General features: G+C 65.4%; 35 protein-coding genes. 27 read left to right on the top strand and 8 right to left on the bottom strand.

Annotated features, from left to right (window positions below; translation table 11 throughout):
- Positions 1-113: 113 nt before the first annotated feature.
- The 17 genes from H7U20_RS17675 (at position 114) to H7U20_RS17595 (ending at position 27746) form a co-directional block, all read left to right on the top strand.
- Entirely contained in the window at positions 114-851 is a 738-nt protein-coding gene (locus tag H7U20_RS17675; RefSeq protein ID WP_199760467.1) for a hypothetical protein, read from the top strand.
- Positions 852-1268: 417 nt separating this feature from the next.
- Positions 1269-1904 carry a DUF4255 domain-containing protein gene (locus H7U20_RS17670; protein ID WP_199760466.1) on the top strand — a complete coding sequence of 212 codons (636 nt, stop codon included), beginning with the start codon at positions 1269-1271 and terminating at the stop codon, positions 1902-1904.
- A 13-nt stretch (positions 1905-1917) separates the two neighbouring features.
- Complete coding sequence (locus H7U20_RS17665) at positions 1918-3336, top strand: phage tail sheath family protein (protein WP_199760465.1); 1419 nt, start codon at positions 1918-1920, stop codon at positions 3334-3336.
- 38 nt (positions 3337-3374) lie between these two features.
- Positions 3375-3812: a phage tail protein gene (locus H7U20_RS17660; RefSeq protein WP_199760464.1), complete on the top strand. Its 438-nt coding sequence runs from the start codon at positions 3375-3377 to the stop codon at positions 3810-3812.
- A 13-nt stretch (positions 3813-3825) separates the two neighbouring features.
- Positions 3826-4263: a phage tail protein gene (locus tag H7U20_RS17655; protein WP_199760463.1), complete on the top strand. Its 438-nt coding sequence runs from the start codon at positions 3826-3828 to the stop codon at positions 4261-4263.
- A 52-nt stretch (positions 4264-4315) separates the two neighbouring features.
- Positions 4316-4507, top strand: a complete 192-nt coding sequence (locus H7U20_RS17650) for a DUF5908 family protein (protein WP_199760462.1) — start codon at positions 4316-4318, stop codon at positions 4505-4507.
- The gene (locus tag H7U20_RS17645; protein WP_199760461.1) at positions 4507-5214 is read left to right on the top strand and encodes a CIS tube protein; all 708 of its coding nucleotides are present in this window, start codon (positions 4507-4509) and stop codon (positions 5212-5214) included. The genes H7U20_RS17650 and H7U20_RS17645 overlap by 1 nt, the downstream gene beginning before the upstream one ends.
- Entirely contained in the window at positions 5211-6977 is a 1767-nt protein-coding gene (gene vgrG, locus H7U20_RS17640) for a type VI secretion system tip protein VgrG (protein WP_199760460.1), read from the top strand. The genes H7U20_RS17645 and vgrG overlap by 4 nt, the downstream gene beginning before the upstream one ends.
- Before the next feature lie 19 nt (positions 6978-6996).
- On the top strand, positions 6997-7266 hold the full coding sequence (locus H7U20_RS17635; protein ID WP_093383335.1) for a PAAR domain-containing protein: 270 nt from the start codon (positions 6997-6999) through the stop codon (positions 7264-7266).
- 2 nt (positions 7267-7268) lie between these two features.
- Positions 7269-7703, top strand: a complete 435-nt coding sequence (locus H7U20_RS17630; protein WP_199760459.1) for a GPW/gp25 family protein — start codon at positions 7269-7271, stop codon at positions 7701-7703.
- A 13-nt stretch (positions 7704-7716) separates the two neighbouring features.
- A complete protein-coding gene (locus H7U20_RS17625; RefSeq protein WP_199760458.1) occupies positions 7717-11391 on the top strand; it encodes a baseplate J/gp47 family protein in 3675 nt (1224 codons plus the stop codon).
- Positions 11388-15224 carry a hypothetical protein gene (locus tag H7U20_RS17620; protein ID WP_199760457.1) on the top strand — a complete coding sequence of 1279 codons (3837 nt, stop codon included), beginning with the start codon at positions 11388-11390 and terminating at the stop codon, positions 15222-15224. The genes H7U20_RS17625 and H7U20_RS17620 overlap by 4 nt, the downstream gene beginning before the upstream one ends.
- Before the next feature lie 62 nt (positions 15225-15286).
- Positions 15287-19276, top strand: coding sequence for a hypothetical protein (locus tag H7U20_RS17615; protein WP_199760456.1), 3990 nt, complete (start codon positions 15287-15289; stop codon positions 19274-19276).
- 6 nt (positions 19277-19282) lie between these two features.
- Positions 19283-20812 (top strand): contractile injection system tape measure protein, encoded by a 1530-nt coding sequence (locus tag H7U20_RS17610; protein WP_199760455.1) that lies wholly within the window; start codon positions 19283-19285, stop codon positions 20810-20812.
- Positions 20813-20828: 16 nt separating this feature from the next.
- Complete coding sequence (locus tag H7U20_RS17605) at positions 20829-24251, top strand: eCIS core domain-containing protein (RefSeq protein WP_199760454.1); 3423 nt, start codon at positions 20829-20831, stop codon at positions 24249-24251.
- Between the two features lie 3 nt (positions 24252-24254).
- On the top strand, positions 24255-25574 hold the full coding sequence (locus H7U20_RS17600; RefSeq protein ID WP_199760453.1) for an ATP-binding protein: 1320 nt from the start codon (positions 24255-24257) through the stop codon (positions 25572-25574).
- Between the two features lie 105 nt (positions 25575-25679).
- On the top strand, positions 25680-27746 hold the full coding sequence (locus tag H7U20_RS17595; protein ID WP_199760452.1) for a sensor histidine kinase: 2067 nt from the start codon (positions 25680-25682) through the stop codon (positions 27744-27746).
- A gap of 60 nt (positions 27747-27806) precedes the next feature.
- On the opposite strand, the gene H7U20_RS17590 is transcribed toward H7U20_RS17595, so the two are convergent.
- The 8 genes from H7U20_RS17590 to H7U20_RS17555 all read right to left on the bottom strand — a co-directional run bounded on the left by H7U20_RS17590 (position 27807) and on the right by H7U20_RS17555 (position 39027).
- The gene (locus tag H7U20_RS17590) at positions 27807-28280 is read right to left on the bottom strand and encodes a hypothetical protein (RefSeq protein ID WP_199760451.1); all 474 of its coding nucleotides are present in this window, start codon (positions 28278-28280) and stop codon (positions 27807-27809) included.
- Positions 28281-28311: 31 nt separating this feature from the next.
- Positions 28312-29493 carry an MFS transporter gene (locus H7U20_RS17585; protein ID WP_199760450.1) on the bottom strand — a complete coding sequence of 394 codons (1182 nt, stop codon included), beginning with the start codon at positions 29491-29493 and terminating at the stop codon, positions 28312-28314.
- A 162-nt stretch (positions 29494-29655) separates the two neighbouring features.
- Positions 29656-30237, bottom strand: coding sequence for a violacein biosynthesis enzyme VioE (vioE, locus tag H7U20_RS17580; RefSeq protein WP_199760449.1), 582 nt, complete (start codon positions 30235-30237; stop codon positions 29656-29658).
- Positions 30238-30246: 9 nt separating this feature from the next.
- Positions 30247-31311 carry a tryptophan hydroxylase gene (locus H7U20_RS17575; RefSeq protein WP_199760448.1) on the bottom strand — a complete coding sequence of 355 codons (1065 nt, stop codon included), beginning with the start codon at positions 31309-31311 and terminating at the stop codon, positions 30247-30249.
- Between the two features lie 53 nt (positions 31312-31364).
- Positions 31365-32654, bottom strand: a complete 1290-nt coding sequence (locus H7U20_RS17570) for an FAD-dependent oxidoreductase (RefSeq protein WP_199760447.1) — start codon at positions 32652-32654, stop codon at positions 31365-31367.
- 1 nt (position 32655) lies between these two features.
- On the bottom strand, positions 32656-35619 hold the full coding sequence (vioB, locus tag H7U20_RS17565) for an iminophenyl-pyruvate dimer synthase VioB (protein ID WP_370593172.1): 2964 nt from the start codon (positions 35617-35619) through the stop codon (positions 32656-32658).
- Positions 35620-35669: 50 nt separating this feature from the next.
- Positions 35670-36977: a flavin monoamine oxidase family protein gene (locus tag H7U20_RS17560; protein ID WP_199760445.1), complete on the bottom strand. Its 1308-nt coding sequence runs from the start codon at positions 36975-36977 to the stop codon at positions 35670-35672.
- A 685-nt stretch (positions 36978-37662) separates the two neighbouring features.
- Entirely contained in the window at positions 37663-39027 is a 1365-nt protein-coding gene (locus tag H7U20_RS17555) for an MFS transporter (protein ID WP_199760444.1), read from the bottom strand.
- 135 nt (positions 39028-39162) lie between these two features.
- Here H7U20_RS17555 and cyoA point away from each other — a divergent pair, with 135 nt between their 5' ends.
- The 10 genes from cyoA to H7U20_RS17505 all read left to right on the top strand — a co-directional run bounded on the left by cyoA (position 39163) and on the right by H7U20_RS17505 (position 49116).
- Positions 39163-40143 carry a ubiquinol oxidase subunit II gene (gene cyoA / locus H7U20_RS17550; RefSeq protein WP_199760443.1) on the top strand — a complete coding sequence of 327 codons (981 nt, stop codon included), beginning with the start codon at positions 39163-39165 and terminating at the stop codon, positions 40141-40143.
- A complete protein-coding gene (cyoB, locus tag H7U20_RS17545; protein ID WP_199760468.1) occupies positions 40127-42130 on the top strand; it encodes a cytochrome o ubiquinol oxidase subunit I in 2004 nt (667 codons plus the stop codon). The genes cyoA and cyoB overlap by 17 nt, the downstream gene beginning before the upstream one ends.
- Positions 42123-42758, top strand: a complete 636-nt coding sequence (gene cyoC, locus H7U20_RS17540) for a cytochrome o ubiquinol oxidase subunit III (RefSeq protein ID WP_199760442.1) — start codon at positions 42123-42125, stop codon at positions 42756-42758. The genes cyoB and cyoC overlap by 8 nt, the downstream gene beginning before the upstream one ends.
- Positions 42755-43144 (top strand): cytochrome o ubiquinol oxidase subunit IV, encoded by a 390-nt coding sequence (gene cyoD, locus H7U20_RS17535; protein ID WP_199760441.1) that lies wholly within the window; start codon positions 42755-42757, stop codon positions 43142-43144. The genes cyoC and cyoD overlap by 4 nt, the downstream gene beginning before the upstream one ends.
- Positions 43141-44007: an SURF1 family protein gene (locus H7U20_RS17530; RefSeq protein WP_199760440.1), complete on the top strand. Its 867-nt coding sequence runs from the start codon at positions 43141-43143 to the stop codon at positions 44005-44007. Before cyoD ends, H7U20_RS17530 begins: the two co-directional genes overlap by 4 nt.
- A 19-nt stretch (positions 44008-44026) precedes the next feature.
- The gene (locus H7U20_RS17525) at positions 44027-45376 is read left to right on the top strand and encodes an ATP-binding protein (RefSeq protein ID WP_199760439.1); all 1350 of its coding nucleotides are present in this window, start codon (positions 44027-44029) and stop codon (positions 45374-45376) included.
- Positions 45369-45944, top strand: a complete 576-nt coding sequence (locus H7U20_RS17520; protein WP_199760438.1) for a response regulator transcription factor — start codon at positions 45369-45371, stop codon at positions 45942-45944. The genes H7U20_RS17525 and H7U20_RS17520 overlap by 8 nt, the downstream gene beginning before the upstream one ends.
- A gap of 206 nt (positions 45945-46150) precedes the next feature.
- Entirely contained in the window at positions 46151-46744 is a 594-nt protein-coding gene (locus tag H7U20_RS17515; protein ID WP_199760437.1) for a hypothetical protein, read from the top strand.
- Between the two features lie 84 nt (positions 46745-46828).
- On the top strand, positions 46829-48325 hold the full coding sequence (gene tssK / locus H7U20_RS17510; RefSeq protein ID WP_199760436.1) for a type VI secretion system baseplate subunit TssK: 1497 nt from the start codon (positions 46829-46831) through the stop codon (positions 48323-48325).
- Positions 48322-49116 carry a DotU family type IV/VI secretion system protein gene (locus H7U20_RS17505; protein WP_199760435.1) on the top strand — a complete coding sequence of 265 codons (795 nt, stop codon included), beginning with the start codon at positions 48322-48324 and terminating at the stop codon, positions 49114-49116. The genes tssK and H7U20_RS17505 overlap by 4 nt, the downstream gene beginning before the upstream one ends.
- Positions 49117-49240: the final 124 nt, after the last annotated feature.

Raw genomic sequence — 49240 nt, 5'->3', positions numbered from 1 at the left:
CTACTTTCGTAAGTGCTTGAATGTAGACGGATCTATCGCCCGCTCCATTGTCGGTCAGGCAAAATTCGCCAGCTGTCGAGATGTGTATAAACCTATGCGTCTACCTGGAGGGTGTGGTCGGCGTGCCTTGGTATAGCGACAACCCGAATTACGCCAGTCTGCTCGGCTCCGGTATCACCCTGGATAATGGCGGCGGAGCCAACGTTGTCGCCCAATTCGTCAGCGGTTTCAAAAATGGTATCGTGCTGAAAGGTTCGATGACCGACGGTAAAGCAAATGGCTCGCAATATAACAAAGTTCAATTCGGTTATCTGTACCAGAATGCCGTCGGTATTCTGCTGACCACCGACGATACCGGTACCAACTGGGTCAACGAGAATACCATTACCGGTGGACGCATCGCCGGTGAAACGGGCTTGTTGGCCGTGAAGGGGGCGCAACAAACCGATCCTTATAATGGCAACAAGTTTTACAACATCGGCTTCGAAGGCCTGGTCAACGGCATCGACACTTCCTTCTTCAAGTTCAACTATATTATTTCCCCACGCTTCGAACAGGTTCAAAACGGCATCAACTTCCGTGGTGGCTGGTCATCGGACAACACTATTGTGGCCACGGCGTTGAAGGAGTCCGTCTTTGTCTCGGGTACCGGCACCGACTACCGTACCGCGCCGCGCACCGTGTTCTTCGGCAAGTTGTTGACCAATCCGGGTCAAGTGACGTCGGGCGAGTACAGCTTCGCCGACCAGGATGGCCGCTTCATTTCTGTCAACATGGCACCTTCGTCTACCGTGAACACCGAAAGCAAGAGCCGGGTCCTGAGCCTGACCGATCTATTGCATAAGCCATAAGGGCACCTCGAAAAACCACCAAATTGTCGTTCCGCATCGGCGGACCGCCGCGTAGGCGGGAACCTATACGCCGCATGCTGTCTAGCGCTGCTGCTTGATTCACAATGTAAATTCATCCTCAGTAATATTTAATTCCAAACTAACTTATTCCAATTCGCAATTGATTTTCTATTAAAGAAAGTATCATTTGTGATTGGAATATTTCTTCGATTTCTTGATGGAAATATACTGTTGCCAATATTGATTAGATCGTGATTGGCAGCATATTTTTTCTTGACTGGATAATATTTGCGATGTAACTTCATTGCATCAGCAATAGCCGAGTTTGCTACTCCGACTGGGGGGCTGTATCTCCCGCTATGGCGACAAAAAAGAAATATTGTCACAGAATATATACTGCTTCCAATAGGGAACGCAATGATACCGCACGCCCTGACCATTATCGTCAATGAGCTGAATCGGCATTTATTGGAATATGGTCCGGTCGCCACGCCGATGGTCGAGTTGGGCAATATCGCCGAAGGCTTCAAGGCCAGCGCCAGTGGTAGCGGAGTGTCGCGCGAAGTGTTGAATATGCAGTTCGTCAATATCAGGGAAGAGAAATCGCTGAAAAATCTACCCAATTTCACCCGTGACGAGATTAATGGAAAAGCCTTGTATGAGAATCCTCCGGTATTTCTGAATTTCCAAATTTTGATCGTCGCCACCCACACCAGTTATACCGGAGCGACGCTGATGTTGTCGCGCGCCATACGCTTTTTCCAATTGAACAATACTTTCACCGAAACCAGCGTGGCACCCGCCTCGATCACCACTAATGCGCCGATCAATCCGCTCGACCGCCTTGCTCAATTCAAATTGATATTCGATCTGTATTCGCCGGCCATGGAGGAGGTGAACCATATGTGGGGCACGCTGGGCGGCAAGCAGTACCCCTTCGTGCTGTATTTGATGCGCATGCTGGATTTGAAATTCCAGGCGCCGCAGAGCGAAACAAAACTTATCGTCGAAACCCAGTCCAACGTTCATCCGATAAGCCCTATTCCTTTCTGAAAGAGGTGAAGAAATGGCACAGGTCTACAAGACTCCCGGCGTGTACATCGAGGAAATCCCCAAATTCCCGCCCATCATCTCGGCGGTGGATACGGCGATCCCGGCCTTCATCGGCTACACCGAAACCTCGATCGACGTGCCCGTCAACAAGCCATTCCGCATCACCTCGATGGTCGAGTACGAGCAACACTTCGGCCGGCCGCAGCCGGAGACGGCGATGAAGGTGGCCGGCGCCGAGGTCAAGGACGCCACCGGCAGCGTGATCGGGCAGAAGTTCAGCGCCACGCTGGCGCCGGCCGACCGTTCCAAGCACATCATGTTCTACGCCGTGCAGATGTTCTTCGCCAACGGCGGCGGCCCCTGCTACATCGTCTCGGTGGGCCTGTACAAATCGCCGTCGGCGCTGCTGCTGAGCGACCTGGAGGCCGGCCTGGCCGCGCTGGAAAAGGCCGACGAGCCGACCCTGATCGTCGTCCCCGAGGCGCAGGCGCTGAGCATCGCCGATTTCAAGGCGATCGAAGAGGCCGCCCTGGCCCAGTGCAACCTGCTCAAGGACCGTTTCGTCATCATGGACGTGCACGGCGACGCCTTGTCGCCGGGCGACCCGACGGCCAACATCCTGACCATCGTCAACACCTTCCGCAACAGCGGCATCGGCATCAACAACCTCAAATACGGCGCCGCCTACGCGCCCAACCTGGACACGATACTCGACTTCGTCGTCGACGAGACCACCACGGCGGTCAGTTACTTCATCGCCGGCGTGCCGGGCGGCGCCATGCTCAACACCCTGGCCACCGGCAACAGCCTGATCTACGAGAGCGCCAAGGCGGCCATCCGCGACCTGCCGTGCACGCTGCCGCCCAGCTCCACCATGGCCGGCATCTACGCCGCCGTCGACGCCGACCGCGGCGTCTGGAAGGCGCCGGCCAACGTCAGCGTGGCGGCGGTGGTCAAGCCCAGCATCGAGTTCACCAACCGCGACCAGGAGACCATCAACGACGACGCGGTGGCCGGCAAGTCGGTCAACGCGATCCGCCCCTTCACCGGCAAGGGCACCCTGGTGTGGGGCGCGCGCACCTTGGCCGGCAACGACGCCGAGTGGCGCTACGTGAACGTGCGGCGCCTGTTCATCTTCATCGAGGAGTCGGTCAACAAGGCCTGCGGCGGCTTCGTCTTCGAGCCGAACGACGCCAACACCTGGGTCAAGGTGCAGGCCATGATCGAGAACTTCCTCACCGTGCAGTGGCGCCAGGGCGCGCTGCAGGGCGCCAAGCCGGACCAGGCCTTCTTCGTTTCGGTCGGCCTGGGCAAGACCATGACGGCGCAGGATCTTTTGGAGGGCCGCATGATCGTCGAGGTCGGCCTGGCGGCGGTGCGGCCGGCCGAATTCATCATCCTGCGCTTCTCGCACAAACTGGCGCAGGCCTGAGCCGGGGCGTTTTTCCACCTTACGACAAGGAGTAGGTCATGGCACAAGACTATCCCATCCCGCGCTTCCACTTCCAGGTCGACTGGGGCGGCGCCAAGATCAGCTTCACCGAGGTCACCGGCCTGGTGATGGAGCGCGAAAAGATCGAGTACCGCCACAGCGACAGCAAGGACTTCAACAAGATCGCCATGCCGGGTATGGTCAAGAACGCCAACATCACGCTCAAGCGCGGCAAGTTCGAGAACGACTTCGACTACAACAAGTGGCTCGACGACGTCGCCAACGAACGCTCCGAGGGCCGCCGCGACGTCACCATCCGCCTGCTCAACGAGAAGCATCTGCCGGTGGCGGCATGGTCGGCGACGCGCTGCTTCCCGGTCAAGATCACCGCGCCGGACCTCAAGTCGGACGCCAACGAGACCGCCATCGAGAGCCTGGAGATCGCCCACGAGGGTCTGAAGCTGATGAAGATCTGAGCCGGCGGCCGCGATGAACGACTACTACCCGCCGTGGAGCTTCTACTACAAGGTCGAATTCGGCGTCAGCAAGGACAAGAACGACGCGCGTTTCCAGACCGTGTCCGGGCTGTCCGTCGAATACGACATGGAGGAGTTCAAGGAGGGCGGCGAAAACCGCTTCACCCACAAGCTGCCGGTGCGCACCAAGTACGCCGACCTGGTGCTCAAGCGCGGCATGCTGACCGATTCGGCGGTGATCGCCTGGTTCTTCGACGCCTTCCGCGAGCGCCAGTTCGCGCCGACCGACGTCAACGTGATCCTGATGAACGCGGACGGCGAGCCGCTGCGCACCTGGAAGATCGCGCAGGCGATCCCGAAGAAGTGGTCGATCAGCGACCTCAATTCGGGCGAGAACACGGTGGTCATCGAGAGTATGGAGCTGTCCTACCGCTACTTCACCATCCAGTAGCGGCGGCGCGGCGGGACGCAATGGATGGCGCGCGGCGCCGGGGAAGAGCGAGATGCCGATAGAGATCAGGGAGCTGCACATCAAGGTCGCCGTCAGCGCCGGCGGCGCGGCCGATGCCGGCGGCGGCGCGGCCAGCCAGCCGCCGGGCGCGGCGGACGGTGCCGGCGAACAGGCGCAGCAGGCCTTGGTGGCCGCTTGCGTCGAGCAGGTGCTGCGCATCCTGCACAACAAAATGGAGCGTTGATGGCCACCCAGGGCAAACTCGAAAAGATGCTGATCCTGGCCTTCGACACGGCCGGCGCGGCCGAGAGCGGCGGCAAGCTCGACGCCAAGGGCCGCTTCGAAGCGCTGATCAATCCGGAGACCTACACCCTCGAATACAAGGTCAAAACGGCCGAGGGCCAGGGCCAGGGCAGCAGCGGGGCGCAGCAGAAGTTCGCCTACACCATGCCGGAGGAGCTCAGCTTCGAGTTCCTGTTCGACAGCACCGGCATCATCGACGGCAAGCCGAGCAAGGACGGCGTGTTCGACCAGGTCGACGCCTTCCGCAAGCTGCTCACCGAGTACCGGCCGGACTCGCACGAGCCCTTCCACCTCAAACTCATCTGGGGCAACCTGATCTTCAAGGGCCGCGCCATCGAGCTGGGCATCACCTACAAGCTGTTCAACCCGGACGGCCAGCCGATCCGCGCCGTGGCGCGCGCCAAGTTCAAGGGCAGCATCGAGGAGCAAAAGCGCATCGCCAAGGAAGACCGCCACTCGCCCGACCTGACCCACATTCGCACCGTGCGCGGCGGCGACAAGCTGCCGCTGATGTGCTTCGCCGTGTATGGCGATCCGCGCCACTACCTCGACGTGGCGCGCGTCAACGGCCTGGCCGACTTCCGCGCGCTGGTGCCGGGCCAGCAGCTGCTGTTCCCGCCGCTGCGCAAGAGCGGGACCACGCCATGAACGACGGCGCCAGCACGCCGGGCAGCATCTCGGCCGACGTTTGCACCTTCGCCCTGCTGGTCGAGGGCAAGGACGTGTCGGGCCAGTTCCATGTTTTGGCGCTGGACGTTGGGCGCGAATTGAACCGCATTCCGACGGCGACGATCGAGCTGCGCGACGGTGATGCTGCGCAGTCCACCTTCCAAGCCAGCGAGGCCGATCAGTTCATCCCCGGCAAACAGATCGAGATCAAGCTGGGCTACCAGGCCAAGAGCGAGACCGTGTTCAAGGGCGTGATCGTCAAGCACAGCCTGCGCGTGCGCAAGAACTCCAGCCAGTTGCTGATCGACTGCCGCGACACGGCGGTGAAGATGAGCACCGAGCCGGCCACCCGCCACTTCCAGGCCAAGACCGACAGCGAAATCATCGAACAACTGGTCGGCGCGCATGGTTTGCAGCACGACGTCGCGTCGACCGGCGCGGCGTTGGAGGAGCTGGTGCAGTACCAAGCCACCGACTGGGACTTCGTGCTGTGCCGGGCCGAAGCCAACGGCATGGTGGTGCTGGTCGACGACGGCAAGGTCAAGGTGATGAAGCCGGCCACCGGCGCGGCGGCGGTGCTCAGCGTGGCCTTCGGCGCCAGCCTGATCGAGTTGGATGCGGAGATCGACGCGCGCAGCCAGAGCAAGGCGGTGCACGCCAGCAGTTGGAGCGCGGCCGACCAGAAGCTGCTGGTGGCCGAAGCCAGCGAGGGCCAGGCCGGCTCCAGCGGCAATCTGCAGGCGGCCGATCTGGCCAAGGTGGCGGCCGGCAGCGCGCTGCTGCTGCGCCACGGCGGCCAGCTGGGGCAGGGCGAGCTGCAAGCCTGGGCCGACGCCCAGCTGCAGCGCGAGCGTCTGGCCAAGGTGCGCGGGCGCGCCCGCTGCCAGGGGCTGGCGGCCGTCAAGCCGGGCGATGTGATGGAGTTGAAGGGCGTCGGCCGGCGCTTCGAGGGCAAGCTGTATGTCTCCGGCGTGCGCCACAGTGTGGTCGGCGGCAATTGGGAGACCGACGTGCAGTTCGGCCTGGCGTCGCAGCAGTTCGCGGCGGCGGCCAATCTGCGGCCCTTGCCGGCGTCCGGCCTGCTGCCCGCCGTCAGCGGCTTGCAGATCGGCGTGGTCAGCGCGCTGGAGGGCGATCCGGCGCACGAGGAGCGCATCGCCGTGCGGCTGCCGTTCGCCGACAATTCGACCGACGGCGTGTGGAGCCGCATCGCCTGTCTGGACGCCGGCAAGGAGCGCGGCACCTTCTTCCGTCCCGAGGTGGGCGACGAGGTGGTGGTGGGTTTTCTCGACAGCGATCCGCGCCACCCGGTGGTGCTGGGCATGTGCCACAGCAGCGCCAAGGCGGCGCCCGAGCCGATCGCCGACAAGAACGACAAGAAGGGTTACGTCAGCCGCGCCAAGCTGCGCCTGCTGTTCGACGACGACAAGAAGAGCGCGCTGCTGGAGACGCCGGCCGGCAATCGCATCACCCTGTCGGAGGACGCCAAGGGCATCGTGCTGGAGGACCAGAACGGCAACAAGATCACGCTCGACGACAGCGGCATCAAGATCGAGAGCAGCAAGGACCTGGTGCTGAAGGCGGCCAAGGATATCAAGCTCGATGGCGTCAACGTCGAGCTCAAAGCCAGCGCCGGCTTCAAGGCGGCCGGCACGTCGAGCGCCGAAATGTCCGGCGCCAGCACCACGGTGAAGGGCAGCGCGACGGTGGTGGTGCAGGGCGGCATGGTGCAGATTAACTGAGCGAACACGGGAGGGCAGCATGCTGCCAGCAGCGCGGGTAAGCGACATGATCGTCAGCACGGCCACCTTTGGCGCGCCGGTGCCCATCATTCCGCCGGGGGCGCCGACGGTGCTGATCGGCGGCCTGCCGGCGGCGCGGGTGGGCGACAGCTGCGGCGCCGACGCCATCGTCAAGGGTTCGATGACGGTGCTGATCGGCGGCATGCCGGCGGCCCGCCTGGCCGACCTGACCGGCGGCGGTGGCGCGGTGGTCGGCCCCGGCGCGCCCAATGTGTTGATCGGAGGCTGAACATGCGCCGCGAATACCTGGGGCGTGGCTGGAGCTTTCCGCCCACCTTCAACCGCGTCCGCGCCGGCGTCGACATGCTGGAGGACGAGGCCGACATCGCCTCCAGCCTGGAGATCCTGCTGACCACCGCGCTGGGCGAGCGGACCATGCTGCCGCAGTACGGCTGCAACCTCGACGAGCTGGTCTTCGAGAGCCTGGACACGCGCCTGAAGACGCTGATGGCCGACAAGGTGCAAACCGCCATCCTGTATTTCGAGCCGCGCATTGAGATCGAGACGGTGCGGCTGGACGACAGCCGCGAACTGGAGGGACTGATCCTGATCGAGGTGGTGTACATGGTCAAGGCCACCAACTCGCGCTTCAACTTCGTCTTCCCGTTCTACAAACTGGAAGGCACCGACATCAACCTCACCACCACGGTGAACCTCTTGCCATAGCGCGGGTGCCCGGATGCCGCTCAACGACTGCACGCACAACACCGATCCGCTCATGCTGGTGCGCGAGGGCCTTAGCCAGGCGCAGCGCCAACTGGCGGCGCTGGCGCCCGAGTTCGCGCCGGTCGACCAGCACGGCCCGGCGCACCGGATGATCTTCGCCCGCGCCTACTCGGCCTATCTGCGCTTCTTCAACGAGAAAAACCTCGACGCCGGCGACTGGCAGCCCTTCTTCAGCAGCGACGTCTCGGTGCAACTGGCGGTGGCGTCGGTACAGGACGTCGCCTTCTACAAGGCCGGCATCAAGTCCAACTTCGACTTCCTCAACCAGCTCGACAACGACGCCGACCTGGCCGGCCTGCGCCTGAACCTGGGCCAATTGTTCGGCAGCGCCGCCACCCTGGCGGCCCAGCTGGACCAACTGGCGCTGGGCCTGCCGAGCGAGCTGCCCTTGAAAGCGCAGCTGCAAAACCTGATCCGCCGCCAGCTGGCGCCGGCCTTGAAGTCGCTGCTGCTGTACCACCGCGACGGCCTGCTGGCCGCCTCGCCACCGCCGGCCGGGCCGTATCTGACCGAGGCGGCGCCGGCCTTCGACATCCTTGGCGCCGCCTACACGCTGCCGCAGGCGTTGCAGACGGCCGGCCGGCCGCTGTCGTCCGACTGGATCGCCGACGACGCCGCCACCACCTGGCCGCAGTATTTGGTCAACCTGGACAATCTGCTGCTGTATCCGGACACCGGCGTCTACGGCAGCGGCACCACCTTGTTCAGCCGCGTCAACCACATCGCCACGCACAACCTGTTCACCTCGATCTTCGAGCGCTTCCTCAAGGTCTACGCCCGCACGGTGGGCACGGCGGCCGAGGCGCTGGAGGCCAGCTTCACCGCGCGCGACAGCCACGAGCCGCACTACGGCTTGTTCCTCGCCTTCCTACGCCTGTTCGAGCGCGTGCGCGCCGAGTCGAACACGCTGACCGCGCGCCATCTGGACTTCTACTACCGCGAGGTGCTGCGCCTGAAAGAGAAGGGCGCCCAGCCCGGCCATGTACACCTGCTGGGCGAGCTGGCCAAGGTGGTGCCGGCCCATTTGCTGGCCGAGGGTACGCTGGTCAAGGCCGGCAAGGACGCCAAGGGCAAGGACGCCTTTTTCGCGCTGAGCCGCGACACGGTGCTCAACCAGGCCAGCGTGGCGTCGCTGCAAACCGTCTACCGGCACGACGCCGAGCCGGTGGCCGGCGCTGGCGGGCATGACGCCGGCCGCCTGTACGCCTCGCCGGTGGCCAATTCCAGCGACGGCCTGGGCGCGCCGTTGACGCCGGAGCAGCCGTCCTGGCATCCCTTCCACAACAAGATCTTCGCCGATGGCGCGCTGGCGCAGATCCGCATGCCCAACGCCACGCTGGGTTTCGCCGTCGCCTCGCATTACCTGCTGCTGGCCGAGGGCGAGCGCAGCATCGACCTGCGCCTGACGCTGGCGGGGCCGGGGCCGTCCGGCGACTTGGCGGCAGACGCGGTCTGCCTGCTCAGCACCGCCGCAGGCTGGCTGGAGAAGGCGCCCGACCACTGGCGGATGGAGGCCGGCGTGCTGCATCTGAGCCTGCACCTGAACGGCGCCGACCCGGCCATCGTCGCTTATCAAGAGAAGGTGCACGGCGCGCGCTTCGGCGTCCAGCTGCCGGTGCTGCAGGTGCTGCTGCGCCAGCGGCCCGACGCCGACTATCCCTACGCCCGGCTGCAGGACGTGCTGTTGCGCCAGTGCGCGCTGACGGTCGACGTGGTCGGCGTGAAGACGCTCAGCGTGTCGAACGACTTCGGCCCGGTCGACACCTCCAAACCCTTCCAGCCGTTTGGTGCTCTGCCCGCCGTCAACAGCAAGCTGGTGATTGGCGCGCGCGAGCTGTTCCAGAAAAAATTGGACGCGGCCACAGTGCGGATCGACTGGCAATCCAAAGCGGTGGTGTATCCAACTAGCGCCACGCCGACCGCCAGCGTCGACTATCTGGTCGCCGGACAATGGCAGCTGGCCTTGATGTCGGGAATCTCCATCGGCGTCGAGTCGCTGCCCCTGACTGCCGGCCTGAACCTGACGCTGCGCGAGGCGCCCGACCTGTCGCCGCCCGAGTTCTACGGCAACGACTCGCGCCAGGGATATCTGCGCCTGCGCCTGAACGCCGACCTGGGCCAGGCCGCCTATCAAACGGCATTGATCGATTTTTTGCACGGTAAAACGACGACGCAACCAACGCCCCAGCCGGTGGCGCCGGTGATGGCCGCGCTGACGATGGACTACACGGCCAGCCAGACCATCACCCTCGACAGCGCCGACGCAGCCGCCTTCAAGTTGCGCCAGGCCCGCTTCTTCCATATCGCGCCGTTCGGCCAGGCCGAGCAGCATCCGCTGTTGAATAGCGCGCACAAGGTCTGCTTGCTGCCGCAGTTCGCCTTCCACAGCGTCGACTCGGGTGTCGAGAGCGGTGGCGAGTTCTACATTGGCGTGGCCGGCCTGAAACCGCCGCAGAACCTGGCGCTGCTGATGCAGGTGGTGGCCGGCACCGCCGATCCGCAGACGCCCAAGCCGCCGCAGCATATCCAGTGGAGCTACCTGCGCCGCAACGAGTGGGTGGCCTTCGCCGGCAACGAGGTGGGCGACGGCACCGCCGGGCTGCTCGCCTCCGGCATCGTCACGTTGAGCGTGCCGCGCGACGCCAACGCCGACAACATCTTGCTGGCGCCCGGCATGCATTGGATACGTTTGGCCGTGGCGAGCAAGGTGGACGCCGTCTGCCGGCTGCTGATGGTGGCGGCGCAGGCGCTGGAGGCGCAGTTCGCCGACCAGGGCAACGATCCGGCCTTCGCCGCGACGGTGCTGCCGGCCGGCGTGGTCACCAAGCTGGCCGTGCCGGACGCCGCCGTCAAGCAGCTCAGCCAACCCTTCGCCAGCTTCGGCGGACGCGGCGCCGAGGCGGCCGGGGATTTTTACACGCGCGTCAGCGAGCGTCTGCGCCACAAGGACCGCGCCATCGCGCTGTGGGACTACGAGCACCTGGTGCTGGAGGCCTTCCCGCAAATTTACAAGGTCAAGTGCCTGAACCACACGCAGTACGAGCCGGCGCCGGGTCCGGGCGGCATCTACCGCGAGCTGGCGCCCGGTCACGTCACCATCGTCACGGTACCGAACCAGCAATTTCAGAACCTGCGCGACCCCTTGCGGCCGTTCACCAGCCTGGACCTGCTGCAGCAAGTGGACGCCTTCCTGCGTCAGCGCAGCGGCTGTTTCGTCCGCCTGCACGTGCGCAATCCGAAGTTCGAGGAGGTCCGCCTGGACTTCAAGGTAGGTCTGCGCGACGGTTTCGACGAGACTTTCTACGTCAAGCAGCTGCGCGAGGAGATCACCCGCTTCCTGTCGCCGTGGGCCTTCCCGGGCGGCGCCGCCCCCTCGTTCGGCGGCAAGGTCTACAAATCGGTGCTGATCAATTTCGTCGAGGAGCGGCCCTACGTCGACTATGTCAGCGACTTCAAGCTGTTCCACGACATTGACGGGGTGGCCGGCACGGTCGACCTGGCCATGGTCGGCGGCTCGCTGGCGGTCTCCATCCTGGTGTCGGTGCCGGCCGTGCGCCACGCCATTGAGGTGCTGCATCCGCTGGCACTGGCGGGCGCCGCCGAACACTGCCCCTGCGAGGCATCATGAGCGCCGATTCCATCACCATTCCGGCCCAGCCGGTGCTGACGCCGGCGGCCGACTTCTTCGGCCTGCGCCGCGAAGGCGTCGGCTTCATCGAGCAGATGTCGAGCGCCGTTTGGACCGACTACAACGCCCACGATCCGGGCATCACCATCCTCGAACAGCTGTGCTTCATGCTCACCGAGCTGGCCTACCGCAACGGCTGGGACATCAAGGATATCCTGATGCCGGCCACGCCGCCGGCCGATCCGGCGCAGCCGTATCCCTTGCAGTCCTTCTTCACGGCGCGGCAAATCCTGACCGTCAACCCGGTCACGCCGGACGACTTCCGCCGCCTGTTGATCGGTCTGGGGCCGGTGCGCAACGCCTGGGTGTTCTGCAAGCAGTGCGCCTGCGACGTGGTGTACTACGCGCAGTGCGAGTTGGGCCAGCAGGTGTTCAGCTTCGCCAAGCCTATGCCGGGCGCCAAACCGGCCAGCCGCGTCGACGTGCAGGGGCTGTACGAGGTGCTGCTGGAACTGGAGGCGGACGCCGAATCGGGTGACCTGAACGACGCCAAGGTGGAGCTGAAGGCGACCGTCAGCGGAGCCGATACCAAGCCGCGCACGCTGGAACTGGAGCTGCGCTTCCCCGACTGGGAGCTGGCCCGGCCGGCCGACTGGCTGGCCTTTCTGGCTCCCGGGCCAACGGTGGCCGTCAAGCTGCTGTCGCTGGGCGCCACCAAGATCTACGACGTGATGAGCGACCCCGGTCTGGACCAGGACGGGCGCGACCGCTATCTGCGCCAGCACTGGAACGGCGTTTTCTATCTGGGCTTCGAGGTCGAGCTGGCCGCTGCCGTGAAGGTGCGCATCGACAGCGTCGCGCTGCACCTGTTCAGCGACAATCCGACCCGTGGCGTGACCAGCGTGTTGGCGCTGCGTGACCTGCTGCAGGACGCCGGCTCGGGCGGCGCCATCGCGCGCTACCGCGCCAAGGTGCGCAAGGCGGCGCTGGCCCTGGCCGACAGCTGGAGCACCTTGGCGCTGTACCGCAACCTGGACGAGGACTACTGCCGCGTCGCCACCGTCAGCATCGAGGACGTGGCGGTGTGCGCCGACATGGCGGTGGCGGCCGACGCCGACATCGAACTGGTGCAGGCGCAGGCCTGGTTCCTCATCGAGCAGTATTTCAATCCGCCCGTGCTGCACTACAGCCTGCAGGAGATGCTCGATAGCGGCGTGCCGGTGGAAGACATTTTCAACGGCCCCATACCGGAGAGCGGCTTCCTCAAGCCGGACGAGCTGGCCGCCGCCGGCCTGAAGACGGTGCTGCGCACCTCGGACATCATCAACCTGCTGATGGACATCGACGGCGTGGTGGCGGTGGGCAGCCTGCTGCTGTCCAAGTACGACCGGGCGGGCGAGTTGGTCAAGGGCGCCGCCGATCCCACGCTCAACAACGGTATGCTGGTGTTCGATCCAAACCAGGGCAGCGCGGCCTGGCAGCTCTACCTCAGCGCGCTGCACCAGCCGCGCCTGTACTTCAAGCGCTCGCGCTTCCTGTTCATGAAGAACGGCTTGCCTTTTCTGCCGCGCGCCGACGAGGCGGCCGACACGTTGCTGCAACTGCAGGGCGAGGCCGAACGCGGCAAGATCAAAAACGCGCCGCTGGACTTGCCGGTGCCGTCCGGGACCTACCGCCAGCTCGGCAACTACTACCCGATGCAGTATGGCTTCCCGCAGACCTACGGCATCGGCCGGGCCGGTTTGCCGGCCAGCGCCGCGCCGCTGCGCCAGGCCCAGGCCAAGCAGTTGCAGGCCTACCTGATGGTGTTCGAACAGCTGCTGGCCAACGCCGGCGCCCAGCTGGAGCACACGGCGGACCTGTTTTCGCTCGATCCGGCGCAGTCGCGCAGCTACTTCGCCCACCAGCTCAGCGGCGCCGTGATCGAATCGTATGGCCAGGTGGTGCTTGGCCTGACGCCGCCCAAGCTGAACATGATGACGGAGACGCCGCTCGAATTCCAGGAACGCCGCAACCGCTTCCTCGACCATCTGCTGGCGCGCTTCGGCGAGAGCTTCGCCGAATACGCGTTGCTGCTGACCGACGCCAACGGCGTGCAGACCGGCATGGCGCGGCTGATCGACGACAAGATCGGCTTCCTCGACGGCTATCCGCGTATCAGCCGCGACCGGGCCCGCGCCTTCGACTATACGCGCCAGCCCTGCGCGCCGGACAACGTGGCCGGCATCAAGCTGCGCGTCAGCCTGTTGCTGGGCTATCCCGATCTGAACTTCGTCTGGACCATGACGGCGCCCGTCACGGTCAGCGGCTATGCGCTGCAAGACCGCCAGGGCCGCAGCTGGCTGGCCGGCAGCTTCGCCGCGCCGTTCACGGCGGCCGACGCGGCCGCCGCGCAGCAGCTGGCCTACAACGCGACGATCGCGCGCCTGTCGCAGCCGGAGGCCTATCATCTGGTCAAACAAGGCGACCAGTTCTTCCTGCGGCTGCGCGACGTGAGCGAGCAGCCGATGGGCGCCAGCCCCGAGACCTTCGCCACGCTTGCAGCAGCGCGCGCCTTGATGGACGAGCTGCTGTCGTGGAGCAGCAACCAGCGCGCAGTCGTGGTCGAACACCTGCTGCTGCGGCCCAAGTTCCCCGGCGACGGCTTGATCGCGCCCTGCACCGAGGGCAGTTGCACCAGTTGCGACGACGCCGATCCGTACTCTTTCCGCCTCAGCTTCGTCATGCCGGGATGGACCGCGCCGTTCAACGACAATCTGGCGCTGCGCGGCTTTGCCGACCGCACCATCCAGCAGGAGCTGCCGGCGCATCTGCTGGCCAAGATCTGCTGGGTCGGCAACGACGGTTTCATCCTCAACCTGTGCGAAGCGGTGGTGGCCGAGGTGGCCATGCTGTTGGAGACCGAGGGCCTGACCAGCGACGGCCAGCGGCCCGGCAGCGTGGCCGCCTGCGCCTGCGCCGAGGCGCTGTACACGGCTTTTTCGGCGGTGTTCAACACCTGGTACGCCGACAAGACGCTGGACTACTGGCAGCCGGACGCGTTGGATGCGGCCCTGCAGGCGCTGTTCGCGACCACGCCGAGCGCCGGCGACTTCTCCTGCAGCACGGTGTTGGACGCGGCGCTGTTCGCCAAGGTGAAGGCGCTGATGCTGGCGCACTTCCACGCCGTGGTGCTGAACGGCTGGCAGTTCGAGCGCTTCGAGAACGCCTGGTGCGCCTGGCTGGATGCCAACGCCCCCTTCAACTGGAGCGCGGAGCGCGTGCAGGATCGGGTGCAGGCGATTCTGGCCGGCGCACTGGCCGTGGTGGCGGACGACGCGATCAAGGCGGCGCTGTGCCACTGCGCCACCGCCATCACCGTCGCCTGGGGAATGGAATTCGATACCTGGATGGTTACCAACATCGCGGCCGGCAAACAGCCGGCCGATTTCAGCGTGTTCGTGCCGACCCCGGTGCAGCTGTGCGCGGGGCTGAGCTTCAAGGCCGGCACGGCGGCGCTGGTGGCGGCCTTGCTGGGCGACCGCTACGCCGCCTATGTCGAGGTGTCCTACCGCTTGCGTATCGTGCTGGCGCTGCTGGCCAAGCTGCGCAACATCTATCCAGGCGCGACGCTGCACGACTGTGACGATGGCAGCGACCTCAATCCTGTGCGCCTCGGCAGCACGGCGCTGGGTCAGCAGCCGCGCCGTCCGGTGGCGCCGGCCCCGGAGGTCGAGGTGGTGGTCGAGAACGCGCCGGCGCCGGCGTCGTCGACAGCGGCTCCGGCTCCGGCTTCGGCTTCGGCGCCGAGGCCCGACAAGAAGCCCGCCAAACGCGGTAAGGGACCGAAATAGCTAAGCCGGCAAGACAACCAGTTCGCCAACACATACGCCATTTCCGAAAGACGGTGCTGAACATGAAAACTGTCCAAGACACATATCCTGTTTTCGAGGCCAACCAGGTTTTGTCGAACCTGCACCTGAACCAGCTGTTCGACTATCTGAACGAGCAGGAGCGGCTGACCCGGGCCAACCTGATCGGCGTCGGCATCGCCTGCGGCCTGACGCTCAAGCTCGACGACGCCAGCACCACGCTACACCTGGCGCCCGGCTGCGGCATCACCACCGAGGGCTATCTGATCATCGAGGCCGACCCGGTGGCGCTGACCGCCTACCGCGACTACAACCTGCCGCTCGACGTCGACTATCCGCTGCTGCGCGACAAAAGCCAGACCGGCCACCCGTCCTATCCGCTGTGGGAGATGTTCCCGGCCGGCGAACCGGACACCACGCCGCTCGGCAGCCCGGCCAACTTCCTCGACAACAAAGCCGTGCTGCTGTTCGTCGAATTGAAGACGGAGGGGCTGCGCAACTGCAGCCCGAACGACTGCAATGATCGCGGTTCGCAGACGGTGGTCACCATCCGCCGTCTGCTGATCGGCGTGGCCGACCTGGCTAAGGTGATCGCCGAGGGCGCGGGGGCGGGCGGCGGCCTGACCACGGCGGACCTGGAAGCATTGATGGCGGCCCGCCTCAACCTGCCCGACCTGGCGTTGCCGCGCTACGACGTGCCCAGCAGCGCGCCGACCACCTCCGAGCACGTGCTGGCCGCCTTCCACGCGGTGTTCCACGGCGCCCAGCTGGCCACCAACAGCGGGCTGGCGCTGAGCGCCGCCTACCAGGCCTTCAAGCCGCTGCTGCTGGAACGCTATCCCAGCGACCCCTTCGCCGGCTTCGGCGCCAAGTTCGGTTTCCTCGACAACGCCTTCGGCACGGCGGCGCAGATCGTCTTCCTGCAGTACTACTACGACCTGTTCGACGACCTGCTGCGCGCCTACGACGAAATGCGCTGGAAGGGTGTTGAGCTGATCTGCGCCTGCGTGCCGTCCGAGTTGCTGTTCCCGCGCCACCTGATGCTGGGCGTGCCGCGCCCCATCGGCATCAACGCCGCCTTGTACCGCAACGGCTTCACGCCGGCCTGCCACGGCGACCAGCTGGTCGACGAGTTCCTGCTGCTGTTCGGCCGCCTGGTGGGCATGTTGGGCAGCTTCACCCACCAACCGCCGCTGCCGTCGCAGGACGGCGACAGTGCGCTCGACCAGCAGATCCGCATCACGCCCAGCACGCTGGGCTGCGGCCCCTTGGAGCACAAGGCGCTGCCGTACTACTATCGGGTCGACCTCGCGCCGCCGCTGTACCAGCTGTGGAGCCCGACCCGCAGCCGGCGCGGCCGCGCCAATCAAAGCCTGGGCTACCGCAGCGTCGAGTATGTGCCGGCGGCGCCGGCCTTCGTCAGCGAGCCGCTGCGCTTCGATCTGGAGCCGCACAACTTCCTGCGCATCGAGGGCCACCTGGGCAAGCAGTTCCAGTCGGTGCTGACCACCTTGCTGACCCTGAAGACGCGCCACCGCCTGCCGTTCCAGGTGATCGCCCTGCGCACCGGCGCCTTCGACGAGAACGTGGCGCTGCTGGCCGGCGACACGGCACGCTTCCCCGACCTGGAAGCCATGTACGACGTGCTGCGCGAAGAACTGCTGACCAACCTGACCGAGGGCATCCGCTTCCTCTACAACGTGGCGGCCAACACCGCGCTGCCGGCCGGCGTGCCCAAGCATCCACTGCTCAAGCTGCGCGCGCCGAAGTTCGTCTACGACGCCAACACCGTCGGCGCCTGGTACGAAAAATACCTGGCCGGCTTCCTGGCGCGGCCCTACATCGACGTCGACCAGAACCAGATCGATCCGAACGCCGTGTTGATCGTCTACTGCGCGCTGTTCAGCGGCACCGTCGGGCTGCCGGGCGAGTTCTTCGCCCACGCGGTGTCGATCTACTACATGAGCAAGTTGGCCGAGACGCTGCCGGCCAGCCTGGACGTGCTGGCCTTCGCCGACTTCGAGAACAAATGCCAGGACTTGCTGGGTCTGACCCACTTCTTCCGCGACCAGCAAAGCGCCGCCGTGTCGGCCGACCTGCAGCAGTTCATGCCGAAGGAGGAGTTGATCGACCATTTCGACCAGGTGCTGTACGGCGCCAACCTAGGCGCGATGAGGGCGGTACATGACGAGTTCCTCGCTCGCATGCGCCAGCTTAAGCAGCAGCAGGTGCTGGCCTTCTTCCTGCAAAAACATCCCGGCATCCAGCACAAGGCCGGCGTGCCGCTGGGCGGCACCTTCCTGCTGGTGTACCACGAGGCGGTGGCCACGCAGGGCGGCATCGGCACGGCGCTGCCTGTGCTGAACCAAGCTGTGGCCGCGCCGCGCGGCAAACGGCGGGCAGCCGGCAAGACGGCGCTGGCGGCGGTGGACGGCGGGGCGAGTGCCGCCAGCGACGCCAGTACCGCCAGCGCCGCCAGCGCCGCCGGGAATGCCGCCGCCGACGCCGCCCGAAACGCGTCCGGTTTCAACAAGGAGGCGCTGAGTCGTGCTTTGAAGCGCATCGGCGGCGACATCCGCTACGCCCAGGACGCCGACGTGCAGGCGCTGATCGGCAGCCTGGCGGCCGGTACCGGCACTATCTTCTTCCCCGGCGTTATCGGCCAAGTCAGCGATCCCATCGCCGACGCCGTCAAGGCGCTGGCCGACGGCGTGGTGATCGCCGACTTTTTCCTGCCGTATCTCTGCTGCTCCGACGGGCCATGCGTCCAGTACGTGCTGCCGTTGCCGCCGTTGGGCTTGACGATCACGCTGGGCTGCACCGACGCCAACGGCGTCGCGCTGGCCACGCTGACGCCGGCAGGCGGCATGGCGCCGATCAGCTACCAGCTCGACGGCCAGCCCTTCAAGGCGCTGACGCCGACGGTGGCGTTGAGCGTGGGCGAGCACACGCTGGCGATCCGCGACAGCGCCGGCGCCGAGTCGGCGCAGCAGACGGTGGCCGTGCCGTCGACGCTGCGGCTGGGCGAGGCCGACTTCATCGACGACGTGACGAACATGACTTACCAGGTCGGCCTGGCCATCTCCGGCGGAGTGATGCCGTATTTGACCGATTTTGGCACTATCAATATCAATCAATATATCAGTCCGCCAGTGCCCAGCGGCGAGACAGCCATGGTGGCGGTGCGCGACAGCGCCGGTTGTAGCGTCATGCGGGACTACAGCCACGTCGTGGTGGCGCCCTGCGATCTGCCCTGCAAAGGGATCGCGCGGCGCGCCGGCTACCGCTTCTGGCTGCCCGAAGAGGATCCGCAACACCCGTTCCGCGCCTTCCGGCTGGCGGTGCAGGCCTTCAATTTCGACTTCAGGAACGGCCAAGTGGTCGACCTGGGCGCCGACGTGCAGCACATCTTCGAGGCCACCACGGTCGACGACCTGAACAAGAACTACGAGGCGGTGGTGCGCGGCTGGATCCAGCGCATCAACGAGTTGACCGCCAAGGCGATCGGCAACGCCGACTGGCTGCTGCTGGACTACGACAACGCGCTCGAGCTGCCGGCGCTGCGGATCGAGGGCTTCGACTGCCTGGGCTTCAACATCCAGATCGCCTCCGAGTTCAGCCGCCCCAACCAACAGGGCGGCCTGGTGTTCCAGTACGCGCCGGTCGGCACCACCATCAACATCGCCGAGGGCACCGTCCAGGTGCCGGCCTTCAATCCCAGCCACATCGACAAATGCGATCCGTCGCGGCCGGTCACGCCGGTGTGCGGGCCGCTGGATATCGGTCTCAATTTCGACTTGAACGCCGGCGACGGCGAGGTCAACCTCGACGTCGGCGTTTCCAGCGACGTCGAGCTGGTGTCCTTCACCTGGGAGGTGCAGGACTGCTCGCCCTCGATCGTCAGCGGCCGCTCCGCCACCGTATTCATCGTCAGCAACGAGCCGCCGGTAAAGAACGTCCGCCTGTGCGTCTACACCAAGGAGGGCTGCATGGTGGTCCGTTTCGGGCAGGTCAACGTCGGTGGATCGAGCTAGCGCGCCATGCAGCCGAACGCACCCCACAGCATCCTGCGCCAGTATGTCGACGTCAGGGTGGCCGGCAGCGAGGCCGAGGCGCTGGCCTTGCAGGGCCGGCTGGCCGGCCTGTGCGCACAGTGGCTGACGCCGGTGATCGAGCGCGCGCTGGACCGCTGCTGTCCGCCACGCGGCGTGCTGCGCATCGAGCGGCTGGAAGTGGACGCCGGCAGCATCGCGCTGGGACGGCTGGAGCAGGACCTGCCGGCGTTGCTGGAGCGCTGCCTGGACCAGGCCCTGAGCGCGCACCTGGCCGGCGGCGCGGAGGGCGGCCGGGCCGCGCCGCGCCACATCGACACGGCGCTGGCGCTGGACGAGGCCTTGGCCCACTTCCTGCGCTACGGCACGCTGCCGGCCACGCTGCACCTGGCCGCCGGGATGGACTTCGAGGCCAGCCTGCTGGCGGCCTGGCGCGTCGACGGCGGTGCGTTGGCGGCGCCGGGAGCGCCTGCCGCGCCAGGCGGCACGGCGCTGGCCAGCGGCACGGCGTCGGCGCCGCTACGCGCAACGCAGCAATTGACGGCGCTGCCGGCGCCGGCGGCGGAACTGATGGCCGCGCTGCGCGGCGCCAGCGCGTTGCAGCGCCTGACCGGCCAGTTCTCGATCTCCTTCCAACTGGCGCTGCTGGCGCGACTGGCGCCCGGGTTGGCGGCGACGCTGGGCGCCGCCGTGGACGCCGTGGACGCCTTGGGCGCGCTGGCGCCGGGCGGCACTGCGGCCAGCTGTGCCAGGCTGCTGTGCCGCGCCGCGCTGGAGCTGGCGCTGCACGGCCGTGCCGGCGACGCCAGGCTGCCAATCCACGGCGCCTTGTCGCGCGGCTTGCCCGAACAGGCGGCGCGCGCGGCGCTGGCCGCCTTGCGGTCGCCGCTGTCGGCGTCGGACGCCGAACGGCAACGCGGCCCGGCCGTGTTGCGCGCGCCGGCCGCGCTGGTCCGGCCGGCGCGGCCGGGCGGCCGGCGGCTGGCGTCGGCGGCGGAGCAGGCCGGCCAGCACCCGGAGCGCCAGCAGGGCATCTACATCGACAACGCCGGCTTGGTGCTGTTGCATCCCTTCCTGCCAAAGCTGTTCGAAACCTTGGACCTGAGCGAGGGCGAACGCTTGCTGCGGCCGGGCCGGGCGCTGGCCTTGCTGCACTTCCTGGCCAGCGGGCGGACGACGGCGCCGGAGTACGCGCTGGCGCTGCCCAAGCTGCTCTGCCAGTTGCCGTTGACGGCGCCGGTGGAGGATGGCGTGGTGTTGACGGCCGCCGAGTGCGAGGAGGCGGAGGCGATGCTGGCGGCGGTGATACGCCACTGGACGGCGCTGCGCAGCACCTCGGCCGACGGCCTGCGCGGCGCCTTCCTGCTGCGCGCCGGCAAGCTGAGTGAACGCGGCGGCGAGTGCTTGCTGCAGGTCGAGCCGCAGACGGCCGACATTTTGTTGGCCGATCTGCCGTGGGGCGTATCGGCGCTGCGCCTGCCGTGGATGGAGCGCATCCTGTGGGTGGAGTGGACCTAGTGGACAGCCGACAGCCATGAAAACCAGCGCCGAAAAATCCACCACCACCACCACGCCGGCCACGGCGCACCGGGCGGCGCAGCAGCCGTTCTTCCAGAAGGCCGCGTTGGAGGAACGCGCCACGCCGCGCGGCGGCGGCATGGTGCAGGCCAAGTTGAGCGTCAACCAGGCGGGCGACCATTTCGAGCGGGAGGCCGACCGCATGGCCGACCACGTGATGAGCGCGCCGACGATCGTGAAGCCCGAATGGGCCACCGGCCGCGCCAGCGATTGGGCCTCGACGGCCGGCGACCGGCTGCAGAAGAAGGAGGCCGAACGGCCACAGCGCAAAGAGGCCGAGCCAGTGCGGCGCAAGGAAATCGAGCCCGCGCAGCGCAAGGAACCCGAGCGCGTGCAACGCAAGGAGATCGGCGCCGTGCCGAAGGTCGACGGCGCCACCGAGTCGGCGCTGATGAACAAGATGAGTGGCGGCGAGGCGTTGTCGGCGGAGACGCGCGGCTTCATGGAGCCGCGTTTCGGCGCCGACTTCAGCGGCGTGCGGGTGCACCGCGACAAGGAGTCGGCCGGCCTGAGCAACCGGCTCAGCGCGCGCGCCTTCACCTTGCGCAACCACGTCTTCTTCTCCGATAACCAATTCCAGCCCGGTACGCGCGAGGGCAAGCATCTGCTGGCGCACGAGCTGACCCACACCATCCAGCAGGGCCAGTCGGTCCAGCGCAGCCCGCAGCCGGCCCAGCGCGGCGCCGAGCCGGAAATCCAGCGCAGCCCGCAGGTGTCGGCCAACAGCGCCACGCCGGCGGTCCAGCGCCTGGGCATCCAGGACGCGCTCGACTACTTCGCCGACAAGGCCTACAACATCCCCGGCTACCGCCTGCTGACCATCGTCCTGGGCTTCAACCCGATCAACCAGCGCAGCGCCGACCGCAGCGCCGCCAATATCCTGCGTGCCCTGGTCGAGCTGATTCCCGGCGGCGCGCTGATCGCCCAGGCGCTGGAAAACCACGGCGTGTTCACCCGCGCCGGCACCTGGGTCGAGCAGCAGTTGGCGACGCTGGGCGACATCGGCGGCGCCATCGTCGCCGGGCTGGCCCGCTTCATCGACTCGCTCGGCTGGCGCGACATTTTCGACCTGGGCGGCGTATGGGACCGCGCCAAGGCCATCTTCACCAACCCCATCGGCCGGCTGATCGACTTCGGCGCCGGCGTGGTCAGCGGCCTGATGACCATCGTGCGCGAAGTGGTGCTGTTGCCGCTGGCGGCGCTGGCCGAGGGCACCGCCGGCTACGACCTGCTGAAGGCCCTGCTCGGGCAGGACCCGATCACCGGCAAGCCGGTGCCGCGCTCGCCGGAGATCCTGATCGGCGGCTTTATGAAGCTGATCGGCCAGGAGGAGGTGTGGCAGAACATCCAGAAAGGGAACGCCATCGGCCGCGCCTGGGACTGGTTCCAGGGTGCGCTGGAGGGCTTGCTCGGTTTCGCCCGCGCCATTCCGGCCCAGATCATCGCGACGCTGCGCAGCATCACCTGGCAGGACGTGCTGACCATCACCGGTTTGTTCAGCAAGGTGGGACGGGCCTTCCTCAACATCGCCGGCCAGTTCTTCAGCTGGGCCGGCGGGCAGGTCATCACGCTGTTGGAGATCATCTTCTCGGTGGTGGCGCCGCGCGCCGTCCCCTATGTCAAGAAGGCGCAGGGTGCCTTCCGCAGCATCATCCAGAATCCGATCGGCTTCGTCGGCAACCTGGTCAGCGCCGGCAAGCTGGGCTTCCAGAACTTCGCCGCCAACATCGGCGAGCATTTGAAGACGGCGCTGATCAAGTGGATCACCGGGCCGCTGGGCGAGGCCGGCGTCTACATCCCGCAGTCCTTCACGCTGATCGAGATCGTCAAGCTGGTGCTGTCGGTGCTCGGCCTGACCTGGGCCAACATCCGCTCCAAGCTGGTCAAGATCATCCCCGACCCGGTGCTGACGGTGATGGAGAAGACCGCCAGCGTGCTGGTGACCCTGGTGCGCGACGGTCCGGCGGCGGCCTGGCAGGAGATCAAGAACGAGTTGAACGAACTTAAGGACAGTATGATCGCCAAGGTCACCGAGATGGTCACCACCGAGATCGTCAAGGCCGCCGTGACCAAGCTGGTCACCATGCTCAACCCGGCCGGCGCGGTGATCCAGGCGATCATCGCGATCTACAACACGATCACCTTCTTCATCCAGAAGATCAACCAGATCGCCGCCGTGGTGGCCTCCTTCATCGACTCGATCGCCGCCATCGCCTCCGGCCAGATCGGCGGCGCCGCCAAGAGCGTCGAGCAGACCCTGGCCAACACGCTGGTCATCGTGATCGCCTTCCTGGCCAAGTTCGCCGGCCTGGGCGGCATCCCGGACAAGCTGGTCGGCGTGGTCAAGAAAATCCGCGCGCCGATCGACAAGGGCCTCGACAAGATCGTCGCCTGGCTCGGCGTCCTGCTGAAGAAAATCGGCGCGGCGGCCAAGTCGGGCTTGCGCAAGCTGCTCAACTGGTGGAGCAAGAAGGTGCCGGTCAAGGGTGGCGGCGAGAGCCACACGCTGACCTTCGCCGGCGAGGGCAAGGCGGCCAAGCTGGTGCTGCGCTCGGACCCGGCGCTGCCCTCGGTGTTCTTGACCGGCACGGCGGAGAAGCGCCGCCTGGCCGCCGCGAAGAGCGCCAAACCGATCGGCACCGCGCAGACCCACGAGGCGGCGATCACGCCGATCCAGCAGGAGCTCCGGGACCTGGACGACGCCGGCCCCGACTCCACCACCGCCGACACCGCTTCCGGCAAGGCCGCCACCAAGGCCGACAAGCTGGCCAAGCAGCTCGACGGCAAGCTGGCGACCTTGGCGGGCCACATCAGCGCCACGCTGGAGGATTGGCAGGTGAGCGATCCCGAAGTGAAGAAGGACGATATCGCCATCACCCGCGGCAGTTTCAGCTTCCAGCAGAAGGTGCGCATCGGCGCGCAGCACGCCGATCAGGGCGAACTGGTTTACGACAGCAAGAAGAAAGCCTGGAGCAAGCTGGGTACGCGCGACGGCGCCCGCCTGGGACGGCGCCACGTGATCTCGGCGCACGACATGTCGAGCCACTACAACACCGCGCTGGTCGGCAAGAAGGTTTCCGAGGCCAAGGTGCTGCTGGAGCAGCGCGGCTCGGTGGGCGAGGCGCTGACCCCGGTGCCCGACCTGAAACTGGCCTCCTTGCAGGGTTCCGCCAAGACGCGCTACAACAAGTTCTTCGGCTACGCCCGCAACCTGTTCATCGGCGACCAGCTGGAGAACAGCATGCTGCAGGCGAAGATCGACCCCTTCCATCCCGAGATGGCGGGCAGCGACAAGAAGCTCGACGAGCACGTGCGCCACATCAAGCGCGGCTGGGCGCTGGACGGCGGCTTGAAGGTCACCGGCCTGGACGAGGGATAGCGGATGTCCGCCGTCAACCTGCAAACCGCCTTGCACTACCTGCGCGCCATCATCCTGGCGCGGCTGCGCGACGCCGCGCCGGACGAGCTGGAACGCTCCGTCAACGACACCGCCTGGTACGACGACGGCTCGCCGTTCGCCGGCTTCATCGAGAGCCACCAGCCGGCCTTCGAGGAATACATCGTGCTGCTGCTGGCCTTGTCGCCGAATGTGCATCCGACCTTTTTGAACGACGTCATCGCCAGCCACCTGCCCGACGGCGGCGACTTCGCCGCGTTCGGCGGCGTGCGCGTCAACGGCCACCGTGGCGTCATCCCCACCGGCGAAACGGCGCAGTTCATCCTGGCCGGCGACAATCTGGTCAACCGCCTGCAGGTGCAGCGCATGCTGGGCGGCGGCCACTGGTTCGCCCGCCAGCGCGTGCTGTGGCTGGAGCCGGTGGCCGAGGGCGAGCCGGCCATGAGCGGGCGGCTGATCCTGGCGCCGGAGGTGGTCGAGCTGCTCACCGTCGGCGCGGTCAGCAAGCCGCGCTTCTCCAGCGCCTTCCCGGCCGAGCTGCTGGAGACGGCGATGGAGTGGGACGACCTGGTGCTGAATCCGGACACGCGGCGGCAGATCCGCGACATCGAGCACTGGACCGTGCACAAGGACACCCTGCTGCGCGACTGGGGCATGGGCCGCAAGATGAAGCCGGGCTACCGCGCCCTGTTCTACGGCCCGCCCGGCACCGGCAAGACGCTGACGGCGACCCTGCTGGGCAAGCAAACCGGCCTGGAGGTCTACCGCATCGACCTGTCGCGGGTGGTCTCGAAGTTCATCGGCGAGACCGAGAAGAACCTGGCCAAGCTGTTCGACAAGGCCGAGAACAAGCGCTGGATTTTGTTCTTCGACGAGGCCGACGCGCTGTTCGGCAAGCGCACCGACATCCGCGACGCCCACGACAAGTACGCCAACCAGGAGGTGGCGTTTCTGCTGCAGCGCATCGAGAGCTACAACGGCCTGGTGATCCTGGCCACCAACCAGCGCGCCAACATCGACGACGCCTTCGTGCGCCGCTTCCAGGCGATCATCCACTTTCCGCTGCCCGGCGTGAGCGAGCGCGAGGCGATCTGGCGCAAGAGCATGCCGCCGCAGATCACCCTGGCCGACGACCTGCGCTGGCCGGCGGTGGCGGCCAGCCACGAGTTGAGCGGCGCCGGCATCCTGAACATCTGCCACTACTGCGCGCTGCAAGTGTTGGCAAATGACAACGTTGTGCTGTCCGCCGCCGCGCTCGAGGCCGGCGTGATGCGCGAGTATGTCAAGGAGGGCAGGGTGTTCTGAGGCGGCGCGCGGCAGTTTGTGTTTGCCAGCGCGGGCCGATGTCCTATACAGTGGGAGCCAGCGGCGCCGTCGCGGTGGGGACGGGCGGCCCGATCTGGAGGGGCTATGTCGGCATCAAACATGCATCCCCCCGTCGCCGGGCGGGATGTCAAGGCGCACGCGGAGGCGCAGCTGCAACTGGTGCGCGAGTACCTGACCGGCTTTGAGCTGGCCCACTTCTCCTCGTCGCTGCACCTGATCCGCCAGATGCCGCTGGCGCCCGGCCAGGCGCTGGAGCTGGAGGCTTTCCAGATCCTGGCGCAGTCGCTGGACGACGACAGCCAGCCCAACGAGCTGCTGCTGCGCGCCAAGAGCCTGCAGATGCAGGCCCAGTCGGAGAATTTCCCGATGGCCCAGGCCGCCGCCTGGCGCGCCCTGCAATGGGTGCAGACCCGCATGCGCCTGTACCACGCCGCGCTCGACAGCGTGGCCAGGGCCGGCGAGCTGTACCAACGTTGCGGCCACGACAAGCTGGCCGTGCAGATGCGGGCGATCCGCTGCACCGTGTTGTTCAGCTCCGAGATGTATGTCGAGCTGCGGCAGATCTGCGCCCAGTTGCTCGGCCATCCGGACGGGCTGGCGGTGCCGGTGCGCGCCTTGCTGCTGAATTACTCCGCCTCGGCCGCCTACTATCTGGCCATCGAGGAGGACGACGAGGACGGCGCCGCACCCTACTGGAACGACTGCCTGGCGCTGCGCCGGCAAGCGCTGGCGCTGGCCTGCGCCGAGGGCCTGCACTACCATGAGGGCCTGGCGCTGCTGAATCTGGCGGTGGTGACGGCGACGCTGGGACGGGCGGCCGCGAGCCGCGAGCATCTGCGCCAGTTCCACCGCCGGGTCGCGCCGGCCAATATGCAGCCTTACTGGCTGTTGGGACTGCGCCTGTGCGAGGTGCTGCTCGGCTGCGTCGAGCGGCCGCGCGAGCAGGCCTGGGCCACGCTGCTGGCATTCGACGCCGAGCTGGCGCTGGAGCCGCCGCATAGTATCGGCTCGCGCGAAATCATCGCCCACACCATCCGCCGCTACGGCCGCCAGTGGGGCTATCTGGAACAGACGCTGCAAACCTGCATCAGGCAGGTGCGGGTCGAGCGGCGCCACAAGCGCGAGCTCGCCAACGCGCTGGGCGAGACCATCAACGCCGTCATGGAGCGTCCCCATTTGCAGCAAGAGAACGCCCAGCTGGCGCAGCACGGCACGGCGCTGGAGAACTCGCTGGCGCTGCGCAACGTCGAATTGAGCAACGCCCTGTGCAAGGTGCAGGCCGAGGTCAGCGTGCGGCTGGCGGCCGAGGCGGCGCTGCGCCGCGCCCACGACGAGCTGGAGGGCCAGGTGCGCGAGCGCACCGCCGCGCTGGAGCTGGCCATGCGCTCGCTGATGCAACAGGAGAAGCAGATGGGCATGTCGCGCATGGTGGTCGGCATGGCGCACGAGATGAACACGCCGCTGGGCAACGCCCGGCTGGCCGCCAGCGCCATCGCCGAGCAGGGCCTGGAGCTGCGCGACAACCTGGCCGGCGGCACGCTGCGGCGCAGCCAGTTGCAGGCGCTGCTGTCGCACGTGACCGACGGCGGCGCGCTGCTGGAGCGCGCCATCAGCCAGATCGGCGCGCTGGTCGAGCGCTTCAAGGGGTTGTCCAGCCATCCCGAGCAGGAGGCTTGCGGCCGCTTCGACATGGCCGAGTTGCTGCGCATGTGCCACGGCCACTGGCAGCCGCTGCTGGACACCCAGTCGGTGCGGCTGCGGCTGGAGTTGCCCGACGAGTTATGGCTGAACGGCTACGCCAACGGTTGCCGCCAAGTGTTCCAGCAATTGTTTGAGAACAGCATCTACCACGGCTTCAAGGGACGCGGGCATGGCGAGATCGTGGTCAGCGCCCGCAGCGAGGGCGGCGAGCTGCTGATCGAGTGGGCCGACGACGGCAACGGCATCGCCGCCGAGCATCTGGACAAGGTGTTCGAACCCTTCTTCACCACCCAGCTGGGCCAGACCGGCGCCGGCCTGGGCCTGGCCAGCGTGCACAGCCTGGTGGTCGACATGATGAAGGGCCGCGTGGCGATCACCAGCGTGGCGGGAGAGGGAACCCGCGTGCTGCTGCGGCTGCCGCTGGCGGGCAGCGCGGCGGATTTACCGTAGCATTGATCGACTTCGCCCTGGTCCGCCGCGCTGGCGCCGCCTCTTCGGGCGCCATGGCCGCTAGGACAACTCATCTTCGTTGCCTTGCCTTTTTATGAAAGCCGTTTCAAACTCGTTCAGCATCTTTAAGATCTTCGGCAGCAGCGCGCCATTGTGAAGTGTCGGATTATCAACATAGGTCTTCATCAGGTAATACTCTTTCAGATTGTTGATCTTGCCCCTCTCGATGAGACGGTTAAACTGCTTGAAATTTTTCAGCCGCAGCTCCGAGAGCGTCGGCGCACCAATCTCGCCAAGCTCTTTGTCCCATTTCGCCACTGCGGCAGGCGGGGCCTCCGACGTCCACTCAAGACAATCGGCCAAGGCTACCAGGACCCCGGCTTGGGTACGTTTTGGTGCTTTGGCTTCGTCTTCTTCGATTAAATATAGCGGATGTAGCTTGGGATCTTTATTCGACACCAATTGCTCGTAAAAATAGCCCAACGCTTTCTTTAGCGCGCCGTATTCTTCTGCGGTGATGTCTTTTTTTTTCATTCCCTCATTCATCACATGGGCTGGGTCAAATTCAATCGGCGCGAACCGTGAATGCGACCGAATCCGGCTCGCGCGACTTTTGGCCGAGGTAGGGCAGCAAGCTGATGAGTCCAAGCACCGCCAGCGCGACACCTACCCAAAGCGGCGAGCGCAAACCGTAGCCGGTGGCAATCCCGACTCCGCCGACCCACGAGCCGAGGCCCAGGCCGATGTTGATGACGGAGGTGTGTATGGTGTTGACCAGCGGCCCGGGATGCGCGGTCTTCATCACGCGAGCGATGATGGCGGGATTCATCGACATGCCGACCAGGCCGATCACGACCAGCAAAGCAACGCTGATGGTTTGGTTGTCAGCAAAGACGGCAAACAGTGCCAGGCTGACGCTCAAAACGATCAGGCCCCAGACCATGATGGGGATGGTGTACTGGTCGGCAAAACGACCCACCACGCCATTGCCCACCACGTTCGCAAAGCCATACACGCCCAGCAACCAGGGAATCGAGGACGGCGGAAAGCCGGTAATCTCGGTGAGGATCGGTATGAAGTAGCTGAAGGCCGCGAAAATCGCGCCGATGATGAGGCCACTGCTGGCATAGGCCGCCCACAGGTGGCGATTCCTGAACTCGACCAGTTCGTCGCCGAGGCTGACTTTTTCAGTCGCTCTGGAGCGCGGCACCATGAGCGCGATGAGGACCATGCACAAGGCCGCCAGGATAACCACCAGCCAGAAGCTTGCGCGCCATCCCATTTTCTGGTCGATCAGCGTGGTGACCGGCATGCCGACCACCGAAGCGAGCATGAGCCCGCCGATGACGACGGCCGCGGCGCGCCCGCGCGATTTGGCGTTGACGATATCGGCACAGATCGCCAAGGCCACGCCGAAGCAGGCCGAGGCGGCCACGCCGGTGGCGACCCGCGCGACGGCCATGATGTCATAGCTGGTGGCCGAGGCGGCGACGGATTGGGCAATGGTGTAGAAGCCCAGCAGCCAAAGCAGCCCTTTTTTATTCGTGATCCGCAGTTTGAGCATGCCAATGGTGATCAGTGGCCCACCGACGACCATGCCGATGGCGTAGAGCGAGATCAGATAGCCGATCTGTGTCACCGATTCGCCCAGCGCCAGGGCCAGTGACGGCATCATGCCCGCCACCATGAATTCGGAAGTGGTCAACGAGAAGATCGTTAACCCTAGAATGTAGACAACCAACGGCATATGGGCTTCCTTCGAGAGTAATTATTGCTGAAACTGAAATGGGCAGTACGGACGGGGACACTGCCCATGAGGCCGGACTCAGGACGCCGAAGATGCGCGTCCATAAGTCGAGCCGATTTGTCGTTCCGCCGATGCGGAACGACGGTCTTAACGCGATGGCAACTAGTTTTTTTCCAACGTGAAAACACTGTCCGCAATGTCGCCGGCAAAGAAGTTCGGAAAGTCGCGTACCGAAAGATGCTCGGCGTCGTTGCCGGTGACCATGCGCAGCAGGCGGTTGCTGCCGGCCTGGAGGTAGAACACCGACGACGCTTTGCCCGGCCGCTCCAGCACCCAGGCGTCCGCCGCTTGCCCCAGCACGGTGTGACTGCCGTCATGCCGCGCATTGCCGTCAAGCAGGATCGCCTGCGGCAGGAACAGCTCACGGAACGGCGTCACCTCGTCGGCCAGCGCCGTCTCGTACAGCTTGACGCCCGCCGGCTCCGCCTCCCTGGCGTAGGCCACTTTCTGCTTGCGGCTTTGGCCCAGTCTGGCGTCGCCGAGTTCCGACATCCACAGCCGGTGCCCGGTTTCCTTTTCCGACCAGGGATTGAACAGGCCGTCGATGCGGCAAATGTTGCGGGCATAGTCGAACCAGCAATAGCCGGAGGTGACCTGGTCCTCTGGCTGCATCGGCAACCAATAGGAGATATAGGCGCTGCTCCATTGCATCGGCAGCAGCGGCGGCGCGGCGTGTTTTGGCATGGCGGCTCCCTATCGACCCAGGGCGTAGCCGAGGGTGCCCATCAGCGCGTCCTGCAGCGGCGGGAAATTGTTGCGGCGGGCGTCGAAGCTGGCGGTCAGATCCTCGTTGCTCAGTCCGATACGCTCGCCCACGCTTTCAAACCACAGGCGGCTGCTGTTGGCATGGTTTTTGAACAACTGCACCAAGGGTACCACGCGGCTGTTGAAGTTTTCCAGGGCGGCGGCCGTGTCGGCTTCGGCGCTGAGGGTTTTCACCAGCAGCAGGGCGACCGTCACCGCCATGGTGGTGCCGTGGCCGATCGAGAAGTGGCCCGATTGCAGCGCATCGCCGATCAGGACAAACTTGCCGTCGTAGGCCAGGTCGTGGCCGAGGTCCATGAAGGTGCGCCAGCCTTGGCCGGGCTGGCTGATCAGCTCGTGTTCACCCAGTTCGGCCTCGAAGGTCTTGGCGAGATAGGCGGCGACCTGGCTCTCGGAACGCATCTCCAGCTCGGCCTTGGCATACGTCTGCTCATCGCACTCGACGATAAAGGTACTCATCGTGTCCGAGTATTTGTAGGCATGGCCGATGAAAATGCCATTGGCATTGCTGCGGAACACCAGGTTCATCTGGTCGAAGCGCTGCTTGGTGCCGTACCAGATGTACTTGTTGCGCCCGAAATCGATCTGCGGCGTCAGCGCCGGCGGCAACTCCACCGATTTGTGGTTGACGCCGTTCGACACCACCACCAGGTCGTACTCGGCTTCCAGCTGCGCCGTGCTGGCCAGCGGCGTTTCGTAATTGATCGTGATGCCGGCCGCCACGCATTTGGCGCGCAGCGCCTGCACCAGGGCGCGGCGTTCGACGCCGCACAAGGTGATGCCGGTGCTCATCAGGTTTGGCTGATTGTTGTGCACCAGTTTGAACTCTTCGATGAACTGCGGATTGAGCAGTTCCGGCTGTTCCAGGTAGGACAGCGGATTGGCGGGATGGCGCGGCGGCCGTCCCGGCAACACGACACCCCAGCCCGGTACTTCTTCCTGGGTATTCTTTTCCGCAATGCTGATGTCCCAGTCGGGTTTGGCTTGCTTCATTTGACTGGCAAAGATTAGTCCTGCTGGCCCGGCGCCGATGACGAGAATTTTCATTAATTTACCCTTCCAAGTTTGTACCAAACGTTTTGTTTCTTCTGGATTTGCTGCAGCTCATCGTAGGGAACCGATGTGAAGTACAGTTTCTCCGCCATGTCGGGCGGATAAACGCGGGGGAATTTCTTGTGCATATAGCGGGTGTACCGGGTTTGCAGGAAGAAAATCAGATTCGGGTTGCTCAGCGCCTCGTAGTTGGCGATCGCCATGTCCTGCATGGCGTCCGCCTGCACCTTGCGCTGGTGGGTGAACTCGGACAAGGCCAGGCCGAAGGCGTCGCCGTGCTGTTCCAGCAAAGTGATCAGGACGTAGACGTCTTCCAGCGCCATGTTCATGCCCTGGCCGAGGAAGGGCGCGGTGGCATGCGCCGCATCGCCGATCAGCAGGACATTGCCCTTGTAATGGAAGGTGCTGGAACGGACATTGATGAGGTCGTTGCTGGGCAGGGTGAAGAACTGCTCCAGCAGCTCTTGCCGGCTGGCCGCCGGCAGGATGCCGAAGTAGCGGCTGAAGAACTCGGCCATGGCTTCGCGGTTTTTCGTGTTCAGGCTGGTTTCGCCGGAGTAGGGCAGGCAAATGGCGAAGCTGATGCTGCCGTTGGGGATGGTGGCGGCGCGGCCGGCAAACAGGCCCTTGGAATCCATGCCGAAGAAATACAGCAGATCCTTCCGGAAGCCGAGTTCCGATGCGTTCGGCAGCACCAGGGTCTTATAGCCGTGGCGGAAGAAAGTCTGCTTGAACTCGAAGCGCCGCATGCCGCTTTGCATGGCGCGGCGCACCGCCGAGTGGGCGCCGTCGGCGCCGATGATCAGGTCGCCTTGCAGATGCTGCAGGGCGCCGTCCGGACCCTGGATCAGCACGCTTTTGCCTTCCAGGTCGACATCCAGGCATTTATGCTCGAAGTGGTATTGCACCTTGTGTATGACGGCGTATTTGTTCAACAGGCGCTGGAACGCGGTCCGGTCCAGCGACAGGGGGAACATGCCTTCGAGCGGGGTCAGCTCGCGCACCTTGTGTTGGCCGCCGACGGAAAACGCCATGCCGATGACGGGTTCGCCACATTGCTCCAGCTCCTGCCGGCTGATGCCGGCGGCCAGCACCGCCTTGATGCCGCGCACGGTCATGCTGACGCCGATGGCGCGCGAGTTGACCGGATCGGCGTTGGCCGAGTCCACCAGCAGCGGATCGCCGCGCTTTTCGACAACGTGCACCTCGTGGCCGCGTTGCGCCAGATAGACGGCGGTCAGGCTACCCGCCAGGCCACCGCCGACGATTATTATTTTATGCATTTCAGGCCTCCCTAGACATCTTTCCCCGAGATAAATCGGTCAATTGCTGATTAAAGAATTCCAACATTTCTATCTGCGCGATGCCGACCACATCGGCCTCAAGGCCGCGGGCGTACTGCGCCAGCGCCAGGCATTTCTGCGCCAGCATTTCGCATCCCAGGCTGTAGTCGCCGCTGATCTGGCCGCTGAGCGGTTCTGGCACCGGCGGTCCGGCGTTGCGGCCGGGCAGGCCGGACGGCATGTTCATCAGCGCCGCCGACACCGGCCGCAGCAAACCGGTCATGATGTCGATGGAGGCGTTCATCAGGCGCGAACGGCGCAGGCTGCCCAGCGGCTGCTGCGCGAAATGCAGGGCCATCAGCGAGAAGGTCAGTTCATAGCAGCCTTGATACAGCTGCATCAGCGAACGGGCCTTGGCATCGGTCACCACGGTGCAGTCGGCGCGCGCTGCCAGCACCGGATTTTTCAGCGCCGGCACGGCCGGTTCGAACGGCTTCGCGCGGGCCGAAAACTTGCCGGCCATGGCGCGCAGCCGCTGGAAATGCGAGGTGGCGAAGTGCGGTGAATCGACCGCCACGCCTTCGCCCTGCTCGGTGACGAAGTCGATCGCGAACAGCGCGCTGTCGCGGTCGCACACATCCAGCTGATAGCCGGGATAGGCGCGGTTGGTCAGCTCTTTCAGGAACAGGTGGTGTTCGCCGCCGCTCTTGCCGCCGTTGCCGGTGAACAGATCCGGCAGGTCGGCGACGGCCCGACGGATGGCGATATAGAACGCGGCGATGGATTTTCCTGGCGTGGGAAGATAGTCGGGCCATTCGAAACGCACGAATCTGGCCAGCACATGCTCGGAAAACGGCTCGAACGAAAATTCCGTGTCCAGGCCGAAGCGCTGCCGCGCCTGCTGTCCCAGCAACGGGGTGCCGGCGTAGAAGGGCTCGCCGAGCGCCATCAGCACATTGTTCACCAACAGGTAGTGAATCATTTCTTCATGGGCGATTTCGAGCAGCGCGCCGCGCGCGCCGCTGTTGCGGCGCCGGTCTTCGGTGCCGCAGGCCAGCTCCAGCTCGTCGGCCAGCCAGCGGCCTGCCTCGACCAGTTTCGCCCCCTGCTCATAGTTGGGAATGGTGTAAGCGGCATACAGGTACTGCAGCATCAGCGACAGTTCCAGGTCGATGGCCTTTTTCAACTCGCCGATCAACTCGGCCTTGCTGGCGATGACATGGGCGGTGCCCGGTTCCGGCTCGGCCGCCTTGGCGGCGGCTTCGACCTGGGTCAGGTATTTCAGGAACAGGCGCGATTTCGGCAACGACAGCTCGCGGGTGCTCGGCATGTAGTAGCTTTTGTCGCGGTTCTGCGGATCGCACATCTGCCACATCAGGCGCGAATAGGTTTCGCACTTGCAATGGTCCGCCAGGCTGAACACCTTGTCCGACATGAAGGGATACACCAGCTCGTAATAGCTCATCACATGCTGGTAGAGGAAGGCGTAGTCGACCTGTGCGGCCGGCACCTCGTCCAGATGCCAGTCATCGGGCAGCACGCGGGCGCCGATGAACTGTGCTTCCCTGCCTTCGCCGAGCATGACGCGGGTGGCGCCGGAACGCCGGCCGGTCAGGGTCAACTCGGCGTAGCCGTGCCCCAGCACCGAGGGGCCCAGCCGCGCGGCCAGCAATTCGCCGTCTTGCGCCGCCGCCGTCAGCGCGGGATGCGCCGCCAGCTCGCCGCGGAAACGGCTTTGCAGCGTGATCGTCTGCGGAAAGTCCTGCCGCTTTTGCCGGTTGGGGGCTTCCAGATATAGATGGTTGCTGTCGGATTGCAGCACCCAATCGGTTTCGTCCCACTGCGCCTGCGCGCTGCCCAGGCTGAGCGAGCTGGAGGCCGTGGCGGCGTGCAGCAGCGGCACGTCGAATACGCCGTGATGGCGCCAGTAATCCAGATACAGCTGCTCGGGGATGCGGGCGATCAGCGTGCCGCCGGCGTCGTGCAGCAGCAGATCGCCCAGCGCCAGCTTGCCGCCCAGGACATGCGTGGGATGCTGTTCGGATACGGCGCCGGCGGCGCGGGTGGTGAAGGGAACGGCGGTCGGCATGTTGACCGAGACCCGGTCGGCATGCACCTTCACCAGCACCGGCCCCAGGCTGCCTTGGCGCGGCAGCAGCAGGCGGCCGGCCGGATAGGTGGCCAGCTCGTCCCGGCGCCAGAGGCCGATGCTGCCGGTCAGGTCGTAGAACACCGGCGAATCGGGCTTTTGCGGCGTCGACATATTGAACAAGGCATACTGGACCGTCAGCCCCAGCACATCCTCGTCGGCCAGGGCCTGTTGCAAGGCGCGCATGCTGGCCGGCAGGGCCGTGTCCGGATTGAAGAGGAAATTCGCGTCCTGCTTCGCCACGGAAAACTGGAACAGCCGGGTGCGGCCGAATTCATCGTCAAGAAAATGCCCGTTGCGTTCGGTGATATGGCCGCCGCCTAGCCAGCGGACCGAGTGCGCCTGCGGGATGTCGGCACTGAACAGGGTGGGCGTGTTGGGCGTGGCCTGCTGGTCGCTCAGGGTGAACTGGCCGGCGTAGATCAGCGTGGTGTCGGGCTGGCCGGGGTTGTTGTCGACCCAACGGGCGCGGTTGAACGTGGTCCGCAGATAGTCGTTGTAATGCCCCCACAGGCCCAACTTGGCGCCGACCAGGCTGTCCCCGGTATCGACTTCGCCATCGCGCAGCTGAACGCCGGTGATCCTGGCGTTTTCCCATGAAAAATGATTATTGCCGCAAAAATTGTAACCGGCCGCCTGACTGAAAATCCCGTCCGGATCTGGCTTGCCCGCCGCGTCGAAGCGGGGGGCAAGCTGTTTCAGGTGCGTATGGAATTCAGACGGCGCCCGGCTCAAATCGACGGGTTCGCCCGCCATCGATACCGCGTTGGTGGCGATATCGATGTTGCCGTGCGTATTGCGATTCGCAGTAGGCACGTTGGCGCGGGCAAATCCGCGAAAATGAAAACGCGGATAATCAAGAATACTCATGCGCGCTCGGTCGTGAGGGTGGCGAAGGTGTCGTCGTCGTTGGAGGCTTCCGCCGGCTGGCTGAGCCGCTCCAGCAACAGGCTGCTGGCTTGGCGGGCGCTGATCAGGCTACCTTCCATCCAGGCGCAATGCGCGGTGTAGGCGTCCGAGCAGGCGATGATGCCGTCCTGGTGGAGCAGGGCAGTCGGGTGCTCGGCTTCCGGCTCCAGGCAAAATTCGACGCCATGCGGCCAATGCTTGTAAAAATGCGCCTTGATCGGCGGCAGCGGCTGGCCGTTCAGCGGCAGGACGTCCTCCAGATGGCTGCGCACACGTTGCAGATAGACCTCTTCACCCAGCTCCAGGCTGTCCCGCCAATAGGTGGCGCTTTTGCTGTCGGTGTAGAACAGCAGGTATTTGTCGCTCTTGAAGTAGATTTTCCGCAGAGGATTGTCGGCCATCAGCACCTTGTCGGTCAGTCCCAGCTCTTGCCACCAGGCCTCGTCGAAGGTCAGGAAACCCTTGAACAAAGGCAGGAAGTCGTACTGGAACGGACTCCAGGCGGCCGGAAAGTCCAGGTTCAGGCGCGCCATGGCGGAGGGTGGCACGGCCATGATCAGGTGGCGCGCCCGGTGCACTTGCGTATCGCCCATGTGGCTGAAGGAGAGGACGTGGTCGTCGCCGGACTTTTCAACCGACAGCAAACGATGCTCCAGGCGGAACTCGACGCCGGCGGCCTGTGCCTGGCGCTGCAACTGGCCCAGCAGCCCGCTGTAGCCGTCGGTGGCATACAGCCACTGGTTGGCGGCGTTTTCGGTGAAATCTTGCGTTTCCGGGTGGGTTTTGATGATGTCGTAGGCCATGGCCGCCGTGATGATCGGCAGCAGCAGGGCGTCGTAGCCGGTCGCCTTGATGATGCGGGTGGCTTCGCTGGCGCCCAGGTAGTGGCTGACGAAATCCAGGAAGGAATCGTTCGGATGCTCTTTCAGCATAGGACTCAGGCTCAGCAGGGTTTCCTTCAGTTCTTCCTGCACGCCGTCATCGAATACCGCCTGGGTGAAAGGGTAGATCGCATGGGGAAGTCCGCTGCCCTGCATGAGCTGCTGGAAATGCGGATGCAGCTGCGGCGAGTAGCGGGCGGCGCCGAGTTCGGCGATTTCGTCGCCGTTTATTTTCCACGATTGGATACGGCCGCCGACGGTAGCGTCCAGATCGAACACCCGGATGCGTAAATTCTTGCTGATGGCGGAGTTGAGCAAGCGGCTCACGCAACTCAGTCCACCGATGCCGGCGCCAACTATGCAAATGTCAGAATAATTTGTCATCCAGAATTCCTTTTAGTTAATCAAGAACCGTTAACCAAAATTTCCCCCGCCGTGTTTTGGCATGTCGAGAGGCGCGGCGTGCAAGCCGCTTGCCGGGCGTTGCCGGCTGGTGGCTGACGTGCGCCCGCCGACAACTGGCGAGGCTCAAGAATGGTCGATTTGGCTAGCGTTTTTCTGTTTCCGGGCCAATGGCCCGCCGCTCACGCGGCAAATGGGTGTTGCTCAAGAAAAAGTGCCGTCTGTGACTAGACCGACGCGCATCTCGTTGCCGCCCACCCGGACCAGCACGAAAACCTAGCGCTGGCAGCGAACGTCCGGGATTCTTGCTTTTATGTAAAAAGACAGCGTGACTTTACATTCACATGCTTCTCGGCGTCACTGTAGGGCTCTACAGGTGTCGAAGGGCACGGGCTGGTCGTGGTTTAGCGGCTGACGCTGGGGGAGTTCGGGGCGGGGGGAGGGGATCAAGGCGGCTGGATTGCCGGTGCGATCGCAGGCGGAATGGATCGGCTGATGCTGCGGCGGGACGAACGGCGGGCTGAAATGCGCCGGCGCGCGCCGCATGGGATGCAGAATGAAAGAAGCCGGCAGACTGAAGATGGCGATTTGCCATTTTTTCAGTATGCCGGCTTTGGCCGGACGGGAAGGGCGGCCGCAGCCGCCTTCCCAATGCTGCTGCTGCGGTCTAGTCGCGAATCTCCAGCGCCCGGTTCAAGCTCAGCGCCGCCAGCGAGCCGACCGCGCCCGACAGCAGGTACAGGCTGACATAGCCCAAACCGAAGTTGGCCGACAGCCCCAGCGCCACCAGCGGGGCGAAGCCGGCGCCGACCAGCCAGGACAGGTCCGAGGTCAACGCCGCGCCCGTGTAGCGGTACTTGGCGGCGAAGTTGGCGGTGACGGCGCCGGCGGCTTGTCCATACGACAAGCCCAGCAGCAGGAAGCCGGCCAGGATGAAGATGTTCTGGCCCATCTCGCCGCCGTCCATCAGCATCGGCACGAAGCCGCTGAACACGGCGATCATGGTGGCCAGGGTGCCCAGGGTGCGGCGGCGGCCGTAGCGGTCGGCGATCAGGCCGGAGGCGACGATGCCGCCGGCGGCGAGGACGGCGCCCAGCATCTGCAGGTGCAGGAAGTCGCCGATCGAGCGGGTCGAGTACAGGTTGATCCAGGACAGCGGGAACACCGTGACCAGGTGGAACAGGGCGTAGCTGGCCAGCGCGGCCAGCGCGCCGATGACGATGTTGCGGCCCTGCGAGCGGCCCATTTCCGTCACGCTGACCGGCTCCAGCTCGCGCTCGTCGAGCAGGTGCGAGTATTCCGGCGTCGACACCAGGCGCAGCCGGGCGAACAGCGCGACCACGTTGATGGCGAAGGCGACGTAGAAGGGATAGCGCCAGCCCCAGTCGAGGAAGTCGACGGTGGACAGGCCCTGCAGCAGGTAGGCGAACAGGCCGGCGGCGATGATGAAGCCGACCGGCGCGCCCAATTGGCCCAGCATGGCGTACCAGCCGCGCTTGTTCTGCGGCGCGTTCAAGGCCAGCAGCGAGGGCAGGCCGTCCCAGGAGCCGCCCAGGGCCACGCCCTGGCCGACGCGCAGCAGCGACAGCAGCACGATGGCGGCGCCGCCCAGGGTGGCGTAGCTTGGCAGGAAGGCAATGCCGGCGGTGGACACGCCGAGCAGGAACAGCGCCAGGGTCAGCTTGGCCTCGCGGCCGAAGCGTTGTTGAATTTGCATGAAGACGATGGTGCCGAACGGTCTTGCCAAAAAGGCCAGGGCGAAGATGGCGAAGGAATACAGGGTGCCGTCGAGCCGGCTTTCGTGCGGGAAGAAGACCTCGGGGAACACCAGCACGGAGGCGATGGCGTAGACAAAGAAGTCGAAGTACTCGGAGGCGCGGCCGATGACCACGCCGATGGCGATCTCGCCGGGAGCAATGTGGCCGTCGCGCGAATTGATGTTGCGCGCGCCGCTACTGCTACTTGAACGGTTGGAGGAAGTGGAGGAAGATGGGTTGGGATTGCTGTCGTAGCCTGTCGTTGTTATTGACATAGTATCGTCTCGCTTCGTCTCAAAAGTTTCTTATAGTCGACGCTAAGCCATAGGTAGGACAAAGTGTCCAATCGCCAACCTGCGCCGTTGGCATTACAGTAGCATGTTCTCCATCCTCTGTAAGCACAATACCGCATGATTCCTTTGATAGCCCGTCGCGGACTATTCCTTCTCCCATTGCTGTGGCTTGCCGGCTGCAACACTGTGGTGATGAATCCGTCCGGCGATATTGCCGCTCAGCAGGGACACTTAATCGTCGTCTCTACGCTGTTGATGCTGTTGATTATTGTTCCCGTGATCGCCCTGACGATATTGTTCGCCTGGCGTTATCGGAAAAATAACACCGCCGCCAAATATGAACCCGACTGGGATCATTCGACCAAACTGGAACTGGTGATCTGGGGCGCGCCCCTGCTGATCATCATCGCCCTCGGCCTGCTGACCTGGATCAGCACCCACCTGCTCGACCCTTACCGTCCGCTGCAACGCCTCGACGCCAACCGGCCGCTGGCCGCCGGCGTCAAGGTGCTGGAAGTGGAAGTGGTGGCGTTGGACTGGAAGTGGTTGTTCATCTATCCGGAACAGGGCATCGCCAGCGTCAACGAGCTGGTGACCCCGGTCGACGTGCCGGTGCGCTACAAGATCACCGCCTCGTCCGTGATGAACTCCTTCTACATCCCCGCGCTGGCCGGTCAGATCTACGCCATGCCGGGCATGCAGACCACGCTCAACGCGGTCATCAACAAGCCGGGCAATTACGAAGGCTTCTCGGCCAACTACAGCGGCGCCGGGTTCTCGCACATGCGCTTCCAGTACCACGGTGTCAGCCAGGGCGATTTCGACGCCTGGGTGAAGAACACCAAGGCCGCCGGCGGTTCGCTGGACCGGGCCAATTACCTGGCGCTGGAAAAACCGAGCGAACGCGAACCGGTACGCCGCTACGGCGCCATCGATCCCGCGCTGTACGAGGCGATCCTGAACCGCTGCGTCGGCGAAGGCACCGTGTGCATGAACAAGATGATGGCAGCCGATGCCAAACGCGCCAAGCAGAACGAGATTTGCGAGACGCCCGCGCCCACACTTTCCATGAAGAATAATGATGCACGACGAAATTAATTTGACGAAGCTCATCTTCGGCCGGTTGAGCTGGGATGCGATTCCGTTCCACGAACCGATCCTGCTGGCGACCTTCTGCATGGTCGCCGTCGGCGGCCTGGCGCTGGTTGGCGCCATGAGCTACTTCCGCGTCTGGGGCACCCTGTGGCGCGACTGGATCACCAGCATCGACCACAAGAAGATCGGCATCATGTACATGATCCTCGGTCTGGTGATGCTGCTGCGCGGCTTCACCGACGCGCTGATGATGCGCGCCCAACAGGCGCTGGCCTTCGGCGACCAGGCCGGCTTCCTGCCGCCGCACCACTACGACCAGGTCTTCACCGCCCACGGCGTGATCATGATCTTCTTCGTCGCCATGCCCTTGGTGACCGGCTTCATGAACTACGTGGTGCCGCTGCAGATCGGCGCGCGCGACGTCGCCTTCCCGTTCCTGAACAACTTCAGCTTCTGGATGACCACCTTCGGCGCGATGCTGACGATGGCCTCGCTGTTCGTCGGCGAATTCGCCCGCACCGGCTGGTTGGCCTATCCGCCGCTGTCCGGCATCCTGGCCAGCCCCGACGTCGGGGTGGACTACTACATCTGGTCGCTACAGATCGCCGGGGTCGGCACCTTGCTGTCCGGCGTCAACCTGATCGTCACCATCGTCAAGATGCGCGCGCCGGGCATGACCCTGATGAAAATGCCGGTCTTCACCTGGACCTCGCTGTGCACCAACGTGCTGATCGTCGCCGCCTTCCCGGTGCTGACCGCCGTGCTGGGCATGCTCTCGCTCGACCGCATGTTCGGCACCAACTTCTTCACCAACGACATGGGCGGCAACGCCATGATGTATGTGAACCTGATCTGGATCTGGGGCCACCCCGAGGTCTACATCCTGGTGCTGCCGGTGTTCGGCATCTTCTCGGAAGTCGTCTCGACCTTCTCCAGCAAGCGTCTGTTCGGTTACACCTCGATGGTCTACGCCACCGTGGTCATCACCATCCTGTCCTACCTGGTCTGGTTGCACCACTTCTTCACCATGGGTTCCGGCGCCAGCGTCAACTCCTTCTTCGGCATCACGACGATGATCATCTCGATCCCGACCGGCGCCAAGATCTTCAACTGGTTGTTCACCATGTACCGCGGCCGCATCCGCTTCGAGCTGCCGATGATGTGGTCGATCGCCTTCATGATCACCTTCGTCATCGGTGGCATGACCGGCGTGCTGCTGGCCGTGCCGCCGGCCGACTTCGTGCTGCACAACAGCCTGTTCCTGATCGCCCACTTCCACAACGTCATCATCGGCGGCGTGCTGTTCGGCCTGTTCGCCGGCATCAACTACTGGTTCCCGAAAGCCTTCGGCTACAAGCTCGACAGCTACTGGGGCAAATGGTCGTTCTGGCTGTGGGTGATCGGTTTCTACTTCGCCTTCATGCCGCTGTACGTGCTGGGCCTGATGGGCGTGACCCGCCGCATGAGCCACTTCGAAGACCCGTCGCTGCAGATCTGGTTCCAGATCGCCGCCTTCGGCGCCGTGCTGATCGCGCTGGGTATCGCCGCCATGCTGGTGCAGTTCTTCGTCAGCTACCTGCGCCGCGAACAGCTGCGCGACTTCACCGGCGACCCGTGGGACGGCCGTACCCTGGAGTGGTCGACCTCGTCGCCGCCGCCGGACTACAACTTCGCCTTCACGCCGCAAGTGCACGACAACGACAGCTACGCCGACATGAAGAAGAACGGCTACCAGCGTCCGCTGAAGGACTTCGTCGCGATCCACATGCCGAAGAACACCTGGGCCGGTTTCGTCATCTCGGGCCTGAGCGCGCTGGTCGGCTTCGCCCTGATCTGGCAAATGTGGCTGGTCGCCGTGCTCGGTTTCGTGGTGACCCTGGCGACGATCATTGTGCATACCTTTAACTACAAACGCGATTACTACATTCCGGTCGACGAAGTTGTCCGCACCGAAAATGCCCGCACCCGCTTGTTGGAAAGCCATGTCTGATATCAAAGTAAGCAACTCCGGCGCCCTCGGCGCCGACCCTAGCGCGCGCTTCTTCGTGCGCGAGCACCATCCGGAAAACGGCACCCTGCTGGGTTTCTGGATCTACCTGATGAGCGATTGCCTGATCTTCGCCTGCCTGTTCGCGACCTATGCCGTACTGGGTCGCAACTACGCCGGCGGTCCCTCGGGCGCCGAGCTGTTCGACCTGCCGCTGGTGGCCCTCAACACGGCCTTCCTGCTGCTGTCGTCGATCACCTACGGCTTCGCCATGCTCGAAGCGCAGCGCAAGCGCCTGCGCGCCGCGCTGATCTGGCTGGGCGTCACCGGCCTGTTCGGCGCCGCCTTCCTGTCGCTGGAAATGTACGAGTTCCTCCACCTGATCCATGAAGGCGCCGGTCCGCAGCGCAGTGGCTTCCTGACCGCGTTCTTCGCGCTGGTCGGCACCCACGGCCTGCACGTCACCTTCGGCATCGTCTGGCTGGTCACCCTGATGTTCCAGCTGGGCCGTCACGGCCTGACGCTGGAAAACCGGCGCCGCATGATGTGCCTGTCGATGTTCTGGCACTTCCTGGACGTGATCTGGATCGGCGTCTTCACCTTTGTCTACCTGATGGGAGTGCTGCCATGAGTGAGCATCACAACGACGACCACGGCCACGGCCATGGTCACGACGACCACGCCGACCACGGCAGCCTGAAAAGCTACGCCATCGGTTTCCTGCTGTCGGTGCTCCTGACCGCCATCCCGTTCTGGCTGGTGATGGCCAAGGTGATCGACAAGTCGAGCACCATGGGCCTGGTGCTGCTCGGCTTCGCCGCCGTGCAGGTGGTGGTGCACATGATCTACTTCCTGCACATGAACGCCAAGGCCGAAGGCGGCTGGTCGATGCTGGCCCTGCTGTTCACGGTGATGGTGCTGGTGATTATGATGGCCGGTTCGATCTGGGTCATGTACCACCTGAACCACAACATGATGCCGGGCATGATGGATCACGACATGCGCAACATGCCATGACGAAGCAGCCGCACGTAGCAGAGGGGGGCGCGTCCGTCGCGCCCCGTTCCGGCGCGTTGCGGCTGGCGCTGCTGGTCGGCGCCGTGCTGCTGATCGCGGCTTTCCTCGCGCTCGGCGGCTGGCAGGTGCAGCGCCTGTTCTGGAAGCGGGCGCTGATCGAGCGCGTCGAGCAGCGCGTCCACGCCGCGCCCGGCCCGGCGCCCGGCGCGGCGCGCTGGGACGGCGTCAGCACGGCGACAGACGAATACCGGCACGTTAGCGTGACCGGTATTTTGCTTTTTGAGGCCAGCGTGCGCAGCCAGGCCGTCACCGCGCTGGGCAGCGGCCACTGGCTGCTGACGCCGCTGTGCCGCGACGACGGCACGGTAGTGTTGGTCAACCGTGGCTTCGTCGAAGCGGCCGCGCCGGCTGCGGCCGCAGCCACTGGCGCCGCCGGCGCCGCAGCCGACAGCGCCGGCATGAGCGCGGCCGCGCCCGCCGCCGCCGCTGGCTGCCAACCCGCTTCATCGCCCCGTGTTACCATGACGGGCTTGCTGCGCATCAGCGAGCCCGGCGGTGGTTTCCTGCGCAAAAACGATCCGTCCAAGCAGCGCTGGTACTCGCGCGATGTGCGGGCGATCGGCGCCGCGCGGGGACTGCGGCCGATGGCGCCGTACTTCATCGACGCCGACCCCGGCCAGGAACCGGTGAACCCAGCCGACGGCCAGCGTCCGGTCGGCGGCCTGACGGTGATCGCCTTCCCGAACAGTCATCTGGTCTACGCGCTGACCTGGTTCGCGCTGGCCTCGATGGCGGCGGCGATGCTGTGGTGGTTGCTGCGCGGCGGCGGGCAAGAACGCGGCGCGCAGCGACGGCGCGACTGATTCATTGTAAAAAGTGTACATGCCGGTGAAAATGGAAGCAACAAAACAACAGACGGGCATCACGCAAACCAAGGCCGCCGCCAGCGTCGAATACGCGGCCGGCCACAAGAACATGGCCCAGTTGATCCAGCTGCGCTGGATCGCCGTGGTCGGCCAGATCATCGCCATCGGCACCGTCATCCTCGGCTTCGACGTCAAGCTGCCGACCGTGCCGATGCTCGAAGTGCTGGCCTGCCTGATCGCCTTCAACATCGCCAGCCAGCTGCGCTGGCACGAACACCGCGAGGTCACCAACGGCGAGCTGTTCCTGGCGCTGCTGGTCGACGTCGCCAGCCTGACCGCCCAGCTCTACCTGAGCGGCGGCACCACCAATCCCTTCGCCTTCGTCTACCTGCTGCAGGTGATCCTCAGCGCCGTGCTGCTGGAGGCCTGGTCGACCTGGACCATCGTCGCCATCACCATCAGCTGCCTGGACGGACTGGCGCTGTTCGCCAAACCGTTGGCGCTGCCGCTGGACCACGCCCGTGGCATCGGCAGCCTGTATGTGCAGGGCATGCTGCTGTGCTTCGCCCTGATCGCCGCGCTGCTGGTGGTCTTCATCACCCGCATCATGCGCAATCTGCGCGCCGGCGACGCCCAGCTGGCCGACCTGCGCCAGCGCGCCGCCGAGGAGGAGCACATCGTCCGCATGGGCCTGCTGGCCTCGGGCGCCGCGCACGAGCTGGGCACGCCGCTGGCCACCTTGTCGGTGATCCTGGGCGACTGGAAGCGCATGCCCGAGTTCGGCAAGAACGCCGAGCTGATCGAGGAGATCGGCGAGATGCAGACCCAACTGTTGCGCTGCAAATCCATCGTCAGCGGGATTTTGTTGTCGGCCGGCGAAGCGCGCGGCGAGTTCTCGGCCAAGACCACGATCAAGCATTTCCTCGACGAATTGGCGGCCGAGTGGCTGGCCAACCGTCCGGTGCAAACCTTCGCCTACCAGAACCGCATCGTCCACGACCTGCCGGTGGTGTTCGACTCGGCCCTCAAGCAAACCATCGGCAACCTGCTGGACAACGCGCTGGAGGCCTCGCCGCAATGGCTGAGCCTGGAGGTGGGGCGCGACGGCGACACCCTGAATGTGCTGGTCAGCGACGCCGGCCCCGGCTTCGCGCCCGGCATGCTGGCGCAGTTGGGCAAGCCCTACCAGTCGACCAAGGGGCGCCCCGGCGGCGGCCTCGGCCTGTTCCTGGTGGTCAACGTGGCGCGCACCCTGGGCGGCACGGTGACGGCGCGCAACCGCGCCGAGGGCGGCGCGGCGGTGCAGCTGAGCCTGCCGTTGGCCGCCATCGCGCTGCCGGCCGAGGAGGAAACCGCCGATGAGTGAAGCATTTGAGCAACACGAGCCGCAGGCCGAGCCGGTCGGCCAGCGCGTCCTGCTGCTGGTCGAGGACGACGAGGCCTTCGCCCGCACCTTGGGCCGCTCGTTCGAACGGCGCGGCTACAAGGTGTTGCTGGCGGCCAATGTCGACGAGGCCAGCGCCGTGCTGGTCGACCATTGTCCCGGCTACGCCGTGGTCGATCTCAAATTGAAAGGCACCTCGTCCGGCCTGGCCTGCGTGCAGATGTTGCACCAGCACGACGCGGCGATGCTGATCGTGGTGCTGACCGGCTTCGCCAGCATCAACACGGCGGTCGAGGCGATCAAGCTGGGCGCCTGCCAATACCTGGCCAAGCCGTCCAACACCGACGACATCGAGGCCGCCTTCGGCCACATCGCCGGCGCCGTCGAGCTGGAGATGACCAACCGCTCGACCTCGATCAAGACGCTGGAGTGGGAGCGCATCCACGCCGTGCTGGCCGAGACCGACTTCAACATCTCCGAGGCGGCGCGGCGGCTCGGCCTGCACCGCCGCACCTTGGCGCGCAAGCTGGAAAAACAGCGCGTCAAATAGCCAATTCGAGAGCAAAATCGATAGCGAATTGATAGTGGCCGGCGGCCGTTTGTACTGCTGAGTCTGTTGTCGAAAAATTATTGTGCGAATGTTACATTTGGCGAGAATCTGAATCTCAATCTCAAGCACAATACAAATAACAGCATTTTCAACAGTGCAATTATTCGGCGTTGCCGCTTTGTCAGTCCGTCACCAGGTCAGCCTCCATGCATCCTGTTTCGCTGTCACTTTCGAGCTTGTCCGGCGCCGCCAACCGGCCCCGTCCGCGCGCCCTCCACCTGCTGGCCGCGCCGCCACTCCCGGTACTGGTCCTGTGCCTTTCCCTGTCCCTGTCCCTGTCCCTGTCCGCCTGTAGCGTCCTCAGTCCCGGCGCGCCCAAACTCAAGCTGGGCGACGTGCGCGTGCTGGCCGCGCCCGACGCCAACCGCAACAGCGCGGTGGTGTTCGAGCTGGCCCTGGTGTCCGATCCGGCGCTCGAACAGCGCCTGATGAATCCGGCCGAAAAATGGTTCGGCGCCGCCGCCGACCTGGCCGCCAGTTATCCGCAGACGCTGCGGGTCTACCACTGCGAGGTCACGCCGGGCCAGGAGCTGGGCCTGCCGCAGCGCCTGTTCGAGGGCCAGCGCGCCTACGCCGTGTTCGTCTTCGCCGACCTGGCCGACGGCGAGCGGCGCGGCCGTATCGAGGCCTGGGGCGAGGGCGGCGCGATCAACTTCGCCCGCACCGGCTGGAGCCTGACGCCGCGCGACAAGAAGGCGGCGGCGCCGCAGCCGCCGCCGCCGATGCGCTGCGACAGCTGAGCGGGGCGCGCAGGCGGCGCCGATCGGCGCCACGACAAGCACATCTCCGCATCACCCAGGCTTACTTCGGCAGGACGGGAATCCATGAAATTGAGTACCAACGAGGCTGTGTCGATCCCGATCGATGCCATTAAATGGCACGACGGCTTGTTGCTGGCACCGGTGCATTTCGAGAAGCTGGCGCAGCGCCACGAGGAGCTGGTGGCCTACCATGTGCGCGCCGCCGCGCCCTACGCCTGGGGCGTGCGCAGCCTCAAGCTCAAGCGCGACCGCATTGCCGAGGGCACGCTGACGGTGCTGCAGCTGGAGGCGATCATGCCGGACGGCCGCCTGGTCAGCTATCGCAGCAAGGCGCCGGAGGGGGCGCGCGGCGTGCCGGCCAGCGGCCAGACGGCGCTGACCCTGAACGTCGGCGCCGAGCAGTTGCGCGCGCTGCGCGAGGGCAGCGTGGCGCGCCATGTGGTGTGCGTGGTGCTGGGCGAGGCCGTCGACCAGCCGGCGCCGGGCAGCGGCCGCGACGAGCCGGCCGCGCAGTTCGTCGCGCCGTTCGTGCAACTGGCGCTGGAGAGCGAGCTGCGGCCCGGCCAGGAAGTCTATTTGCCGCTGGCCCATTTGATCTGCGAGAGCCAGCAACTGAAGGTGGCGCCGTTCATCCCGCCGCTGCTCGACATCGCGGTGGCGCCGCCGGACGGCCACGAATCGCTGCGCGCGCGCGCCGAGGCGCTGCGCGAGCGGCTGGCCGGCACCGAGAGCCGGCTGGTGGCGATGGTGCGCGAGACCGCCGGCCAGAACGACGAGCGGATCGAGCGGCGCGAACGGCTGCGCAACGTCAGCACCGCGCTGGCCCAGCTGCGCGCCGTGCTGGGGCTGGGCGTGGTGGCGCCGGCCCAGTTGTATCTGACCCTGGGCGGCATGCTCGGTCCGCTGAGCATGCTGCGCGAGCTCGAGGAACTCGACGAGACGGGCGAGTTGAACCAGGCCTCGCAGGACCTGGCCGACTATCGCCACGACGATCCCGAAACCACCTTCGTCGAGCTGCTGCGGCAGATCGGCGGCCTGCTCGACCTGCTGGCGCAGCGTTACAGCACGCTGCTGTTCCAGCACGACGGCGAGTCTTTCCGCCGGCCGTTGGGCGTGGCCGAGCTGGAGGGCTGGCCCAGCACGCCGCTGAGCGGCGGCGAGGCGACGGCGCCGGTGCTGCTGGTGCGTCTGCGCGGCCTGAGCGGGGCGCAGGCGCAGCGCTGGCTGGCCTCGGCGGTGATCGCCTCGGCGCAGCCATTGCGCGGCGTGCGCGAACGGCGCGGCCTGGGCACCCGGCGTTACCGCGTGGCCGACGACGGCCTGCTGCACGCGCTGGTCGAGGAGGGCGGCATCGTGCCGCCGCCGCAGGCCAGCATCGAGGCGCAGGGGCTGCGTTCGTCGAACAGCTGCCTGCTGGCCCTGCAGATCGATCCCGAGCTGGTGCAGGCCGGCCAGGCGCTGGTGCTGCAGGGGCCGGTCGAGTCGGGGCCGAGCGAAATCATGCTGCTGGTGGCGCGCGAGGATGGCGGCGCCGGCGCCATCGCTGTCGGCCGGACATGATGGCCGCCGATACCTTCATGGCGCCCAGCGAGAGCCTGCTCAGCGAGCAGCTGCTGGCCTTCCACACCGAGCTGGTGGCGTTGCGCCGGCAGTTGTCGCAGCAGGTCGAGCCGGGCGGCCAGGGCCTGGCGCTGGCCAAGTTGAGCGATTTGCTGCGCGGCCAGCTGGACTGGCAGAGCGCGCAGGCGGTCGGCCAGGGCGGCCGCTTCGTGCAGGAGTACGAGCTGGAGGCGCGCTATCTGAAGGTGGCGCTGGCCGACGAGGTGCTGATCGGCCTGACCGACTGGCCGCTGCGCGACGAGTGGGTCGCCTGCCCGCTGGAGCAGCAGTTGTTCGGCACGCGCAGCGCCGGCGAGCGCGTCTTCGACCGCATCGAGCGGCTGTTGCGCGAGGCCCAGCCGGCCCGGCGCGACATGGCGCAGCAATACCTGCTGGCCCTGTCCATGGGCTTCCAGGGGCGCTACCGGGGCGGCGACCGGCCGCAGGAGGTGCTGCAGAAGTGGCGCCTCGACCTGTACCGTTTCATCGCCGGCGGTCCGCCGGACGAGGCCATGCTGCCCGGCCGCGAGGAGGATTTCCACGACCTGGGGCGGCGCTTGATGCCGCAGGCTTACGCCCACACCACCAGCGACGCGCCCTTGCAACGCCTGCCCAGTCCGCGCCGCTGGATGTATGTGTTTGTGCTGTTGGCGTTGGCGCTGCTGCTGGCGTCGCAGTGGATCTGGCATTCGGGCACGGCGCCGCTGAGCGACCATTTCGAGCGCTCGGTGGCGCCACGGAGCGCGCCATGATGGCGGCCGGCGCCAAGGACGGCAGCGCATTGCTGGTGGCCGGCGTGCTGCTGGTGCTGTTGCTGGCCTTGTGCCTGGGACTGTTCTTCTACGTGCTGCGGGCGGCGCGCGGGCGCGGGGGGGG

This window comes from Rugamonas violacea (assembly GCF_016461825.1).
GTDB lineage: Bacteria > Pseudomonadota > Gammaproteobacteria > Burkholderiales > Burkholderiaceae_D > Rugamonas.
Note: the sequence above shows the minus strand (reverse complement) of the source record. Positions and strands in the feature narration are given on the sequence as shown.

Excerpts from the sequence above, each read along its gene's own strand:
- H7U20_RS17670 (WP_199760466.1), top strand. The coding sequence starts at position 1,269 with ATGATACCGCACGCCCTGACCATTATCGTCAATGAGCTGAATCGGCAT.
- H7U20_RS17665 (WP_199760465.1), top strand. The coding sequence starts at position 1,918 with ATGGCACAGGTCTACAAGACTCCCGGCGTGTACATCGAGGAAATCCCC.
- H7U20_RS17660 (WP_199760464.1), top strand. The coding sequence starts at position 3,375 with ATGGCACAAGACTATCCCATCCCGCGCTTCCACTTCCAGGTCGACTGG.
- H7U20_RS17655 (WP_199760463.1), top strand. The coding sequence starts at position 3,826 with ATGAACGACTACTACCCGCCGTGGAGCTTCTACTACAAGGTCGAATTC.
- H7U20_RS17650 (WP_199760462.1), top strand. The coding sequence starts at position 4,316 with ATGCCGATAGAGATCAGGGAGCTGCACATCAAGGTCGCCGTCAGCGCC.
- H7U20_RS17645 (WP_199760461.1), top strand. The coding sequence starts at position 4,507 with ATGGCCACCCAGGGCAAACTCGAAAAGATGCTGATCCTGGCCTTCGAC.
- vgrG (WP_199760460.1), top strand. The coding sequence starts at position 5,211 with ATGAACGACGGCGCCAGCACGCCGGGCAGCATCTCGGCCGACGTTTGC.
- H7U20_RS17635 (WP_093383335.1), top strand. The coding sequence starts at position 6,997 with ATGCTGCCAGCAGCGCGGGTAAGCGACATGATCGTCAGCACGGCCACC.
- H7U20_RS17630 (WP_199760459.1), top strand. The coding sequence starts at position 7,269 with ATGCGCCGCGAATACCTGGGGCGTGGCTGGAGCTTTCCGCCCACCTTC.
- H7U20_RS17625 (WP_199760458.1), top strand. The coding sequence starts at position 7,717 with ATGCCGCTCAACGACTGCACGCACAACACCGATCCGCTCATGCTGGTG.
- H7U20_RS17620 (WP_199760457.1), top strand. The coding sequence starts at position 11,388 with ATGAGCGCCGATTCCATCACCATTCCGGCCCAGCCGGTGCTGACGCCG.
- H7U20_RS17615 (WP_199760456.1), top strand. The coding sequence starts at position 15,287 with ATGAAAACTGTCCAAGACACATATCCTGTTTTCGAGGCCAACCAGGTT.
- H7U20_RS17610 (WP_199760455.1), top strand. The coding sequence starts at position 19,283 with ATGCAGCCGAACGCACCCCACAGCATCCTGCGCCAGTATGTCGACGTC.
- H7U20_RS17605 (WP_199760454.1), top strand. The coding sequence starts at position 20,829 with ATGAAAACCAGCGCCGAAAAATCCACCACCACCACCACGCCGGCCACG.
- H7U20_RS17600 (WP_199760453.1), top strand. The coding sequence starts at position 24,255 with ATGTCCGCCGTCAACCTGCAAACCGCCTTGCACTACCTGCGCGCCATC.
- H7U20_RS17595 (WP_199760452.1), top strand. The coding sequence starts at position 25,680 with ATGTCGGCATCAAACATGCATCCCCCCGTCGCCGGGCGGGATGTCAAG.
- H7U20_RS17590 (WP_199760451.1), bottom strand. The coding sequence starts at position 28,280 with ATGAAAAAAAAAGACATCACCGCAGAAGAATACGGCGCGCTAAAGAAA.
- H7U20_RS17585 (WP_199760450.1), bottom strand. The coding sequence starts at position 29,493 with ATGCCGTTGGTTGTCTACATTCTAGGGTTAACGATCTTCTCGTTGACC.
- vioE (WP_199760449.1), bottom strand. The coding sequence starts at position 30,237 with ATGCCAAAACACGCCGCGCCGCCGCTGCTGCCGATGCAATGGAGCAGC.
- H7U20_RS17575 (WP_199760448.1), bottom strand. The coding sequence starts at position 31,311 with ATGAAGCAAGCCAAACCCGACTGGGACATCAGCATTGCGGAAAAGAAT.
- H7U20_RS17570 (WP_199760447.1), bottom strand. The coding sequence starts at position 32,654 with ATGCATAAAATAATAATCGTCGGCGGTGGCCTGGCGGGTAGCCTGACC.
- H7U20_RS17560 (WP_199760445.1), bottom strand. The coding sequence starts at position 36,977 with ATGACAAATTATTCTGACATTTGCATAGTTGGCGCCGGCATCGGTGGA.
- H7U20_RS17555 (WP_199760444.1), bottom strand. The coding sequence starts at position 39,027 with ATGTCAATAACAACGACAGGCTACGACAGCAATCCCAACCCATCTTCC.
- cyoA (WP_199760443.1), top strand. The coding sequence starts at position 39,163 with ATGATTCCTTTGATAGCCCGTCGCGGACTATTCCTTCTCCCATTGCTG.
- cyoB (WP_199760468.1), top strand. The coding sequence starts at position 40,127 with ATGCACGACGAAATTAATTTGACGAAGCTCATCTTCGGCCGGTTGAGC.
- cyoC (WP_199760442.1), top strand. The coding sequence starts at position 42,123 with ATGTCTGATATCAAAGTAAGCAACTCCGGCGCCCTCGGCGCCGACCCT.
- cyoD (WP_199760441.1), top strand. The coding sequence starts at position 42,755 with ATGAGTGAGCATCACAACGACGACCACGGCCACGGCCATGGTCACGAC.
- H7U20_RS17530 (WP_199760440.1), top strand. The coding sequence starts at position 43,141 with ATGACGAAGCAGCCGCACGTAGCAGAGGGGGGCGCGTCCGTCGCGCCC.
- H7U20_RS17525 (WP_199760439.1), top strand. The coding sequence starts at position 44,027 with ATGCCGGTGAAAATGGAAGCAACAAAACAACAGACGGGCATCACGCAA.
- H7U20_RS17520 (WP_199760438.1), top strand. The coding sequence starts at position 45,369 with ATGAGTGAAGCATTTGAGCAACACGAGCCGCAGGCCGAGCCGGTCGGC.
- H7U20_RS17515 (WP_199760437.1), top strand. The coding sequence starts at position 46,151 with ATGCATCCTGTTTCGCTGTCACTTTCGAGCTTGTCCGGCGCCGCCAAC.
- tssK (WP_199760436.1), top strand. The coding sequence starts at position 46,829 with ATGAAATTGAGTACCAACGAGGCTGTGTCGATCCCGATCGATGCCATT.
- H7U20_RS17505 (WP_199760435.1), top strand. The coding sequence starts at position 48,322 with ATGATGGCCGCCGATACCTTCATGGCGCCCAGCGAGAGCCTGCTCAGC.